This is a genomic window from Paraburkholderia sacchari (assembly GCF_000785435.2).
Classification (GTDB): domain Bacteria; phylum Pseudomonadota; class Gammaproteobacteria; order Burkholderiales; family Burkholderiaceae; genus Paraburkholderia; species Paraburkholderia sacchari.
In genome coordinates, this window is sequence record NZ_JTDB02000016.1 from 57,672 (window position 1) to 103,925 (window position 46,254).

Here is a 46,254-nt window from a genome sequence, read left to right on the forward strand (position 1 = left end):
CTCGGCGGGCTCGTCCCAGTCGAAGTGGACGTTGTCGGCGCGTTTGTCGGCGCGCATGATCGCGGCCACGCGCTCGGCAATGCTGCGCACGGTCGCGATGTCGTTGCCGCTCACGCGAAACTGCACGGGATAGCCCACAGGCGGCCCGTTTTCGAGGCGCGAAAGACGCGTGCGCACAGCCGGGAAGTCGTTGCGCACCTTCGTTTCGAGCCAGCTCGCGAGCTTCTCGCGATCCTCCACGGACTTGGTCGTGATGACGAACTGCGCGAAGTTCGGACTCTGCAACTGCTGATCGAGCGGCAGATAGAAGCGCGGCGCACCGGTGCCGACGAAGTCGATCGAGTGGTCGATCTCGGGCCGGCCCTTCAGCGCTTCTTCGAGGCGTTTCGTTTCGCGCAGCGTGGCGTCGAACGCGCCGCCCTCGGGCAGGCGCACGTCCACGAGCAGCTCGGGGCGGTCCGAGCTCGGGAAAAACTGCTGCGGAATCACCGCGAAGCCCGCGAGCGCAAGCACGAACAACCCTCCGGTCAGTGCGAGCACAACGAAATGACGCTCGATGCACCAGCCGACCCAGCGGCGCAGGCGGTGGTAGAAAGGCGTGTCATAGATGTCGTCTTCGCGATGTTCGCCGTGCGCCGCGCCTTGGGTGGCGCCCTGTGCGCCGGCGCTGTGTTTGCGCTCGGGCAGCAGCCGATAACCGAGCAGCGGAATCAGCACGACCGCCGCGAACCACGATGCGATCAGCGCGATTGCCGAAACCTGAAAGATCGAGCGCGTGTATTCGCCCGTGCTCGATTTCGCGAGCACGATGGGCAGGAAGCCCGAAACCGTGACGAGCGTGCCGGTGAGCATCGGGAATGCCGTGCTCGTGTACGCGAACGCGGCGGCGCGCGTGCGGTTCCAGCCCTGCGCGAGCTTCACGGCCATCATTTCGACGGAAATGATGGCGTCGTCCACGAGCAGGCCCAGCGCGAGCACGAGCGTGCCGAGCGAGACCTTGTGCAGGCCGATGTCGAACAGATACATCACGAGCGCGGTAATGGCGAGGACGATCGGAATCGTGATCACGACCACCATGCCGGTGCGCACGCCGAGCGACACGAGGCTAACCACGAGCACGATGCCCACGGCCTCTGCCACCGCCTCGATGAAGTCGTCGACCGAACGCGAGACCGCGTCGGGCATGCTCGACACTTCCACGAGCTTCAGGCCCGCGGGCAGTTCGCGGCGCAGCTCCTCGATGCGCTTGTCCAGCGCATGGCCGAGCTCGATCACGTCGCCGCCGGGCTGCATCGTGACGCCGATGCCGAGCACCGCCTTGCCCTGGAAGCGCATCTGCGTGGCGGGCGGCTCGTCATAGCCGCGCCTGATCGTGGCGATGTCGCCGAGGCGGAAGCTGCGGCCATTCACGCCGATGAGCGTGTCCGCGAGCGCCTTGAGGTCGGTCAACTGCCCGCTCGGGCGCACGAACACGCGGTCGTCGGCGGTATTGATCGTGCCGGCCGCCGCGACACTGTTCTGCGCGCCGATCGCCTGGCCGATCTGCGTGGGCGAAATGCCCAGGCGCGTGAGCTGCGCGTTCGGAATCTCCACGAAGATGCGCTGATTCGGATCGCCGAAATAGTCGACCTTGCCGACGTCCTTCACGCGCAAGAGTTCTTCGCGCAGATTGTCGGCATAGTCGTGCAATTGCGCGGGCGAGAAGCCATCGCCTTCGAGCGCATAGATGTTGGTGTAGACGTCGCCGAACTCGTCGTTGAAGAACGGGCCTTGCACGCCGGGCGGCAGCATTGGCGCGATATCGCCTACTTTCTTGCGCACCTGATACCAGGTCTCGCGCACCTCGCTCACGGGCGCGGAGTCCTTCATCACGAAGAACACGAGCGATTCGCCGGGGCGCGAATAGCTGCGCAGGTAGTCGATATAGGGCGTTTCCTGGAGCTTGCGGCCGATGCGGCCGGTGACTTCGTCCTCGACCTGGCGCGCGGTGGCGCCGGGCCAGAAGGTCTGGATCACCATCACGCGGAACGTGAAGGGCGGGTCCTCCGACTGCGAGAGCCGCGAGTAGGAGAGTGCGCCGAAGATCGTGGCGAGGGCGATCACGAAGATGACCAGTGCCTGATGGCGCAGCGCCCATGCCGAAAGATTGAAGCGCCCTTCGTCATGATCGGAGCCCGGCTCGTGGTCACTCGGCTGGTCACCGCGGCGGTCACTGAGCTGGCTCATGACGCGAAATCCTCAGGGTGCAGCGGCGCGACCGGGCGCACCTTTTCGCCCGAAGTAACCGTATGCACGCCTTGCAGCACGATGCGCTCGCCGTCGTTCAGGCCCTGCGTGACCGTAATCGTGCGTGCGTCGTAGCGCGAGACGCTTACGCGGCGCAATTGCAGCACGTTGTCCGCGCCTTGCACGATCCACAGCGCGGGCGCGTTGCCTTCGTGAAAGAGCGCGGTGGACGGTATCGTGAAGGCGCCGCCGTCGGGCTGCGCAACGGTGGCGGCATGGCCGGAGTCGGCCGCGAGCGCGACATTCGCGGTCATGCCGAGACGCACCTCGGCGTCCGGCTGATCGAGCGTGAGCTTCACGCGCCACGTGCGGCTTTGCGGGTCGGCGGCGGCGGCCAGCTCGCGCACTTTGGCCGTGTATTGCCGGCCCGGCAGCGCGGGCAATGTGACTTGCGCGGTGTCGCCAGTGTGCAGGGCGGCGATGGCGTTTTCGGGCAGATCGCTCACCACGTCCACGTCGCCGGCCCACGCAAGCTGGTAGACCGGCTGGCCCGCCTGCACGTTCTGGCCGGTATCGGCATTTTCTGCAGTGATGACGCCTGCGTGATCGGCCGCGAGCACGGTGTAGCGGCGCTGGTCCCGAGCGAGCGCGAGCTGTTGCTTTGCCTGATCGCGTTGGGCCGCGGCCGAAGCATAGGCATCCTGCGTTTGTTCGAACTGTGCGCGCGCGATGAGGTTGGCCTGAGCCTGGGCCGTGTCGCGATCGAGTTGCTGCTTCGCGAATTCAAAGCGGTGCTGTGCGGCGTCGTACTGTGCCTGAGCGCTTGCAGCATTCTTCTCGTAGTCGGCGGGGTCGAGGCGCGCGAGCACCTGGCCGGGCTTCACGGTGTCGCCAAGACGGGCGCTGCGTTCGACGATCTTGCCGTTCACGCGGAACGAAAGCGGGGTGGCGTAGCGCGCCTGCACGGTGCCGGGCCAGGTGGCCGAAGGGCCGGCGCCGTCGCGGTGGACGATCATCGAGACAACCGGGCGTGGCGAGGGCGCTGCTTCCGGCTTTTTCTCGCAGCCCGCGAGGCTCGCGAGCGCGCAGAGTGCTGCCAAGGAGGATAACGAGGCAACCCGGGCAAGCGGGCTCACGAGGCGCGCCAGGCCGTGCCGCAGCGCCTGCGGCGTTTGCCGGAGGAACTGGGCCGATGCGACGAACCCACCGGATTGATTGCGCATTCCGCTCGATGCGCCGCGACCGCAATGATTCACATGGACCTCGATACCAGGGCTTGCAATGAGCGCAAACAGTCCCTGACGCAGGCCCAGTGCGCCGTGCTGGCTGAGAGGGCCGGGTTGACCGGGCCGGATGACCTCGGGATTGGCTTGTTGTGCTCCGTTGCTGAGTCCGGCCGCGCGTAGTGCGCTTCGATGTCTCCTGCCTTGCGGGGCGGCCGGTCCCAGATGATTCCATGAATTCTAATACAATGGTGTATCTGAATACTCATTTGAATCAGAGGAATCGTTCAGTGCTAGACTCGCGCTACGATCGCGCCGCCTCAATTTCTGTCCGACTTGTCTACGCCATGACGCGCCAACCCGCCAAGCGCACTCGACTCACCCGCGAGCAAAGCCGCGACCAGACGCGCGCGCGCCTGCTCGATGCCGCCCAGGCCATGTTCATGCGCAAGGGATTCGTGGGCGCGAGCGTGGAAGATATCGCCCAGACAGCAGGCTATACGCGCGGGGCGTTCTATTCGAACTTCCGCAGCAAGTCGGAGCTGCTGGTGGAACTGCTGCGGCGCGATCACGAGGCGATGCAGGCCGACCTGCGCGCGATTTTTGCCGCGAACATATCGCGCGACGACATGGAAGCGCGCGTGATCCAGTACTACAGCCGCCTGCCGCAGGACAACAAGGCATTCTTGCTGTGGGTCGAGGCCAAGCTGCTCGCTGCGCGCGATGCACGCTTTCGTACGCGCTTTAACGCCTTCATGAAGGACAAGCGCGATCAGTTGGCCGCCTATATCGAGGAGTTTTCGACGCGCGCGGGCACGCCGGTCACGCTTGCGCCCGAGCTGCTCGTGATCGGGTTGATCGGCTTGTGTGACGGCGTGCAGTTTCTTGCCGCCGCCGATCCGCAGCACGTCACGCCGCCGGTTGTCACGGAGGTGCTTGGCCGCTTCTTTGCGCGCGTGGTGTTCGGGCGCGACGCCTGAACCGTGCGCGCAACAGGCCTCAGATGCCGAGGCCTGGACCGTAGTTGCTGCCGATCAGGCGCGTGACCGAGGCCACGTCGCGATAGTCCTGTTCGGGCAGACCGTCGAGGATCGCCAGCACCTCGTTGCTCGCGCCGGCGGCGCGAGCGGCTTCCACGAGCTCGTCCTTGTTGGTCGGCCAGCGCACGTCACGCAGCACGTCGGCGAACTGGAGATCGATTGGCTCTTCGGGAATGGGCGTGGCGGACATCTGGCAGATCCTTTGCGGGCCGTCGCGTTCAGGTTTGCTGATGCAGGACCGGGATCACGGTCTGATCCAGGCGGTGAGGTTTCGGCAGGGACAGGTATTTCCAGTGCTGGGCGCCGATAGCGGCCGGGATATCGGGCGCGGGCGGCGCCACAGGGACGTCGTTCATCGGCGAGTGCACGAAGGGCGCCTGAACCGGGGCGCTTGCGCGATCGACCTGGGCGTCCTGGGTGTGCACGGGTGCAGCAAAACACGAGGCAGACAACAGCACGGTGGTCATCAGTGTCGAGGTTTTCATCGCTCGACCTCCTTTCCTCATGCGGCCCGAGGGTCGCAGCAAGTGCCGTGCCACGACGATCCGGCTGACCGGGGCGGCAGGGCGGCCACGGTTCGAGGGCATGGCCTCACGGCGGACCCGGGAAGAGCGTGACGCGCCGCGGCGCGCGCAATGAGGCAGGAGACGGCGGGCGGGAAACGATGCCCGGGTGCGCACGCGCGAACGACGGTCCCATAATGGCAGCAAATGTGCCAGTACGTCTCGAACGCGCGTGCTTTTTTGGCCGCGTCAGCGTTCCGGCGTCATGCGCTGGTACGCGTCGAGCAGCGAGGTCTTGTAGACCACCCCGGCCAGCGTTGGATGCTGCGCGCTTTCGATTACGGGCAGACGCTCGCCCTGGAACGACATGAAGTGCTGCAAGGCCACCGCGAGCGGCATGTCGGGCGTGAGCACGTCGAACGAAGGCTTGATGTAGTCGCTCGCGTGCTTGTTCGAGGTATCGCGCTTTTGCATCAGGTCGTTTGTGATGTCGGCGAGTGCGACCGCGCCGAGAAAGCGGCCGTCATCGTTGGTGACATAGAGATACTTCACCGGGTATTCGAGGAACACGCGCGTCATCTCCTGCACGGAGGCGTCGGCGCGCACCACGGTGTCGGCGGGGCGGATCAGCTCGCGCATCTGGGTGGCGCGCAGGCGCAGGCGCTCGGCTTCCTCGCGGTTGCGATGCAGCGTGATTTCGTACATCGACTTCTTGCCCGTCGCGCGCGCGACGAAGTACGCCACGACGCACGAGAGCATCAGCGGCAGCACTACCTGATAGCTGAGCGTCATTTCGAAGATCATCAGGATTGCCATGAGCGGCGCCTGGGTTGCGCCCGCGAGGAACGCGCCCATGCCGACCATCGCGTACGCGTACGGCGCCGAGATGCCGTGCGGCCAGATCGCCTGCATTCCCTGGCCGAACAGGCAGCCGATCACGGCGCCCATGAAGAGCGTCGGCGTGAACACGCCGCCCACCGCGCCCGAGCCCACGGTCGCGGCGGTCGCGACGAGTTTGAACACGAGCACCGTGGCAAGCGCGGTCCATGTCCACGGCGAATGCAGCAGCGAGTTCACGACGCTATAGCCGTTGCCCCAGACCTCGGGTGTCCAGATCGACAGCACGCCGCAGACAAAGCCGCCCAGCGCGAGCTTGGCGGGCAGCGGCAGCTTCAGCCGGCCGAAGCCGGCCTTCGTCAGGTCGAGCAGCGACAGGAAGCGCGGCGCGAGCGCCCCGCACAGCAGGCCGAGCGCCACGAACAACAGCACTTCGACGCCCGTGACGGGCGGAAACACCGGCATCTCGTACGGCGGCTTGTAGCCGGCGAATTCGCGCATCGTGATGTTCGCCACCACCGAGGCGACGACAATCGGCCCGAAGCTTTCCATCACAATCGCGCCAAGCACGATCTCGGTGACGAAAAAGGCCCCCGCGATCGGCGCGTTATAGGCCGAGGTGATACCGGCCGCCGCGCCGCAGGCCACCAGCAAGCGCAGGCGCTGCGGATCGAAGTGGACCCAGCGGCCGATCAGCGAGGCGGCGAGCGCGGCGAGCTGCACCATCGAGCCTTCGCGGCCGATCGAGCCACCGCTTGCAATGGTGAACAGCGACGACATGCTGCGCCAGATGCTCTTGCCGACTGGCATCACGCCGTCGCCGATCGCCACGGCTTCGATGTAGTCGGTGTGCATCGGCTTGCCGCCGCCGCCGGGCGCGCTGCTGCGCCTCGCGATCAGCAGGCAGCAGCCCGCCACGAAACCGCCCGCGGCCGGCAGCCAGATGCGCGTGTGCCAGGGCAGGCGGCGCGCCATCGCCACGAAGCTGCCTTCGCTGCCCGTGAAGAGGATCTGCAGATGGGCGATGCCTTCGCGAAAGAGCACGGTCGCGAACGCACCGGCTATACCGACGATGACCGACCAGATCAACATCGTGTGGGCGTCGGAGAGGCGAAAGAGATCGCGGGCGCGGGTGCGCAGTTTCAGCAGGAATGACAGCACGGCGGTTTGGTATTTTTCTGGTCAGTGGATGCCGCGCGTTCAGCGCGCGGCGCGGTCGAGTTCAGGATAGTGACGGAAGATGCCGGTCTCGTTGAATGGCAGCCGCCTTGGGGAGGCGAGATAGGCGGCGATGTTGGGGCGCGCGGCCACGGCGTCGTGCAGCGCGCTCACATGCGGATAGTGGTCGGCCAGATGCTTTGTGGCTTTCGGAAACGCGTAGCGCAGACCCGCGACGATCTGGAACATCGACAGGTCCACATAGCTGAGCGCCTTGCCCACCATGTGCTGCGGCCCGTCCGGGTTCTGCGCGAGCACGCGCTCGAAGTAGCCCATGAACTTCGGCAGGCGATGCGCGAGGAAGTCTTTCGCGCGCGCCTTCGCCTCGTCCTTCTGGTCTTCGTAATACAGGCCGCTCGCGATCGGATGATGCGTGTCGTGCACCTCGGTCAAGAAATCGGCGATCGTGAGCTGCAAGCCGTTCGCGATCACGCGCAGCGCCTCGTCGCGCGGCGCGAGCTTCAGCTTGGGGCCGAGATAGAACAGGATGTTCGCAACGTGCGGCACGATCAGATCGCCGTCCTTGAGAAACGGTGGCGCAAAGGGCGGATACGGACCGTCGCTGTCGAGCCGGGCCATCATCGCGCCCATACCCTGGCCGTCCTCTTTCGCGCCGCGCGCCACATCCACGTAGGGCGCGCACGCTTCCTCCAGCGCGAGCCGCACGAATTCGCCCCGGCCTTGCAAGCCGTCCCAGTAATACAGTTCGTATGCCATCGGTCGCCTCCATCCGGACAAGGACTGCCACGACGGCCGCCCCAACGGCGAGCGGCATGGGACGACAGTATCGCGCGCAATGGCACGTTGCGGCGCGCGGGCTGCGACTTCCCGTTGCGCGCCGCCTCGTGTGCTTCGGCGTGCGCTTTGTCGTGCGCCTGGTCGTGTTTTGACGAAGCGCAATTTTCCGGCGCGACAAACGCAAAAAGCCCCGCCAAGGGCGGGGCAAGCGTCCGGGCAAGCCGGTGCGCAGTCTCTCAAACGGTGGGAAGGCTCGTCGCCGCTGATCATCCGAACAACCGCTCCACGGCCCAGGTAATCGCGAGGCCGCCGCCGACGAGCCAGACATAGACGATCAAGCCCGTGGTCAGGGCGCGCGGGCCGGCCTGACGAATCTGCGCGAAGCGCGTTTCGATACCGAGCGCCGTCATGGCCATGGTGAGCGCGAAGGTGTCGAGCATATTGAGCGTCTGGGTCGCCGACTCCGGCAGCACGTGAAGTGAGTTCACCACCACGAGCGCGAGAAAACCGAGCGCGAACCAGGGCACCGCGAGCTTGCGCGCACCTTGCTTGCCATCGGCTGCGCCGCGCGCCGAACGGTTCAACCAGACGCCGAGCGCAAGCAGCACCGGCACGAGCAGCATCACGCGGGTCATCTTCACGATGGTGGCGATGTGCGTGGCCTCGGGGCTCACGTTGCTCGCCGCGCCCACGACCTGCGCGACTTCGTGGATCGTGCCGCCGAAGAAGAGCCCGGCGCCCATGGTGTCGAGATGCAGCCAGCCGGCGCGATAGAGCAGCGGATAGAGGAACATCGAGAGCGTGCCGAACAGCACGACGCTGCCCACAGCCATGGCGCTCTTATGCGGCTTCGATTGCAGCGTGGATTCGAAAGCGAGCACGGCGGCGGCGCCGCAGATTGCGCTGCCGGCCGCGGTGAGGATGGCGGTGTCGCGGTCGAGCTTCATGAGCTTCATGCCGGCCCAGGTGCCGATCGCGAGCGTGCTCACCACGATCACCGCCGATTCCACGAGGCCCGGCAAGCCCACCTGGGCGATTTCCTGGAGGCTCACGCGCAGCCCGAAGAACGCCACCGCGATGCGCAGCAGCTTGCGCGCCGAGAAGTTGACGCCGGCGGCCCAGCTTTCGGGCATGCCGTGGCGCAGCGCATTGCCATAGATCGCCCCGCCGACGATGCCGACGATCAGCGGGCTCAGGCCGAGACCCGCAATGGCGGGCAGCGCCGCGATGCGCGTGACGGCGGCGGCGAACAGCGCGACGAACAGCACGCCGTTGAGTTGGCCATAGAGTTGGCCGCGTGCGACGGACGACGCAGAGGCAAGGGAAGTCGACGGTGTGGACATGGTGGTTGGCAGCAATTGTGTCTGACTGACGAATGCGCCAATCCTAAATTAGATATAACGATATGAAAAATCGTCATTTGCGACGTAAAATATAAGTCAACCCGATAGTTGACTGCAATGACCCCGGAACAACTGATAACTTTCGCCGCTGTTGCCGAGCACCTGAACATCAGCCGTGCGGCGCTCGCGCTGCATTTGTCGCAGCCCGCAGTGTCGGGGCAGTTGCGGCTGCTGCAGGAGGAATTCGGCGAGCCGCTCTATTTGCGCGATGGGCGCGGCGTGCGCCTTACGCCCACCGGCGAGCAACTCGCGGCCTATGCGGCGCGCCTGCGCGACACCTGGCGCGAAGCGCTGGCGTTTCGCGATGCACTGCGCGGGCTCGAGCGCGGCACGCTGCGCATCGGCGCGAGCACGACGCCCGCGAGCTATCGGCTGCCGTATCTGGTGGCGGCGTTTCATCGGAACTATCCGGAAGTGAAGCTCGATACCGCGAGCGGCAACACGACCGATGTGGTCGCGATGCTCGGCGAGCTCGATATCGCGCTGATCGAAGGGCCGGTGGGCGAACAGTTGCCCGCCGATTGCGCCGTGCATCCATGGATCGAGGATGAAATCGTCGCGATCGCGCCGCGCGGGCACGCGCTGGTTGCCCAGACCGCCGGTGATGCGAAGCAGAAGGAAGCAGCGCCGGAATCTGGCGGCACAGGGCCGCTGCGCCGCGAACTGAGCGCCTTTGCGGGGCTGCCGCTCGTGCTGCGCGAGGACGGCTCGGGCGTGCGCCAGGTGGTGGAGCGCGCGTTCGCACGCGCCGCCGTGCCGATGCGCGTCGCGCTCGAAATCGCCGGTGTGGAAGGCGTCAAGGAGGCGGTGCGGGCCGGTATGGGCATCGGATTCGTCTCGGCCATGTCGATGCGGCATGAGGACGGTGCGCTCCAGCAGATCCGCATCGAGCCCGAGCCGCTGGCGCGGCGCTTCTCGATCATCGTGCCGCACGCGGGCGCGGCCTCTCGCGTTACCCAGCGCTTTCTCGAGCTATGCCTGCTCGACACGCCGCACGCGTAGGCGGGCGACGCCGGGTTTGCGCCGTGATTTAGGGGATTTCCATAATGGCGCGGTGCGCTATGGCAGCGCACTATCCGCCCATTGATCAGTAGCAATCAGGCGCCCGGGCGCTTTTTTTCGATACTGTTTTGGAACCGGTTCCAAAAGCTGCGCGGCGCGAAATCCGGCGGCGCGGCAACCGGACAGCAATGGGATGAAAACGATGGTGGAAGTAGCGATAGTGGCGAGCGCATTCGGCGCCGGATCGATCCGGCGCGACGGACACGCGGCGTGGTGTGGCGCAACCCGGGAGGCAGGCGCGCGCGCGTTGGAGGTGCGGCGGGAACTGATGGACGACGCCGACGCCCAGCCGCAGGCGCTGCGCGCGCTCGGCATGGCGTTGGAGCGCGAGGGCCTGTGGCCCGTGTGGTCGACGCCCGACACGCTGTATCGTGAAGACGGCGCGCTCGACGAGGCCGCGCTGCGCGCCGCCGTCGCCTGCGCTCGCGCTCTGGGCGCGCGCATCGTCAAGCTGCAACTCGGCGGTTTCGCGGGCGATGCGCAGGTCGCGCGACTTGCGGCGGTGCTCGAGGCGCTTGGCCTCGTGAACTCGCAGGCAGGCGCATCAATCGAGGCGCCGCGCGTGGTCGTCGAAAACGGCCAGCTAGAGCAGGGCGGCAGCCTTGCGCAGTTCGTCAGCCTTTTTGATGCGTTGCGCGCCGCCGGGCACGACAAGTTGATCGGCATGACCTTCGACATCGGCAACTGGCAATGGGCTGGCGAAGCGCCGCTGACAGCCGCCGCCGCGCTCGCGCCCCACGTCGAGTACATCCATTGCAAGGGCGTGGAAGGCGAGGGCGCGCGCCGATTCGCTTGCGCCCCCGCGGCCGACGACGCGCTGTGCCGCGCGGCGCTCGCGTGTCTGCCGGCGGACGTGCCGCGCGGCATCGAGTTTCCGTTCGACGCCACGCGCATGAATGAGGACGCTGCGCGCTACGTGGCGTGGCTCGGCAACGCCTGACGTGTCAAGCGCCGGGCGGTCCCGACAGCCCGGCCATCCGAATCTGTTTTTTTGAGGAATGCACTCCATGACGCACGCACTCGATGTCATCACCTACGGCGAGGCCATGGCGATGTTCGTAGCCGCCGACACCGGCCCGCTCAGCGACGTCGCGCACTTCACGAAGCGCGCGGCAGGCGCTGAGCTCAACGTGGCGACGGGCCTTGCGCGCCTGGGATTCAAGGTAGGCTGGATGAGCCGCGTGGGTGACGATTCGTTCGGCCGGTTCGTGCGCGGCGTGCTCGCGCAAGAAGGCATCGACGCGCACGGCGTGCAAACCGATGCGCGCTATCCCACGGGCTTTCAGCTCAAGTCGAAAAACGACGACGGCAGCGATCCCACAGTCGAATACTTCCGCCGCGGCTCGGCGGCGAGCCATCTGTCGATCGACGATTTCAGGCGCGACTATGTGCTCGGCGCGCGCCATCTGCACCTGAGCGGTGTGGCGCCCGCGATCTCGGCAAGCTCGCGCGAACTCGCGTTCATGCTCGCCCGCGCGATGCGCGAGGCGGGACGCACGATCAGCTTCGATCCGAATCTGCGCCCGACGCTGTGGGGCTCCGAAGCAGAGATGGTTGCGGCGCTCAACGAACTCGCAAGCTATGCCGACTGGGTGCTGCCCGGCGTGAACGAGGGGCGCATTCTCACGGGTTCCGACGATCCCGCGACGATCGCGCGCTTCTACATCGAGCGCGGCGCGCGCGGCGTGATCGTCAAGCTCGGCGCCGCGGGCGCGTACTACGAGACGCGCGAAGGCGAGCGCGGGCCGGTGCAGGCGCAGCCGGTGGCGAAGGTGGTCGACACAGTCGGTGCCGGCGATGGCTTTGCGGTGGGTGTGGTGAGCGCGCTGCTCGAAGGCCGCACGCTGCGCGAGGCCGTGACGCGCGGCAACCGCATCGGCGCGCTCGCCGTGCAGGTGAGCGGCGACTCGGAAGGGCTGCCCACGCGCGCCCAACTCGATGCGCTCGAAGCCCGGGACGCCGCTCCGGCATGCGCCGTCGCCTAAACGAGCAATCGAGCAATCAAGCAATCGAACAACGGGGGCGCCGGTCCGCGCCGGCGCCCAACACAGAGACCCGATACCAACAGCCTTGCTTGCAACCCTGCACCAAAAGGCACCCCGAGACTGGAGACTCCGATGACCTCAACTTCGCTAGCCCCGCGCCGCTGGTGGGCAATCATGCCCATCGTGTTCATCACGTACAGCCTGGCCTACCTCGACCGCGCGAATTACGGCTTCGCTTCGGCGGCCGGCATCAATCACGATCTGGGCATCAGCCCCGGGCTTTCGTCGCTGATCGGCGCACTGTTCTTCCTCGGCTACTTCTTCTTTCAGTTGCCGGGCGCGGTCTATGCCGAACGCCGCAGCGTGCGCAAGCTCGTGTTCGTGAGCCTCGTCCTGTGGGGCGGCTGCGCGGCGCTCACTGGCGTTGTCACGAACATTCCCTCGCTGATGGCGATCCGCTTCGTGCTCGGCATCGTCGAAGCCGCCGTGATGCCCGCGATGCTGATTTACATCAGCAACTGGTTCACGAAGCGCGAGCGCTCGCGCGCCAACACCTTCCTGATTCTCGGCAATCCGGTCACGGTGCTGTGGATGTCGATCGTTTCGGGCTATCTCGTGCATGCGTATGGCTGGCGCCACATGTTCGTGGCCGAGGGCGTGCCCGCCGTGTTGTGGGCCGTGTGCTGGTGGCTGCTCGTGCGCGACAAGCCGGAGCAGGTGAGCTGGCTCTCGAAAGAGGATAAGCGCGCGATCGACGCGGCCCTGCGCGCCGAGCAGGCCGGCATCAAGCCGGTCAAGAACTACGCCGAAGCGTTCCGCTCGCCTGCCGTGATGCTGCTTTCGGCGCAGTACTTCTGCTGGAGTATCGGCGTGTACGGCTTCGTGCTGTGGCTGCCCTCGATCGTGAAAAACGGTTCGGCGCTCGGCATGGTCGAAACGGGCTGGCTCTCGGCGCTGCCGTATCTCGCTGCTACCATTGCGATGCTGGCCGCTTCGTGGGCCTCGGACAAGCTCGACAACCGGCGCGCGTTCGTCTGGCCGTTCCTGCTGGTCGGCGCGCTCGCGTTCGCGGCATCATATGCGCTCGGCACGACGCACTTCTGGGCCTCGTACGCGCTGCTGGTGGTGGCGGGCGCCGCGATGTACGCGCCGTACGGCCCGTTCTTCGCGATCGTGCCCGAGCTGCTGCCGAAGAACGTCGCGGGTGGCGCAATGGCGCTCATCAACAGCATGGGCGCGCTCGGTTCGTTCGTGGGGTCGTACGTGGTCGGCTATCTGAACGGCGCGACCGGTTCACCCACGGCATCGTACGCGTTCATGAGCGCGGCGCTCGTGGTCTCGGTGATCCTCACGCTGCGCGCGGTGAAGCCGCGTCGCGACGAAACCCATGGCTACGCCGCGCCGGCGCATGGCAAGTAATGCGCGCAATATCACGTGCGAAAAAAATTCATGGAACCTTGCAGTCAGAAATAGCCCACTCATGAAGCAAAAAATCGTTGCCTACAAGGCTTTGCCAGAGGACGTGAGCGAGTACCTGCGCGAGCATTTCGAGGTGGTGTTCGTCGACGCGAAAGACCCGCAGGCGTTCGCCGCCGCGCTCAAGGACGCCGACGGCGCGATCGGCGCAAGCGTCAAGGTCACGCCCGCGCTGCTCGAAGGCTCGCGCATCAGGGCGCTTTCGACCATCTCGGTCGGCTACGACCAGTTCGACGTGCCCGATCTCACGAAGCGCGGCATCGTGCTCGCGCACACCCCCGACGTGCTGACCGAATCGACGGCCGACACGGTGTTTTCGCTGATCCTCGCGAGCGCGCGCCGCGTGGTCGAACTGGCCGACTGGGTCAAGGCGGGCCACTGGAAGGCAAGCATCGGCCCCGCGCAATTCGGCGTGGACGTGCAGGGCAAGACCATCGGCATCGTCGGGCTCGGGCGCATTGGCGGCGCGCTTGCGCGGCGCGCGGCGCTCGGCTTCAACATGAAGGTGATCTATACGAACCGCAGCGCGAATGAAGTCGCCGAGCGCGACTATTGCGCGCGCCGCGTCGAGCTCGACGAACTGCTCGCCAGCGCTGATTTCGTCTGCCTGCAGGTGCCGCTTACCGACGCCACGCGTCACATGATCGGCACGGAGCAGCTGCGAAAGATGAAGAAGAGCGCGATCCTGATCAACGCCTCGCGCGGCGCGACCGTCGACGAGAAGGCGCTGATCGCCGCGCTCGAAGCGGGCACGATCCACGGCGCGGGGCTCGACGTGTTCGAGCAGGAGCCGATCGATCCCGCCTCGCCGCTGCTGCGCATGCCCAATGTGGTGGCGCTGCCGCACATCGGCTCCGCCACGCACGAGACGCGTCATGCGATGGCGCGCTGCGCTGCCGAGAACCTCGTCGCGGCGCTCGCCGGCACGCTCGATCGCAACATCGTCAATCGCGAGGTGCTCGCGCGATGAGCAGGGGCAGCAGCGCGGACGACAACGCGGGCCGCAGCGCGGGCGAGGGCGCGCTGCCGCGCCGCGCGACCATCAGCGATGTCGCCCGCGAGGCCGGCACCGGCAAGACCAGCATCTCGCGCTATCTGAACGGCGAGCTCTCGGCGCTTTCGCCGGACTTGCGCGCACGCATCGAAGCCGCCATCGAACGGCTCGACTATCGGCCCAACCAGATGGCGCGCGGGCTCAAGCGCGGGCGCAACCGGTTGCTCGGACTGTTGCTCGCGGACCTGACGAACCCGTACTCCGTCGAAGTGCTGCAAGGCGTGGAAGCCGCGTGCCATGCGCTCGGCTATATGCCGCTGATTTGCCACGCGGCGAACGAAATCGACATGGAACGGCGCTATCTGCAACTGCTCACGACGTATCGCGTGGAAGGCGTGATCGTCAATGCGCTCGGCGTGCCCGAGCCGATGCTCAAGCCGCTGGCGAGCGGCGGCATTCCCGCCGTGCTGGTCGACCGCACCGTGGACGGCCTGGACGCCGACATGGTGGGGCTCGACAATGCGGCCGCCGCGCGCCTGGGCGTCGAGCATCTGCTCGCGCACGGCTACGACGACCTCGTGTTCGTCGTTCAGCCCTTCGAGCACGTGAGTTCGCGGCGCGAGCGCGAAGCCGCATTCCGGGCATGCGCGCACGGCAAGCAGGGCGCACGCGATGTGCGCGCCGCCACGCACGTGCTCGACCTGCGCGAGGACGCGAGCGTCGACGCCTCGCTCGCCGCGCTCGATGTGTATATCGCCGACGCCGCGCGACGCGGTGCGCGCTGCGCGCTGTTCGCGGCCAACGCGCCGGTTGCCTTGCGGCTCGCGCTGCATCTGAAGGCGCGCTTCGGCGCCCAATGGCAACAGCACGCGGCGCTGATCGCCATCGACGATCCCGAGTGGGCCGAGCTGGCCGGCATCACCACGATCCGCCAGCCCACGCGCGAGATCGGCTACCGGGCCGTCGAATTCCTGCACGAGCGCATCGAGGGCGCGGTGCTGGCCACGCGCGCGGCTGCGTTCCCGGGCGAGCTGATCGTGCGGGCCTCGACGCCGGGCTAGGGCCCGGCAAGGCGCCCCCGGGGTTCCGCGAGCGCGCCGATATCTGCGATGATTCGGGCTGCGGCGCGCGCCTCGCGTGCCGGATGTCATAAGGAACCCCATGCACGTCGATCCGGTCACGCTGGTTTGCCTGTCGCTCGCGACGCTGTTCGTCGCCGTTCTGCCCATCTCGCTGTACCGCCGGCTGCGCGGCCCGTTCGCATTCGACTGGCGCGCCACCATCGCGGGCATCGCGGTCTTCGCCCTGTTCGCGACGGTGATCGAGCGCGCGCTCAACGGCTACGTGCTGCATGAAAATCCCGTTACGTCGCAGTTGCTCACCAATCCGCTCGCGTTCGTACTCTATGGCGCGCTCGCGGCGGGGGTGTGTGAAGAAGCGGGGCGCTACATCGCGATGCGCCTGATCGCGCGGCGCGCGGCGGGGCAGCCGGGTGCGCCGGGCCAGCCCGACAGCACGGGGCTCGCTTATGGCATCGGCCATGGCGGCGCTGAAGCGTGGTTCATCGGCGTGCTCGTGCAGTTGCAGTGGATTTTCTTCGCGGTGCTCGCGAACCGGGGCGAACTCGCGGAGCATCTGAGCAATCTCTCGATGGATGCCGTACTGCGCGTGCATCTGATACTCGGCACGCTTTCGCCGGTGGTGGCCGGCGTGTTTGCGCTCGAGCGCGTGGCCGCGTTCGTGTTCCAGATCGGACTCTCGGTACTGATGTGGCGCGGCGTGCGTGCGGGGCGCAAGTCGATCCTGCCGATCGCGATCGCGCTGCACGCGTTGATCGACGTGCCCGCCGCGATGTTCCAGGCGCGCCTCGTGCCGCTCGTTGCGGTGGACACGCTCTATGCAGTCGTGGCGATCGCGGTGGCCGTCGTCCTCTTCAGAACGTGCGCGCGCAACCGGCATGCGCCGCGACCGGCCTGACCCTCCACGCTCACGCCATTCCGTTGCGACCGCAACGTTTATTAATTCCTCTTTGCCAGCGATGGAAGACTATCTGTTTGAATGCGCAAGCCCCGATTTCGAGGAGCTTGCGCGCGTGATCGCCGATTTGTTCCCCGAGCAAACGCGCTTTAGCGAGCGGCCCGCCGAAACCGGCGCGCCGCTGCTCCTCGTACATTGGGTGGCGATGCGCATGGGCTCCGCCGCGCGCCGCATGACGCTCACGGTGGCCATCGCGCCGGCCGCGCTGGCGCGCTATCGGGCGTTGCCGCCACGCTTGCGCGGACGCAGCTTCGCCGTTTTGCGCGCGTATGTGGAAGCCACGATCGGCTCGCTGGAGGAACAGCACGCGAAGGGCGAGGAGACGCCGCGCGACGTCACGCTCGACCTCGACGAGGAATTCGCCTGAAGCACCCGGCACCGCATGGGCGGTGCGCGAAACGCGGGAGCGACACTCAATCGGCGAGCCGGTATACCTTCGCGTAGCGCTCGGCTTTCACCACGCCGTAGTCGCCGGGCGCATATTGCATGACCCAGTCGCCGGCCGCGCCAGTGAGGCGGTCGCCGCCTGCGGAGCGCACGATCGTGAACGGCTCGTTCATGCGTTTGGCCAGCACGACAGTCGGCAGATTGCGATAGGCGCCGGGCGCGCCGTGTGCGAGCGCGGCGTCGGCCGGCCGGTACTTCGGGTCGAAGCGTTCGCGCGAAACGACCCAGCGCTCGCCCGTCGCGCCGGTGATAATCGCGTCGCCCGGTGCGTAGCGGTTCGGGCCTTCCAGGCTCATCAGCTCGCCGGGGGCTGCGGCGAATTCTACGGTGACGGTTTCGTCCTTGACCACGCGTTGCGCGGCGGGATCGGCGGCGAGGTCGAGTTGAGTCAGTTCGATCATGGTGGCGGCTGCGGGTTTGTTACCTGTTGCGAAAACGGCGCAGCGCGCGAACCAGCCAATTGCTCGACCGGTTCGCGCGCTGCGCCGTGATGTTACCTGAATGCGGACTACCCGATGCGCCTGCTTACTTACTGCGCCGGCGCGGCTTCGGCGCCGCTTGCCGCTTCCGCGGCCGGCGCCTTCGCATGAGGCTTGCCCTTGTTGTGCTGCGCATGGCCCGTTTCCTGACCGTGGCGGAAGGTGACGTCGGCCAGCTTCTTCTGCTCCGGCGAGAGGCTGTTGTAAAGCGGCTCGAAGGCCGTGACAAGCTTTTGCATGTCGTCGGCGTGTGCCTGGGTGATTTGCGCGTACTGCTTCATGTCGTCGAGCGCGTTACGCTGCGCCTGGCCTTCCGCGCGCTGCTTGTAGAGACCCGCCATGGTCTGGCCGTTGCTGCGCATGACGTCGGCGAACGTCTTCCATTGCGGCTCCTGGGCGGCCGTGATCTTCAGCGAGGAGTGCAGGTAGGCAATGCGCTCCTCCACACGCTGCTGATGCTGCGCGGCGCGTGCTTCGGCGCCCGACGCCGCTGCGGCAGCCGCGGGCGCGGCGGACGACGCGGCGGTCTGTGCGAACGCGCCGCTCATGGAGAGCGTGGCAGCAAGGATCACGAAAACTTTCTTCATTGTTGCTCCCTGGAACTTCAATTCGTGGACGTTACGTAGAGCGGCGACGAGAAATCCGTCACCGGCAGGCGGTATTAGTACCACGTTATCGTTTGAGCGCGGCCGCTATGCGACAACTGCTTACAAACGAAACGCAGGAGAAACGCGCCGAAATACGCTGCAATATGGGGGATGCAGGGCACTTATGCGGGTTTGTGGTCGGCTGGCCGCGCGCGATAATGACCCGGTATCGAAGCAGTGCATTTGACCATTCGCCACCTAATCGGCCACCCCAGGAGCCCGCATCACGATGAGACCGCCGCGCCTCGACCAACTCGACGACCTCGACCGCAGCCTCGTTGCGCTGCTGCAGGAGAACGCACGCGAGAGCGTGGCGAATCTCGCGCGCCAGCTAGGCGTGGCGCGCACCACGGTGCTCGCGCGCATCGCGCGGCTCGAACGCTCCCAGGTCATCGCCGGCTACGGCGTGCGGCTTGGGCAGGACGTGCTCGACGCGAGCCTGCAGGCGTGGGTCGGGCTCATTATCGCGCCGCGCAATGGCCCCGACGTGCAACGACGGCTTTCCAAAATGCCCGAAGTGCAACTACTTTGCGCGGTGAGTGGAGAGTACGACTATGTGGCGTGGCTGCGCGCGGATTCCCCCGATCGCCTGAACGATCTGCTCGACCAGATTGGCGGCATGCAAGGCGTCGAGCGCACGACCACGTCGATCGTGCTCGCGCGCAAGATCGACCGCGGCACGGTGATGGGCTGAGGGGCATCGCCACACGCTCGCGCTTCCCTCGTTAACGGCATTTTTAAGGCATTTCGTCGTTATGACGAAAAACATCGTCGAAATGACGAAACTGGCCGTCGAAGCGCATCATTTTGTGTCTAGGAACTGATTTCGCACCTCCTTAGACTGTGTGCACCGGGTACAGCATGACCCGAACCACAGAAAACCCAAGGAGATACCGAATGAAAGTCGCGATTGCAGGCGCCGGCCTGATTGGCCACACCATTGCACACATGCTGCGCGCAACCGGAGACTACGAAGTCACGGCGCTCGACCGCGATGCCAAGGCGCTCGAAAAGCTGGCCGCGCAGGGCATTCCCACTGTGCGCGTCGACTCCGGCGACGCCGCCGCGCTGCGCGGCGCCCTCGAAGGCTTCGACGTGCTCATCAACGCGCTGCCGTATTACCTTGCGGTGAATGTCGCGTCGGCGGCCAAGAGCGCGGGCGTTCACTACTTCGACCTCACCGAGGACGTGCGCGCAACGCACGCGATCCGCGCGCTTGCAGAAGACGCCGATCACGCGTTCATGCCGCAATGCGGCCTCGCGCCTGGCTTCATCGGTCTCGCGGCGCATGCGCTCGCGAGCCGCTTCACCGAGATCCGCGAAGTGAAAATGCGCGTGGGCGCGCTGCCGCAGTTCCCCACCAACGCGCTCAAGTACAACCTCACCTGGAGTGTGGACGGCCTCATCAATGAGTATTGCCAGCCGTGCGAGGCGATCCACGAGGGCCGCACGCAGATGGTGCAGCCGCTCGAAGGCCACGAGCACTTCTCGCTCGACGGCGTGGAGTACGAGGCGTTCAACACTTCGGGCGGCCTCGGCACGCTGTGCGAGACGCTGGGCGGGCGCGTCGAATCGCTCGACTACAAGTCGGTGCGCTATCCGGGCCATCGCGCGCTCATGCAGTTCCTGCTCGAAGACCTGCGCCTCTCGGGCGACCGCGACACGCTCAAGTCGATCATGCGCCGCGCGATTCCGTCCACCGAGCAGGACGTCGTGCTGATCTTCATTACCGTGACCGGCATGCGTAACGGCCAGCTCGTGCAGGAAGTCTTCACGCGCAAGATTTTCGCGAAGACGGTATGCGGCGTGCCGATGAGCGCCATCGAAATCACCACGGCCGGCGCGATGTGCGCGGTGCTCGATCTGTTCCGCGAAAAGAAGCTGCCGCAAAAGGGCTTCGTGCGTCAGGAGCAGGTGTCGCTCGAGCAGTTCCTCTCGAACCGCTTCGGCAAGGTGTACGAAGGCGCGACGCTCGAAGCGCTGGCGTCGGCGCACGTCGACTGAAGCACGCGAAGCGCAAAACGGAAGCGGAAGTACGAGCAGGGCGCCGCGTCTGCGATCGAAGCTCGATCAGGCCGCGGACGCCGCCACGATGCGCTGCAGCAATGCGTCGTAGCCGGCGGGTTCGGGCGCGGTCGTGTCGAACACGATGAGGTCGTCGAGCTGTGCGCCCGCCGGCTCGAAGCGCCGTTTGCGATAGCTGTTCCAGTGCGCGAGCTTGTAGGCATCGTCGGGATGATTCCGCGCCACGATGCGCTGGCGCGCCGTGGCTTCGTCGGTGCGCACCCAGACGGCGGCGAGTCCAACGTCCGCCGCCACCCCCAGCCAAGCGCGGTCGAGCAGGCGCCGCTCGCGCACCTCCCCCGAAAGCGGCCCGACCGCAATCACGCTCACGCCCAGCGCTAGATTTTCACGCGCGGTGTCGAGCATGCCCTGATATTCGGGGTCTCGCAGATGCTGGAGAAAGACCGGGCTGTCGCGGTCGTGCGGGTCCTGCCCGAGCGCGGCGAGCATCGCGGCGCCGGTGCGCCCGTAGAGCGTGTCCTTGTCGAGCAGGCAGAACGGCTCGCCCGTCGCGCGGGCCAGCGGGCCGATCAGGCGCTTGGCGAGCGAGGTCTTGCCGGTGCCCGCGTGGCCGCAGAAGAAAATCAGCCGCGGCACGAACCGCGGCCCTCGGCCCTGGCGGGCTGTACGTACCCCATCACCTGTATCCCCCTCGTGTGACGTGTTGATTTAACTGCGCGGACTTAACTGCGCGGATTTGACCGCGCGGGACAGCGCCCGATTCCGAAGCATATACCAGCGGTCCCTCGGCGATGCACTGCCCGCGTTGGCTCGCGGGCGCGCAATGTGCGGCGCCGCGCGTGGGCCGGGCGGCGCGTGCGTATATGATGGGCGCACCCGGACGCCGCCTGCGTGGAGGATCGTTGCGCCCCACGCGCCGCGCCAGCACCGGAAAACCGACGAGGGGATAGCGCCCATGCCATCGCGCGTGTTCGGAGTGAGCTTTGGTTCGCAGCGCGCTGCGCTAGCGGCCGCAGTTCTCGCGTTGCCACTCGCGCTGGGCGGCTGCGCCGAGGAGCCGGCCGCGCCGGTGCCCTTCAAGCCGGTGCCGGCGGAGCGCATCGTCAAGCCGGGCTATACGCAGCGGGGCGAAGGGCTCGTGGCCGTGGACGTGCGGCGCGAGCGCACCCGCAACGTCATCGTCAAGTTCCGCGACGCCCCCGTCTATATCGACGGCGAGCAGGTCACCGACCTCATGGACGGCGAGCACGTCACGTTCTACCTGACTCCGGGCGTGCACCGCATCGGCGTGACAACGCAGTTCGATCCCGTCGTGGAGCTGCGCTTCGCCGTCGATCCGCGCTACACGAACCGGGCCAGCGTAACCTTCGATAAGGATCATCGCATCGGCATACGCCGGGTTGCGCAGTGATGCTGCCGGCGGATGGCACGCGTTGCGCCGTCCATGCCGGCGCAACGCTTAAACTTGGCGAATCGATCAACTTCAGGACAGGCGGTGCGCCGATTTTCGCCACCCGCGCCGCCGGGACGCTTACGACACATGCTTATCAATTGCGCCGCGTACCAGGGCGGCAAGAAACTGGCCGATGTCGGCATTGAGGCAATCAGCGACTATCTCCAGAAACCCGGGTGCTTCGTCTGGGTCGCGCTCAAAGACCCCGAAGCGGGCGAGATGGCCGCGATGAAGGAGGAGTTCGGCCTTCACGCGCTCGCCATCGAAGACGTGATGAACGGCAAACAGCGGCCGAAGATCGAGGAATACGGCGATACGCTTTTCGCGGTGTTCCATACGATCGAGTTCGACGAGGCGGATGAAATCGTCACCGGCCAGGTGAATGTGTTCGCCGGCCCGAATTTCGTGCTTTCGGTGCGCCATCGCGCGCAGCAGGGTTTCCAGGACGTGCGCGCGCGCTGCGAGCGCGAGCCGGAACTGCTCAAGGAGGGCGCGGGCTTCGTTCTCTACGCGCTCATGGACAGCGTGGTCGACCGCTACGCGCCCGTGCTGGAGAAGCTCGCCGGCGAAATCGAGGATCTGGAGGACCGCATCTTCGAGAAGCACTCGCTCGCGCAGTCGCGCGCCATTATCGAGGATCTCTATTCGCTCAAGCGGCGCCTCGTGATCGTGCAGCACCACGTCACGCCGCTCGTGGACGCGGTGGGCAAGCTCGCGGGCGGGCGCACTCCGCAGATCTGCATGGGCATGCAGGCGTACTATCGCGATGTTTACGACCATCTCGTGCGCGTGTCCAACTTCGTCGACGCGCGCCGCGAAATGATCGTCACGGCGATCCAGGTGAATCTCGGCATGATCTCGCTGGCCGAGAACGAAGTGACCAAGCGACTGGGCTCGTTCGCCGCGCTCTTTGCGGTGCCGACCATGATCGCGGGGATCTACGGGATGAACTTCGCCGATATCCCCGAATTGCATTTCAAGTATGGTTATCAGGTTTGTCTCGCCGTGATGGCGATTATCGATATCGTGCTGTACATCCTGTTCCGCCGTGGCGGCTGGCTCTGAGGCCGGATTTGAATCCGAATTTGAAGCCGAATTTGACGCCGATGCCCTGCCAGTTGCTGCGCCGCAGCGTCACGCTGCGCGCGGGGAATGGGACGTTTGAACACGTTTGCGGATAACCAGAAATACGGCCCGGCCGGGCCAGACAACCGGAGACACAAACGATGAACTCCCGCATTCGCCGGCGCGTTCTTGGCGCCGCAGCCGCACTTGCCACCGTCACGTTCGCGGCCGCCATGCCGCTTGCCGCCCACGCCCAGACGGCCGGGCAGAAGCCGAAAGTCGCGCTGGTCATGAAGTCGCTCGCCAACGAGTTCTTCCTGACCATGGAAACCGGCGCGAAGGACTACCAGAAGCACAACGCGTCCGCCTTCGACCTCGTGACCAACGGCATCAAGAACGAAACCGACACGGCCGCGCAGATCCAGATCGTCGAGCAGATGATTGTTTCCAAGGTGGACGCCATCGTGCTCGCGCCCGCCGACTCCAAGGCGCTCGTGCCGGTCGTGAAGAAGGCCGTGGACGCGGGCATCATCGTCGTGAACATCGACAACCGGCTCGACCCCGACGTGCTGAAGTCCAAGGACCTGAACGTGCCGTTCGTAGGCCCCGACAACCGCAAGGGCGCGCGCCTGGTTGGCGAATACCTCGCGAAGAAGCTCAAGGCCGGCGATCAGGTGGGCATCGTGGAAGGCGTCTCGACCACCACCAACGCGCAGCAGCGAACCGCGGGCTTCAAGGACGCGATGCAGGCCGTGGGCGCGAAGATCGTCTCGGTGCAGTCGGGCGAATGGGAAATCGACAAGGGCAATGCGGTCGCCTCGGCCATGCTCAACGAATATCCCGGCATGAAGGCGCTGCTGTGCGGCAACGACAACATGGCGATCGGCGCCGTGTCGGCCGTGCGCGCGGCCGGCAAGCAGGGCAAGGTCTACGTGGTGGGCTACGACAACATCGACGCCATCAAGCCGATGCTCAAGGACGGCCGCGTGCTCGCCACCGCTGACCAGTACGCCGCGAAGCAGGCCGTGTTCGGCATCGACACCGCGCTCAAGGCGATTAAGGAGCACAAGAAGCAGTCCGAACTCTCGGGCGTCGTCGAAACCCCGGTCGTGCTCGTGACCAAGGACTCCGCGAAGTAACTCGCGGAACCAGTGAAATGCAAATGTAAGCGGGCGGGCCGCGCTAATGGCGTGCGGCGCGCGCCTCCCTCGTTTGCGTGGCACGTTCCGCTCATGCATCCGCTCGTGTAATAAGCGCTCAAGAAAGCCGCCGCGCCGCCGTTATTTGTACCGTGATGGCCGCACAAGCAGCAAGCAAAAACAGGCCGCCATGGCGGCATCGCTCGAACGCGCCGCCTGAACGGCGGCCGTCCGCTCCGCAATCCCGCGCTACCCTTGCCGGATTCGGGCTGTGCGGCTCGCGATAACAGGATCGTGATGGAAGCAATTGCCTCCGACGCCCAAGCATCGGCATCCGCGCGCAGCGCGGTGCTCACGGTGACGGGCGCCGGCAAGACCTACGAGCAGCCGGTGCTCGCCGACGTCAGCCTCGCGCTGTACGCGGGGGAAGTGCTTGCGCTCACGGGGGAGAACGGCGCGGGCAAGAGCACGCTCTCGAAGATCGTGGGAGGACTCACCGCGCCCACTACGGGCGCCATGACGCTGATGGGCCAGCCCTATGCACCGGCGAGCCGCGCGCAGGCAGAAGCGCTCGGCGTGCGCATGGTGATGCAGGAGCTCAACCTGCTGCCCACGCTTTCAGTTGCCGAAAACCTGTACCTGAACCGCTTGCCGCGCAGCTTCGGGCCGCTCGGCTGGGCGGGCTGGATCGATCGCGCGCGCTTGCACGAGGACGCCCGCGCGGCGATGGCGCAAGTCGGGCTCGAGGCGATCGATCCCGAGACGCCCGTGGGCGAGCTCGGCATCGGCCACCAGCAGTTGGTGGAGATCGCGCGCAATCTGATCGGCGACGAGGCCCAGGGCGCCGCGCCGCTGCGCGTGCTGATTCTGGACGAGCCCACCGCGATGCTCACGGGCCGCGAGGTCGAACTGCTGTTCGAGCAGATCGCCCGACTCAAGGCGCGCGGCGTGGCGCTCGTCTACATCTCGCACCGGCTAGAGGAACTCGAGCGCATCGCGCAGCGCGTGGCGGTGCTGCGCGACGGCCGGCTCGTGCGCGTGGACGAGATGGCCAACCTCACGCCCGAGCGCATCGTCGCGCTGATGGTGGGGCGCGAACTCGGCGAGCGCATCGAGCTGGGCGCGCGGCGCATCGGCGCGCCGCTGCTCAGGGTGGACGGGATCGGCCGCGCCAGCGTCGTGCGCAACGTTTCGTTCGAGGTGCGCGCGGGGGAAATTTTCGGCGTGTCGGGGTTGATCGGCGCGGGGCGCACCGAGCTCATGCGGCTCATCTACGGCGCGGACGCGAAGGATCGCGGCACGGTCGCGCTCGCGGGCGTTGCGGGTGAGCCGCCAGTGGCCGTGCGCATCGACTCGCCGGCGGACGCGGTGCGCCACGGCATTGCGCTGATCACCGAGGACCGCAAGGGCGAAGGATTGTTGCTGACGCAACCGGTGGCCGCGAACGTGTCGCTTGGCAACGTGAGCGCGGTCGCGCGCTATGGCGTGGTGGACGCCGGGCGCGAGAACGCACTTGCCGATACGCAAATCGATGCCTTGCGCATCCGCACGAGCGGGCCGGAGCAGCGCGTGGGCGAGCTGTCGGGCGGCAACCAGCAGAAGGTGGTGATCGGCCGCTGGCTCGCGCGGCGCATCACGGGCGAGCAGGGTGCGCAAGGCGTGCGCGTGCTGCTGTTCGACGAGCCCACGCGCGGCATCGACGTGGGCGCGAAGTTCGACATCTACGCGCTGATGGGCGCGCTCGCGCGCGAAGGCTGCGCACTCGTCGTGGTGTCGAGCGACCTGCGCGAGCTGATGCTGATCTGCGACCGCATCGGCGTGATGTCGGCGGGGAAAATGACGGCGATCTTCGCGCGCGGGGAATGGAGCCAGGACGCGCTGCTCGCCGCGGCTTTCGCGGGCTATCGCGCTGAAGATGCGCTGCTCGCCGATGCCGCCGACCTGCCCGAGCCGACAACACCCGTGGCCGCGGAGCAATCCGGGAGCCACAATCGAGAGGGTCGCAATCAATCGCCGCCGCCCGACGAGCGAGGAGGAAGCGCTTCATGACGAATCGACCGTTGCGCGAACAAGCAGGAGCACAACCAGGAGCACAAGCAGAGCCGCCGGCGCAATCATCGCCGCCCGCGACCACGGCCGCGAGCGCGCGGCCCGTCGGCACGCGCTTTGGCTTTTCGAACTATCTGGGCCTCGCGCTCGCGCTGGTCGCGATGATCGTGCTGTTTTCGCTGCTGAGTTCGCACTTCCTGACCTACGACACGTTCAGCACGATTGCGAACCAGATTCCCGATCTCGTCGTGATGTCGGTGGGCATGACGTTCGTGCTGATCATCGCAGGCATCGACCTCTCGGTGGGATCGGTGCTGGCGCTCGGTGCGTCGGTGGTGAGCGTGGCGTCGCTCAAGTGGGGCCTCTCCGCGTTGCCCGCCGCGCTGCTCGGCGTGCTGGCCGCGGCGGCGACGGGCACGCTCACGGGCGCGGTCACGGTGGGGTGGCGCATTCCGTCCTTCATCGTCTCGCTTGGCGTGCTGGAGGCCGCGCGCGGCCTCGCATACCAGATGACGCATTCGCGCACGGCCTATATCGGCGATGCGTTCGATTTCCTCTCGAACCCGATTGCGTTCGGCATTTCCCCGGCGTTCCTGATCGCCGTCGCGGTGATGGTGATCGCGCAACTGGTGCTCACGCGCACGGTGTTCGGCCGCTATTTGATCGGCATCGGCACCAACGAGGAGGCGGTGCGCCTCGCGGGTGTCGATCCGCGTCCGTACAAGATCATCGTGTTCGCGTTGATGGGCGCGCTTGCGGGGCTCGCGGCGCTGTTCCAGATTTCGCGCCTCGAAGCCGCCGATCCCAACGCGGGCGTCGGCCTGGAGCTACAGGTGATCGCCGCCGTGGTGATCGGTGGCACGAGCCTGATGGGCGGGCGCGGTTCGGTCATCAGCACGTTCTTTGGCGTGCTGATCATTTCCGTGCTTGCGGCGGGGCTCGCTCAGATCGGCGCGAACGAGCCCACCAAGCGCATCATCACCGGCTTGGTGATCGTGGTCGCGGTGGTGCTCGACACGTATCGAAGCCGCCGCAAGGGCAAGTGATGCGGCAAGCAATGTGGCAAATGAGGGGCGAAGCAACAACAAGAACATGACGAGCGCGCAGCCGCGCGCCGCCAGCAGTAGAAAACGGGCAGGACGAAGCAGGAGCAACAGGGAAAATGGCGACGATCAAAGATGTGGCCGCCGTGGCGGGGGTGTCTTTCACGACGGTGTCGCATGTGGTGAACAACTCGCGGCCGGTGTCGGCGAATGTGCGGGCCAAGGTCGAGCAGGCGATTCGCGAGCTCAACTATGTGCCGTCGGCGGTCGCGCGCTCGCTCAAGGCGCGCTCGACGGCGACGATTGGGCTCGTGGTGCCCAACGGCACGAATCCGTATTTCGCGGAACTCGCGCGCGGCGTCGAGGACGGCTGCGCGCAAAAGGGTTACTGCGTGTTCTTCTGCAATTCCGATGACGACCCGGTCAAGCAGCGCAACTACCTGCGCGTGCTGCAGGAAAAGCGCATCGACGGGCTGATCGTGGCGTCGGCGGGCGACGATGCCGTGCTCGCGGCGACGCTGGGCGAGACGCGCGAACCGATCGTCGTGGTGGACCGCAACATCGAAGGCCTCGACACCGATCTCGTGCAGATCGACCACGAGCGCGGCGCATGGCTCGCCACGCGCCATCTGATCGAGCTCGGGCATTCGCGGATCGGCTGCATCACGGGGCCGGTCAGCGCCGCGGTGAGCGCAATGCGCATGCACGGCTTTCTGCGCGCGATGGCCGAGTGCGGCATCGAGATCGCGCCGGGCGCGATCGTCGAGGCCGACTTCTCGGGAGCGGGCGGCTATCGCGCGGCGGGGCAACTGTTCGATACCGTGCGGCCCAGCGCGATCTTCGCGAGCAACGACATGATGGGCATCGGCGCGCTGCGGGCCGCGGCCGAGCGCGGCCTGCGCGTGCCGGCCGAATGCTCGATCATCGGCTTCGACGACATCGAGCTCGGCCAATTCACCTGGCCCGCGCTGTCCACGGTCGGCCAGCCGGTGCGGGAGCTGGGCGAGATGGCGGCGCTCACGCTGATCGAACGCATAGGCGCTGCCGGTCAGGCACGCAGTGACGCGCCGGTGCTCCGGCGAGTGATGGCGCCTCAACTCATGGAGCGCGAATCGACCGCGCCGTGGTGCGGCGCACAGGCATCGCTCGCGGCCTGATACACGTGCGACGCGTGCATAATCGGCCGACTGGACAGATCACCGGAGGCACACGAAGTGGCGATTGACGAAGCTGCGCGCTCAGATGCGCAATCGAGTACGCAAGACGGCGGCCAGCAGCGCGGCCGCGTGGCGGTGGTCGGCAGCCTGAACATGGACCTGGTCGCGCGCGCCCCGCGCCTGCCGCGCCCTGGCGAGACGCTCGCGGGCAGCGCTTTCACGCAGGTCGCGGGAGGCAAGGGCGGTAATCAGGCGGTTGCGGCGGCGCGGCTCGGCGCGCAGGTGGCGATGGTCGGCTGCGTGGGCGCCGACGCCAATGGCGAACTGCTGCGCGCCGGGCTCCTTGCCGAAGGCATCGATTGCGGCGCGCTCGACACCGAGCCGGAAGCGCCGACCGGCGTGGCGCTCATCGTCGTCGACGACGCGAGCCAGAACGCCATCGTGATCGTCGCGGGCAGCAACGCCGCGGTGACGCCGGCAAGCCTGGCGCGCCACGAGGCAGCACTCGCGGCCGCCGACGTCGTCGTGTGCCAGCTCGAAACGCCGCCCGACGCGGTGCACGCTGCGCTCGCCGCCGCACGCCGGCTCGGCAAGATCACCATCCTCAATCCCGCGCCGGCCACCGGTCCGCTGCCCGCGGCCTGGCTGCCGCTGATCGACTATCTCGTCCCCAACGAACTCGAAGCCGCGACGCTCACGGGCCTGCCGCTCGCCACGCCCGAGGACGCCGCGCGCGCAGCGCTTGCGCTGCGCCGCGCGGGGGCGCGCAACGTGCTGGTGACGCTCGGCGAGCAGGGCGTCTGCGCGTTGCTCGTCGCTGAAGCCCCGGATGCCGTGGACCTGGCGCGCCCGCCGGCGCCCGTGCATTGGGCCGCGCCCAAAGTGGCCGCGGTCGACACGACGGCGGCCGGCGATACCTTCATCGGCGCGCTGGCCGCGCGGCTCGCCGCTGGCGAGACGCCCGAGCAGGCGATCGAGTTCGCGCTGCGCGCGGCGTCGATCTCTGTGACGCGCGCAGGGGCGCAACCGTCCATTCCTTCGCTCGACGAGATGGCGCGCTGAAACACGGTGGAGAAATGCGTGCCGCAACATTTGTTTTTGTAATTTATCTGTTAGCTATTTCTGCCTTCTCCTCATATCTGATAACTATTTCAAGCCTCCCGGACGCGGTGCCGTAAATACATGCTGGGGCAACAGCCCGCAAATTCGGGGCCGGAAATCGGCCCCACGGCAAGCACGGGAGAGTCATGAACAAAGGCATCAGCATCAAGGCGCGCATCGGCCTCACGATGGGGTTTCTGGCGGCGCTCATCGTTATTGTCGGCGCAGTGGGGTTGCTTGGCCTGACGCACTCGAACGAGGCCTACCGCACCACCTACAGCGACCAGATGCCGAGCAGCCACTCGGTCAACCTCGCCGAAATTTATGCGGCGCGCGAGCGGCTCGCGCTCGATCGCGCGGCGTTCGAGATCGGCACGCCCGACAGCACCGCTACGCTCGCGCGCGCCCGCATGCTGCGCGGCGTCTCCAACGATTACTGGAAGCAGTACATGAGCTTGGCGCACGATGCCCAGGAGGAGCGTCTCGCGCAGGACGTTGCCGCGCGGCGCGCCGCGTTCCAGCAAGCCGCTGACGACTTTGCCGCCAACATTGCGGCAGCGGATCAAAGCAAGATCGTCAGCGGCGCCAATGCGCTGCAAGCCGCGTACACCCAGCTTTCGCAAGCCGATCTCGAACTCGACAAACTGCAGGGCACGCTCGCGCGAGCAGGCTTTGAAGAGGCGGAAGCGGCGTTCGGCCAGTTGCGCATGGCCGTGATCGCCGTGCTGCTGATCGGCATTGGCGCGGCCGCGTATTCATTCATCATGCTGCGCCGCGCCATCGCCGGACCGCTGAGCGAGGCGCTTGGCGCGTTCTCCGCCATCTCGGCGGGCGATTTGAGCCGTCCCATCGTGGTGCGCTCGCGCGACGAGATGGGCGAGTTGCTGGGCGGCGTGGCGCGCATGCAGCACAGCCTGAGCGACACCGTGCGCTCGGTGCGCGGCGGCACCGAAGCGATCGCCACGGCCACGCGCCAGATCGCGGCCGGGAACATCGACCTTTCGTCGCGCACCGAAGAGCAGGCTTCGGCGTTGCAGGAAACCGCCGCGAGCATGGAGGAACTCACCGGCACGGTGAAGCAGAACGCCGAAAATGCCCGCCAGGCGAGCGCGCTGGCCGCCAGCGCATCGGATATCGCCAACAAGGGCAGCCGCGTCGTGAGCGAGGTGGTGGGCACGATGGGCGAGATCAACCAGAGTTCGGCGAAGATTGCCGATATCATCGCGATCATCGAAGGGATCGCCTTTCAAACCAATATCCTCGCGCTCAATGCCGCCGTGGAAGCCGCGCGCGCGGGCGAGGAGGGGCGCGGCTTCGCGGTCGTGGCAGGCGAGGTGCGCAGCCTCGCGCAGCGCTCGTCGGCGGCGGCCAAGGAGATCAAGGGGCTGATCGACACCTCGGTCGAGCGCGTGCATGCGGGTTCCGCGCTCGTCGACGAGGCGGGGCGCACGATGGCGGAGATCATCGGCGCCGTGCAGCGCGTGACCGACATCATGGGCGAGATTTCGGCGGCTTCGCAGGAGCAGTCCGGCGGCATCGATCAAATGGCGCGCGCCGTCACGCAAATGGACGAGGTGACGCAGCAGAACGCGGCGCTAGTGGAAGAGGCCGCCGCAGCCGCGCAGTCGCTCGAAGACCAGGCGAGCCGGCTGCGTGCCGCTGTCGCCGTGTTCAAGCTCGACGACTCGCACACCTGCGGAATCATCGAGCGCGATTTGCGGGGCGGTATGGCGTCTGCCTCGCCGCCCGGGGGCGCGAAGCCCGCGGCGCGTCCGGCGGTGAAGCCCGCCGTGCGCACTGGGGCGGTCGCTGTGCGCACGCCGGCGCCCGTGCGCGCAGCGCAGATGGCAAGTCCGGCGGCAAAATCGACCGCAAATCCAGTTGCACCGGCCGCAGCGGATTCGAGCGACGACTGGGAGACCTTCTGACGCGCGGCTGTCGCGAGCGGCATGTGTCGCGAGCCACCGTGTTTGACGAATCGCCGCTGCTTTGCAGCGGCTTTTTTATGCCTGCGATGCAGGCGCACGCGCTGCACGAAGCCGGTTACGGTACATTGTGAATCTTGTCACGCGCGCGGACGGGGACGCACGGTACACTGCGCAGCCGCTTTCGCGGCGAGGGGCCAGGCGCCGCAAGCGCACTGCAACACGGCGCGACATCACGCCGTCATGCCGGCTCGACGCACGGTCGCGCTGCCGGCGCACGTACAAGCACGCATACGCACGCACAAGAAAGGATCCAGACATGACTCGTGACGATCTCGCGCAGCGCCTCGTGGCGGCGCGCAGCCGCCATCAGATGATCGAGACGCTGGCGCCCGAATGGCTGCCGCCCGACGCCGCCACAGCCTACGCGATCCAGCAAGCCGTACTCGCGGGGATGGGCACCGCCACGGGTGGCTGGAAGATCGGCGCGCGCGCGCCCGGCGGCGCGGGGTCGGGCGCACCGTTGCCCTCGACGCACGTGTACGCCTCGCCCGCGTGCGTCGAACGCCAGTCGTTCTTCCGCGTGCTGGTCGAGCTCGAGATCGCCTTCCGCTTTGCCGAACCGGTCTCCCCGCGCGCCGACGTCTATGCGCGCGACGAGGTGCTCGCGCTCGTGGGGCAAATCCTGCCCGCCATCGAAATCGTCGACAGCCGCTTTGCCGAATGGCCGAACGTCGCGCCGCTCGCGCAGCTTGCCGATGCGCAGAACAACGGCGCGCTCGTGACCGGCCATGCGCAGCCTTACGCGGCGCTCGCGCGTGCGCTCGACTTCGTCGCGCCCGAACTCGAACTCACCTTCGATGGTGTGTCGCTCGTGCCGGAAATGGCGGGTAATCCCGCAGGCGATCCGCGCGAACTGCTGGTCTGGTTCGTCAATCATTGCGCCGCGATGGGCATCACCATCGAACCCGAATGGACCATCACCACGGGTTCATACGTAGGGGCGCACCGCATCGAGGGCGCGGGCCTGCTGCACGGTCATATCGACGGCCTGGGCGAGGTCGAGATCGAGTTCGTCTGAAGCAAAGCGCGCGCGGGATTCGCCCGCGACACCATGCCCAGTCAACTCAGCTGAAAGCCACTACAGCCAGCAGGGGCAGCGCGCGTTCATCGTCCCATGCATGAATGCGCGCCAACTCACCGACACCTGCTCATGTGCCGCATATAACGAATAAATAATCACTCGCGCATGATTGCAACGGCGCATGACGCGGCAGCGGACAGACAGCCCGCGCTGTTACAAACATGGCGTTACAAGTAAGGCGTTGTGATCTGTACACGGCTTGCACGGCCGCGCGTTTTATGAAGAAGCGCTCGCGCGCGGGGCAGAGGGTGAAGTAGCGGCGGGCTTGCTGCTCGAGCGTCGATTCGCGGTGCGATGCCGCGTGCTCGCGGAGTGGAATTTGCGGGTAGGCCAATGATTGTACGGCGTCGCAGGCCAAGCTCCAAGCACTCGAGTTTGAACTTTCAATCAGGCTCGATTTTTGTGTGAAAAAAAATTCGAAAAGGTTTAGGATGAATTCGAGCGATGTCGTTTCCGAATAGCGCGCCGCGCACGACATCGGTCCAGATCTCGGCGAGGAGGTAGCATGGATATCTACAGCAGCTTCGCGACCCGCTTCGAAAAAACGCGAGAGGAAGAGTTCTCGCTTGAGGAGTATCTCGCGCTCTGCAAAGAAGATCCCAGTGCGTACGCCACGGCTGGCGAACGCATGCTGACGGCAATCGGGGAACCAGAACAGATCGATACTCGCAACGATCCGCGCCTGTCGCGCATCTTTGCCAATAAGGTCATCAAGGTCTATCCGGCGTTCCGCGAGTTTTATGGCATGGAAGAGGTGATCGAGCAGGTGGTCGCGTACTTCCGTCACGCGGCGCAGGGGCTCGAAGAGAAGAAGCAGATCCTCTACTTGCTGGGCCCGGTGGGCGGCGGCAAGTCTTCCATTGCGGAGCGGCTCAAGCAGCTCATGGAGCGCGTGCCGTTTTACTCGATCAAGGGCTCGCCCGTGAACGAGTCGCCGCTCGGTCTCTTCGACTACGACGAGGATGGCCCCATCCTCGAAGAGCAATACGGCATTCCGCGCCGCTATCTGAAGAGCATCCTGAGCCCATGGGCCGTCAAGCGCCTGCACGAATATAACGGCGACATCCGCAAGTTCCGCGTGGTGCGCCGCTATCCGTCGATCCTGCGGCAGATCGGCATCGCGAAAACCGAGCCGGGCGACGAGAATAATCAGGACATTTCCTCGCTCGTCGGCAAGGTCGACATCCGCAAGCTCGAACAATACGCGCAGGACGATGCGGACGCCTACAGCTATTCCGGCGGCCTGTGCCTCGCGAATCAGGGCTTGCTTGAATTCGTCGAAATGTTCAAGGCGCCGATCAAGGTGCTGCACCCGCTGCTCACGGCCACCCAGGAAGGCAACTTCAAGGGCACCGAAGGATTCGGCGCGATTCCGTTCAACGGCATCATCCTTGCGCACTCGAACGAATCTGAGTGGAAGGCATTCCGCAATAACCGCAATAATGAAGCGCTGCTCGACCGGATTTTTGTGGTGAAGGTGCCATATTGCCTGCGCTATTCGGAAGAGATGAAGATCTACGAGAAGCTGCTGCGGAACTCGTCGCTCGCCGACTCGGTGTGCGCGCCGGGCACGCTCAAGATGATGTCGCAGTTCTCGGTGCTCACGCGCTTGCAGGAGCCCGAGAATTCGAGCCTCTTCTCGAAGATGCAGGTGTACGACGGCGAGAACCTCAAGGACACCGATCCGAAGGCCAAGTCGTATCAGGAATACCGCGACTTCGCCGGCGTCGACGAGGGCATGGCCGGGGTTTCCACGCGCTTCGCGTTCAAGATCCTCTCGCGCGTGTTCAACTTCGATTCGACCGAAGTGGCGGCGAACCCCGTGCACCTCATGTACGTGCTCGAGCAGCAGATCGAACGCGAGCAATTCCCGCCGGAGACAGAGCAAAAGTATCTGTCGTTCGTGAAGGACGTGTTGGCCTCGCGTTATGCCGAGTTCATCGGCAAGGAGATCCAGACCGCTTACCTCGAATCGTATTCTGAATACGGGCAGAACATCTTCGATCGCTATGTCACGTACGCCGACTTCTGGATTCAGGACCAGGAGTTCCGCGACCATGACACGGGCGAAAGTTTCGACCGCGCGGCGCTGAACGCGGAACTGGAGAAGATCGAGAAGCCCGCGGGCATCAGCAACCCGAAGGACTTCCGCAACGAGATCGTGAACTTCGTGCTGCGCGCGCGCGCAGGCAACGCCGGCAAGAACCCGGCGTGGATCAGCTACGAGAAACTGCGCGTGGTGATCGAGAAGAAAATGTTCTCGAATACGGAAGAACTTTTGCCGGTCGTCTCGTTCAATGCAAAGGGATCGGCGGAAGAACAGCGCAAGCATGAAGACTTCGTCAATCGCATGGTGGCGAAGGGCTATACGCCCAAGCAGGTCCGGTTGTTGTGCGACTGGTATCTGCGCGTGCGCAAGTCGTCATGAGCGCAGAGGCAATACCTTCCTGCTGCGCCGCTGCACGTTTCATGCGGCGGCGCAAAAAGGAAATCCGGCGGGGCGCAGGCTACGTAGCCGTGAGCAACTGAACGTGGCATTCCAGACTGCGCACCTCGCCCATTCGAAACGTGAGCGGGAGACTGGATGTGCTTCATCAAATCATCGACCGCAGGCTGGCCGGCAAGAACAAGAGCATTGCAAACCGCGAGCGCTTTTTGCGCCGCGTGAAGAACTATATTCGTCACGCCGTCTCGGAAGCGGTGCGTGACCGGAGTATCAAGGACATTCAAAGCAACCAGAGCATCACCATTCCGCGCAAGGACATTGCCGAACCGTCGTTCCGGCACGGCCCCGGCGGGCGGCGCGAAATGGTGCATCCGGGCAACGAGGACTACGTGCGCGGCGACCGCATTCCGCGTCCGCAAGGCGGCGGAGGCGGGGGCGGCAGCCAGGCGAGCAACGAGGGCGAAGGTCAGGACGACTTCGTGTTCGAGCTCTCGCGCGAAGAGTTCATGCAGTACTTCTTCGACGACCTCGAACTGCCGCGCCTCGTCAAAACCCATCTGATGGCCGTGCCCACGTGGAAGAGCATCCGCGCTGGGTGGGCTGCCGAGGGTACGCCGAATAACATCGACGTGGTGCGCTCGTTAAGAAGCGCGCTCGGGCGGCGCATCGCTTTGGGCGCGCCGCTTGTGAACGAATTGCGCGACCTCGAAGAGCAGCTCGAAGCGCTGATGGCCGATCCGTCCGACCGGCGCGACGAGATCAAACAGCTCGAAGAGCAGATTCACCATCTGCGCGGGCGCATCTGGCGCATCCCGTTCATCGACCCGTTCGACCTGCGTTACGTGAACCGCGTGAAGCAGCCGCAGCCGTCGAGCCAGGCGGTGATGTTTTGCCTGATGGATGTGTCGGGCTCGATGGACGAGCAGCGCAAGGATCTTTCGAAGCGCTTCTTCATCCTGCTGTACCTGTTCCTCAAGCGCAATTACGAAAAGATCGAGGTGGTCTTCATTCGTCACCACACACGCGCGGAGGAAGTGGATGAAGACACTTTCTTCCATTCGACGGAAAGCGGCGGCACGGTGGTGTCGAGCGCGCTGGAGCTGATGAAAAAGGTGATCGAAGACCGTTATTCGCCGAGCGACTGGAACATCTACGGGGCGCAGGCTTCGGACGGCGACAATTGGACCGACGATTCGCCGAAGTGCCGCAAGCTGCTCGCGGATGACATCCTGCCTCAGGTGCGCTATTTTGCTTATATTCAGGTGACGCCCGAGGAGCAGAACCTCTGGCTCGAATATGCGCAACTGGCGCTCACCGACCCGAATCTGGCGATGAAGAAAGTCGACAACCCGGCGGATATTTATCCGGTCTTCCGGGAGCTGTTTGAGAAGCAGGTGGAGCATTCATGACGACACGCCACCTGCACAACGAGGCGCGCGGCTATCAGCCGGAGCGCCGCAAGACCGGCGGCCACGGGAAAGGACAGCACGGCGATCACGAGGCTGCCGCAAAACGGGGGGGACACCCGGCCGAGCCGGCGCGCCAGGAGGCGCACGGGCTCCCCGATCATGACCTCCCTGAACCCCGGCTTCCGGAAACCAGGGAATTGCATATGAACGTAGCCGACAGACGGCCGTTGCCGTGCCCATCCGACTGGACCTTCGAGCTGATCGAAGAATACGACACGCATATTTCGCATGTTGCGGAGCAATACGAACTGGACGTCTATCCTATCCAGCTCGAATTAATCAGCGCCGAGCAGATGATGGACGCCTATGCGTCGGTCGGCATGCCGGTCAACTATCGTCACTGGTCGTTCGGCAAGCATTTTCTCTCCACAGAGAAGAGCTATCGCCGGGGCCAGATGGGGCTTGCGTACGAGATCGTCATCAATTCGAATCCGTGCATTGCGTATCTGATGGAAGAGAACACGATGACGATGCAGGCGCTCGTCATCGCGCACGCAGCCTACGGGCACAACTCGTTTTTCAAGGGCAACTACCTGTTCCGCCTCTGGACCGACGCGCACGCGATCGTCGACTACCTCGTCTACGCGAAGAATTACATCGCCGAATGCGAGGAGCGCTTTGGTCTGGACCGTGTGGAGGAGTTGCTCGACTCGTGCCACGCGCTCATGAACTACGGCGTGGACCGCTACAAGCGGCCGCAAAAGCTCTCGCTCGAACGCGAGGCCGCGCTGCGCCGCGAGCGCGAGGCGTATCTGCAATCTCAGGTCAACGAACTGTGGCGCACGCTGCCGAAGACGCAGCAGCCCATCGCCGAGGAAATCGACGAGCGCTTCCCGCCCGAGCCGCAGGAGAACCTGCTGTATTTCGCCGAAAAGAATGCGCCGCTGCTCGAACCGTGGGAGCGCGAAGTCATCCGCATCGTGCGCAAGGTTGGCCAGTACTTCTATCCGCAACGCCAGACTCAGGTAATGAACGAGGGCTGGGCCACGTTCTGGCATTACACGCTGCTCAATACGCTGTATGCGCAGGGCAAGCTCGAAGACGGCTTCATGATGGAGTTCCTGCACTCGCACAGCAACGTGGTCTACCAGCCGCCCGTCACCAAGCACTACTACAGCGGGATCAATCCGTATGCGCTGGGATTTTCGATGATGAGCGACATTCGCCGCATCTGCGAAAATCCCACCGAGGAAGACCGCAAGTGGTTCCCGGAGCTCGCCGGCAGCCCGTGGCTCAAGGCGTTGCACTACGCGATGCGCAATTTCAAGGACGAGAGTTTCGTGGCGCAGTATCTGTCGCCACATCTGATCCGCGAAATGCGGCTCTTCTCGGTGCTCGACGACGACATGCGCGATGCGCTGGAAGTCTCTGCCATCCACGACGAAAGCGGCTATCAGTACGTGCGTCAGGCGCTCTCGCGGCAGTACGACATGCATCACCGCGAGCCGAACATTCAGGTCTGGTCGGTCAACACGCGCGGCGACCGCAGCCTCACACTGCGTCACTTCATGAGCGATAACCGTCACCTGTCCGGCGACACCGACGAAGTCCTTCGGCACATGGCGCGGCTCTGGCAATTCGACGTGTATCTGGAAAGCGTCGACGAGAACGGCACGGTCAGGAAGCGCTACGAATGCCGCTACGTGCCGCCGGCGCTGAGGGTGTAGGCCATAACACTGGCTTCGGCGCTCACATCATCGCAACCGAAGGCCAGCCTGCGCGCTGGCCTTTTTTGTTGTCGCGCAGAATGCGGCTCGCTTCGATTGCAGCATGGCAAGCCGCCGTGAACGAACCGGCTGTGCCGCGCTAAGATACGGCCCTATTGCGCTTATTACCGTTGCGCGCCGTTCACTCTGGAGCCCATGCCGATTCAGGCATCGAAGGGAAGCCGTCGTGGCATTTGAATTTTTCAGTGGCATACGTCCACTCACCCGCGCAGGCGCGTTGCGTGACGCGAGAGCGGGCGTGCTGCTCGCGTCGATGAACATTCCGCAACTGCTCGGCTACGCGCGCATTGCGGGCATGCCGGCCGTCACCGGGATCTATACTGGCTTCCTGCCGATGATCGCGTTCGCGTTCTTCGGCGCTTCGCGCCACCTCGTGGTGGCTGCGGATTCGGCTACGGCCACGATCTTCGCGAGCAAGCTCACCGCCATGGCCCCGCCTGCGAGCGCCGAATATGTCGCGCTGGCTGGCATGACTGCGTTGCTGACGGCGTTCTTTCTGCTGCTCGCTCGCATTTTCCGGCTGGGCTTTCTCGCCGACTTTCTCTCGCGCACGGTGCTGGTCGGTTTTCTTACCGGCGTTGGCGTGCAGGTGGGCGTGGCGATGCTCGGCGACATGCTCGGCATCCCGTTCACTTCGCGCCGCACGGCCCTGCAGGTCAGGCAGATCATCTTGCAGTTTTCCTCGATTCACTGGCAGACACCTGCGATTGCTGCGCTCGTGGTCGCGACGATTCTCGTCTTCAAGCGCTTGCGGCCGAGCTGGCCCGTGCCGCTCGTCGCGGTGGTGGGCGGCATTGCCGCAAGCGCCACATTCGATTTCGCGGGCCGCGGCATTTCAGTGACCGGACCGCTGCAAGGAGGGCTGCCGCACATTGCGTTTCCGGCCGTGGGCTGGTTTCAGATGCTCGATTTGATGCAGGTGGCGGCGGCGTGCTTCGTGATCATCATCGCGCAGAGCGCCGCGACGAGCCGCGCATTCGCCGAGCGCTACGGCGAGCGCGTGGACGAAGACCGGAATTTGCTGGGCCTCGCGGCGGCCAATGCAGCGGCTTCGCTGAGCGGCGCGTTCGTGGTGAACGGCAGCCCCACGCAGACCGCCATGGCCGAACAGGCCGGCGCGCGCAGCCAGTTCGCGCAATTGACGTTTGCGGCCGTTGTCGTGGTCGTGCTGCTATTTCTGAGCAACTGGCTGCAATATCTGCCGCGCTGCGTGCTTGCGGCCATCGTCTTCACGATTGCCGCCGGCATGGTGCATATCGGCCAACTGATCGATATCCGCAGTGAAAGTCGTGGCGAATTCTGGCTCGCGGTGGTTACCGCGCTCTCCGTGGTCGTCATCGGTGTGGAGAACGGCATTCTCATTGCAATCGGGCTCTCGCTGCTGCGCCACGTGCGCCATAGCTATCGTCCGCATACGATGATGCTGGCGCCCAACGAGACGGGGCGCTGGATGCCAGTGCCCGCGCAGGTAGGGCTCGTGACCGGGCCCGGCCTCATCGTCTATCGCTTCGGCTCCGATCTTTTCTACGCCAACGATCATCTTTTCGTCGACGAAGTGAACAGATTAATCGACGGGGCGCCGTCGCCCGTTCATTATCTCGTGATCGACGCATCGGCAATCACGGCCATTGATTATTCGGCAGGTCGTTCGGTGAACGAATTATGCGAGTCGCTGCGAAGTTGCGGCATCAAGGTGATATTCGGGCGGGTCAACCGCTATCTGCGCGCGGACATGGATCGCCACGGCATCACCCCCGTGGTGGGCACGGCTAACATCTATACGACGCTGCACGAGGCGCTGGCCGCCGTGCATCCGGAACTCGGCCAGCACGCCGAGGCGTGACCGGCCCTTGCGCCATACACGATCTTCCTTTATCCGTATGCGATGTCGTTTGTCGCAACCGGGCTCGTGTGGCAGTGGATCCTCAATCCGGAACTCGGCGTTCAGGCAGTGCTGCGGCACATGGGTTTTGCGCATGCGCACTTCGACTGGATCGTTTCGCAACGCTTCGCGATCCATACGCTCGTGATCGCGACCGTGTGGCAGGCATCGGGGTTCGTGATGGCGTTGACGCTCGCGGGGCTGCGCGGCATCGACGAAGAAATCTGGATGGCCGCGCGCCTCGACGGCATTCCGCGCTGGCGTGTCTACGCGAGCATTGTCGTGCGGATGCTGAAGACGTCGATCTCCACCGCGTTCGTGCTGCTCTTCGTGATGGTGGTGAAGCTCTACGACGCCGTGGTGGCCATGACGCAAGGCGGGCCGGGCACCGCAAGCGAAGTGCCGGGCAAGTTCATCATGGATTACCTGTTCAATCGCGCGAATATGGGGCTGGCCTCCGCTGCCTCGATCGTGCTGTTAGCGACCGTGCTCGCGGTGCTCGCGCCGGTGCTTTACGGGCGAAGCCGTGTTTCGGCGATGGCGGCGCGCAGGGGAGAGCGAACATGAGCGTGCCGCTTGCCAAGCCGTCCGGCGCTAGCGCGACTGAGGCGAAGCCTGAGCGTCGCAGGCCGGCCCCGAAGCGCCGGCGTCATTTCACGCCGGCCCGCATCGGCATATATGGATTCCTGATTATTGCCGCGCTGCTTTTCCTGCTGCCGCTCTATGTGATGCTCGTCACCTCGGTCAAACCGATGAACGAAATCCGCATGGGCCATCTGCTTGCGCTGCCGCTTCATGTCACGCTTGCGCCGTGGCAGGAAGCCTGGTCGGCTATTTCGCAACTACTATGCCGCGTTGCCGCAGGAGCTCTTCAAGGCAGCGCGCATCGACGGCGGCAGCTTCTGGCGCATCTTCGTGCAACTCATGCTGCCCATGTCTACGCCCATCATCGTGGTTGCCTTGATCATGCAGGTCACGGGCATCTGGAACGACTACATTCTCGGGCTGGTGTTCGCTGGCACGAAAAACCTGCCGATGACCGTGCAACTCAACAACATCATCAATACCACCACTGGCGAGCGGCTCTATAACGTGAACATGGCCGCGACGATCCTCACCTTGCTCGTGCCGCTCGCGATTTATTTCGTGTCGGGCCGCTGGTTCGTGCGGGGCATCGAGTCGGGCGCGATGAAAGGGTGAGCGGCCATTGACGAGATCAGGGCAAGGAGACGAACGATGGCGAATCCGGCAAACGTAGCGGTGCACAACCTGCGCATCGACCTTGGCGCGAACACGGTGATCGCGGATCTCGACCTCGACGTGCGCGCGGGCGAGTTCGTCGTCTTGCTCGGCCCATCGGGCTGCGGCAAATCCACGTTGCTGCACAGCATCGCCGGCCTGGTCGACGTGACCGACGGCAGCATCGAAATCGCCGGCGAATACATGACGTGGGCCGATCCCAAGGATCGCGGCGTGGCGCTCGTGTTCCAGTCGTACGCGCTCTATCCGACGATGAATGTCGAGCGCAATCTTTCATTTGCATTGCGAATCAATGGCACGCCGCGAACAGAGATCGCGCGGCGCGTGCAGCGCGCCGCCGAGATGCTCCAGCTCGGGCCGCTGCTCTCGCGCAAGCCGTCGCAGCTTTCGGGCGGCCTGGCGCGCGCGACCTCGCAGGACGAGGCGCTGCAAGGCCAAATTATGCTGATCGAACCGATGGGCAACCACCGCGTCCTCTGGCTCGATTATCATGGAATGCAATTCGCTTCGATCGATCAGGACTAGACACCGCTCGCGAGTGGAGCCAGTGTGCCGTTCGAGATCGACGCAGGGCAGGTGTCGCTCTTCGACGAGGCGAGCAGCCTGCGGCTTTGAGCGCCCATTCATCAGATCATTGGATGAAAGGGGCGGGCGCTCGGAAAACATAACCAGAAGAAGGCAAAGAAGAGGCAAACAAGCGTGGCAACCCTCAAAGACGTGGCAACGCTGGCCGGTGTGGGTCTTTCCACGGCCTCGCGGGCGATTTCGGGCAAGGGGCCGGTGTCGGCCGAAGCCGCCGCGCGCGTGCAAGCCGCCATCGAGCAACTGAACTTCCGGCCTTCGTCAATAGGGCGGGCGATGGCGACCAAGTCGCTCGGCATCGTCGGCATTTTCGTGCCGACTTTTTTTGGCTCCTATTACGGCACCATCCTCAAGGAGACCGATACCGAATTGCGTGCGGTGAAGCGGCACGTGGTGGTGGCCACCGGTTGCGGCGAGGGCTCTCCACGCGAGCAGGCTGTCGAGGCTGTGCGCTTTCTGATCGGACGCGACTGCGACGGCATGGTGGTCATCAGCCACGACCTGCACGACGAAGACCTCAACATGCTGCACGCGATGCATCCGCGCATGGCATTCCTGAACCGTGTGTTCGATCAGTTGCCCGAGGCGTCGTTTTGCGCTGATCACTTTCATGGCGGCGAACTGGCCGCGCGTACGCTGGTCGAGCACGGACATCGCGAGATTGCAGTGATCGGCGGGCCAGCCAGTTCTTCGGACAACCTCGCGCGCCTCGATGGTTTTTTCACCGAGCTCGCGCGCCACGACATTGCGCGCGAAGCAGTGCCGCTCATCATGTCGGACTTCTCGCCCGAGGGCGGCTATGCGGCGGCCGGCGAGTTGCTCGACTCGAAGCGGCGCTTCACGGCACTTTTCTGCGCTAACGACACGATGGCCATGTCGGCTCTCGCCCGGTTGCAGCAGGCGGGCATTGCCGTGCCGGGCGACGTTTCGGTGATGGGCTACGACGACGATTATTCGGCGGCCTACATGGCGCCCGCACTCACCTCGGTCCATATTCCAACCGCCGAACTCACCCGCAATGCCGTGCGATGGCTGATCAATCAGTGCTATGGTGCGCACTGGGACATCGAGCGAAATTTCGATGTGAGCGTGACGATGCGTGCCTCGGTCGCGCGTGTGAATTCCGCGCGTTATGCCTGACTATTTTCTGTTTATCGCCTGACGCAAGAGTACGCGGGAGTTGGCAACACCCGCGCCGGATTACGGCTGTGTAGCGAGCGCAGGCGAGATGGTACGGCTACTCGCGCTTCAATCCGCTTTACCGCGACCGCCACGCCATGCACGGCGACCAGGGCGATCACGACGCGAGCAAGCCCACGGTTTTCGCCACCCAGTCGACGCACAAGTTGCTTGCCGCGCTCTCCCTGGCCTCGTTCATTCACGTGCGCGATGGGTGCAACCCCATCGAGCATGCACGCTTTAACGAAGCGTTCGTGATGCACGCCTCGACGTCACCGCAATACGCGATCATCGCTTCGAACGACGTGAGCGCCGCCATGATGGACGGCGCGGGCGGGGCCTCGCCCACCACCGAGGCCATCCGCGAGGCAGTGGCGTTCCGGCAGATGCTGAGCCGCATGCATGCCGGATTCAGCGAGAAGGCCGACTGGTTTTTAATGCCTGGCAGCCCGAATCGGTCGTCGATACCAGGACGGGCCGCCGTCACGCCTTTCACGAGGCGAGCGAGGATCTGCTCGTTCGCGAACCGGCCAATTTGCAGGCGCTGGGGCGCTTCGATCGTCGCTTCCCGGGCTCACGCACGACACGCATGGCGTGGAGGTGGTGGATCACGCCTACCGCGTTGCCTGCATCAAGGCAGCCTCCTGAGCGTGAAATGCCGCTTCCCGGACCGCGTGGCGCGATGCTTTCAAGGTGTTTTCATCGGGCCACGAGAGCAGGGCAGCGGCGCATTCGTGCCTCGACACGCTTGCCGCTGGTAAGCTGGACCCCGCGAAGCCATGCAAGGCCATACCCAGGCTTCGCTGACCAGTGCCGGTTCGCGCGCGCAGGGAACAAGCGAGTGCCGCAAGCTGGGACGGTCATAGACGACCTTTCAGTCAGGAGACGGCGTGAACAAAATTGTCTTCCCTGGAGTCACTGCGCGAATCTTGCCGGCGCCGCTCGCACGCCCGGTGTGCGCGGCGCTAATGAGCGCTTTCATGCTGGGCGGCTGCGCCCACCAGCAAACGGCGGCCCAGCGCGAGCCTGCGCAATCGAACGTGCCGTCGCCGCTCAACGACCTCGGTAGCGGGTCGGGCGAGGGCAGTACGGCAACAATCGATGTGCACGCAACGAATGCGCTAGATGCCATGGGCCAGTATCTGCGCTCGTTGCGCACCTTCGAAGTCGATGCCGACACCGCCACCGACGTCGTGCTCGACAGTGGCCAAAACGTGGCGTTCCTGCATCACACCGTGCTCAAGGTCAAGCGGCCCGATCGACTGCGCGCGGACATCACGGGGAACGGCAACGTGCGCGGCATGGTCTATGACGGCCATCGCTTCACGATCTTCAACCAGAAGAAGGGCTACTACGCGCGACACGACGCGCCGCCCACGCTCGACGGGCTGGTGCGCGACCTCGCCGCCAACTGGCATATCGAAACGCCGCTCGTCGACCTGTTCTATTGGGGCAACGGCAAGCCCGACAACAGCGCGATTCAATCGGCGCAAACGCTTGGTGACGAGAAGATCGACACGCGCACCTGCACGCACTACGCGTACCGGGAAGCGGACGTTGACTGGGAGCTGTGGATCGAAACGGGGCGCAGGCCGCTGCCGTGCAAGATGATCATTACCGACACGACCCAGCCGACGCGGCCCCGCCATGACGTGACGTACCACTGGAGGCTCAATCCGGCCTTCGCGGCGTCAACGTTCGTGTTCCGTCCGCGCCTCGGCGCGCGGCAGATCGAACTCAAACCCGCGGAGCATTCGCCTTACGCTGAGGCGGAATGACAAAGCCGAATCACGCACGGCGAGCCATCGCCGAGAGCCTCGTGACGTCGATGGTGCCGGCCTCACCCGCAGCGCTTGCGTTCCGTGGCATGGCGCGCACCAGCATTCATCCGATGAGCGGCAATTTCGCAGGCGGACAGCTCTCGCGGCCCGGCTTCAATGGCGGGGGAACAGTTCCATGGCGGCCAGCCGGGACCGCATCCGGAGCCTGGCCCCGGGCCAGGGCCGCATCCGCCGGGGCCGCCGCCGGGACCTGAGCCGCATCCGCCCGTACCACCACCGAGACCCGTGCCGCATCCTCCCGGCCCGCCGCCGCCTCCGTTGCCTCCACCGAATTGGGGAGGCGGATGGTATGTCGACCCGGTCGCGGCGGCCGTTACCGTTGGCATGACCGCCGCTGTGGTTGGCACGATGGTGGCAAGCCTGCCGCCATCGTGCAGCCCAGTGATGATCGGCGGCACGACTTACGAGCAATGCGGTGCGACCTGGTATCAACCTCAGTACATCGGTACACAGGTGCAATACGTCGTCGTGCCAGCGCCGTAGTTGACGGCTCAGTGCGACGAGTGAAGGCGTGCAGGGCGGGGCGGCGAGGGCCCCGCATCAACTCCTTCGGTACCGGTGCGTGCGTCTTGCGGCATGTGCACGGGTGAATGGCACGCGGAAAATGGCCTAATTGCTTGAGGAGCGAGGGGGCTTAAGCAATTCTTAAGCTACCGACGACGAGACTATCGGCCAAGTGCCAAAAAGTGTGCCGATGGAATGAAAGCGATTTACGCCGATCTAAAGCGAGTCCGTATGCGTCCGACCTCGAGTCGCGTCGCGGTCCTGCATTTGTTCCACGAATTCCCGCACGAGCACATGACTGCCGACCAGGTTTTTCGGCGCGTGCCGCCTGAAACCGAGCAATGCAGTCTCGCGAGTGTGTACCGGGCGCTGGCGCAATTGCTGGACGCGGGCCTGATCACGAGCGCGTGGATTGGCGAGCAGCGCGTCGTGTATGAGCTCAATCGCGGTACGCGTCATTCACATCTGGTCTGCAGCGATTGCGGCACGATTTGTGATATCGACGATAACGCGCTCGAATCGCAGCACGAGGCCATTGCCGCCGCGCACGAGTTTCGGTATGCAAGCGCAAGCCTTGTGATCTTCGGGCGCTGTGCGCAATGCGCGGCCTCGCTGAGTTCCGCTGTGCAGCGTGCGGGCGCGTTGCATGGGATGGACCGACGCGTGCAATAGTGCGGGATACCTGTGCGGTTGGATCTGGGCGGTAGTGGGTATCGCGAGGCCGATAAATTTGTAATTTGACATAAGATAAATTATCGAAGTTTTTTGTGTTATGGCTTTTTTGAAATGTCCGATTCTGGCTCATTAGAAATGTCCGATTCCTGCCCTGGTTGAGGTGCACGCTCACACGAGGCGTCGACCAGGGGCGAACCATGAACGGACGTGAGCTGATCACGGCAAGCATGCGCGAACTCGAGCGGGTCAAGGTCATCGAGGCGGTCGTTGAAG

General features: G+C 65.2%; 39 protein-coding genes and 3 pseudogenes (1 of these 42 cut by a window edge). 32 read left to right on the forward strand and 10 right to left on the reverse strand.

Translation table 11 applies throughout. The features are described from left to right. Together NH14_RS31765 and NH14_RS31770 are read right to left on the reverse strand one after the other, a co-directional pair. Positions 1 to 2,226 carry the 5' portion of an efflux RND transporter permease subunit gene (locus NH14_RS31765; RefSeq protein WP_035532598.1) on the reverse strand. It extends 966 nt beyond the left edge of the window, so 2,226 of the gene's 3,192 nt are visible here — the first part of the coding sequence; the start codon lies at positions 2,224 to 2,226; its stop codon lies off the left edge, out of view. Next, positions 2,223 to 3,449: an efflux RND transporter periplasmic adaptor subunit gene (locus NH14_RS31770; protein WP_084225875.1), complete on the reverse strand. Its 1,227-nt coding sequence runs from the start codon at positions 3,447 to 3,449 to the stop codon at positions 2,223 to 2,225. The genes NH14_RS31765 and NH14_RS31770 overlap by 4 nt, the downstream gene beginning before the upstream one ends. Positions 3,450 to 3,796: 347 nt before the next feature. Between NH14_RS31770 and NH14_RS31775 the strand changes: the two genes are divergently transcribed. Further along, a complete protein-coding gene (locus tag NH14_RS31775; protein ID WP_035532599.1) occupies positions 3,797 to 4,429 on the forward strand; it encodes a TetR/AcrR family transcriptional regulator in 633 nt (210 codons plus the stop codon). Between the two features lie 19 nt (positions 4,430 to 4,448). Here NH14_RS31775 and NH14_RS31780 read toward each other — a convergent pair whose 3' ends face one another. From NH14_RS31780 to NH14_RS31800, 5 genes are all read right to left on the reverse strand, one after another. Further along, complete coding sequence (locus tag NH14_RS31780) at positions 4,449 to 4,679, reverse strand: DUF2795 domain-containing protein (protein ID WP_035532601.1); 231 nt, start codon at positions 4,677 to 4,679, stop codon at positions 4,449 to 4,451. A 28-nt stretch (positions 4,680 to 4,707) separates the two neighbouring features. After that, complete coding sequence (locus tag NH14_RS31785) at positions 4,708 to 4,974, reverse strand: hypothetical protein (RefSeq protein WP_035532603.1); 267 nt, start codon at positions 4,972 to 4,974, stop codon at positions 4,708 to 4,710. Between the two features lie 267 nt (positions 4,975 to 5,241). Continuing rightward, positions 5,242 to 6,990 carry a ClcB-like voltage-gated chloride channel protein gene (locus tag NH14_RS31790; RefSeq protein ID WP_035532605.1) on the reverse strand — a complete coding sequence of 583 codons (1,749 nt, stop codon included), beginning with the start codon at positions 6,988 to 6,990 and terminating at the stop codon, positions 5,242 to 5,244. A 39-nt stretch (positions 6,991 to 7,029) separates the two neighbouring features. After that, entirely contained in the window at positions 7,030 to 7,764 is a 735-nt protein-coding gene (locus NH14_RS31795; protein WP_035532607.1) for a glutathione S-transferase, read from the reverse strand. Positions 7,765 to 8,051: 287 nt separating this feature from the next. Further along, a complete protein-coding gene (locus tag NH14_RS31800) occupies positions 8,052 to 9,128 on the reverse strand; it encodes a YeiH family protein (RefSeq protein ID WP_035532610.1) in 1,077 nt (358 codons plus the stop codon). Positions 9,129 to 9,245: 117 nt separating this feature from the next. Between NH14_RS31800 and NH14_RS31805 the strand changes: the two genes are divergently transcribed. The 8 genes from NH14_RS31805 to NH14_RS31840 all read left to right on the forward strand — a co-directional run bounded on the left by NH14_RS31805 (position 9,246) and on the right by NH14_RS31840 (position 17,109). After that, a complete protein-coding gene (locus NH14_RS31805; RefSeq protein WP_035532613.1) occupies positions 9,246 to 10,190 on the forward strand; it encodes a LysR family transcriptional regulator in 945 nt (314 codons plus the stop codon). 202 nt (positions 10,191 to 10,392) lie between these two features. Further along, positions 10,393 to 11,190: a TIM barrel protein gene (locus tag NH14_RS31810; protein WP_035532690.1), complete on the forward strand. Its 798-nt coding sequence runs from the start codon at positions 10,393 to 10,395 to the stop codon at positions 11,188 to 11,190. 67 nt (positions 11,191 to 11,257) lie between these two features. Next, the gene (locus NH14_RS31815) at positions 11,258 to 12,235 is read left to right on the forward strand and encodes a sugar kinase (RefSeq protein WP_035532615.1); all 978 of its coding nucleotides are present in this window, start codon (positions 11,258 to 11,260) and stop codon (positions 12,233 to 12,235) included. Positions 12,236 to 12,367: 132 nt separating this feature from the next. Beyond that, positions 12,368 to 13,654 (forward strand): MFS transporter, encoded by a 1,287-nt coding sequence (locus NH14_RS31820; protein ID WP_035532617.1) that lies wholly within the window; start codon positions 12,368 to 12,370, stop codon positions 13,652 to 13,654. Positions 13,655 to 13,715: 61 nt separating this feature from the next. Further along, complete coding sequence (locus NH14_RS31825; RefSeq protein ID WP_035532620.1) at positions 13,716 to 14,681, forward strand: NAD(P)-dependent oxidoreductase; 966 nt, start codon at positions 13,716 to 13,718, stop codon at positions 14,679 to 14,681. After that, a complete protein-coding gene (locus tag NH14_RS31830; RefSeq protein WP_052148437.1) occupies positions 14,678 to 15,766 on the forward strand; it encodes a LacI family DNA-binding transcriptional regulator in 1,089 nt (362 codons plus the stop codon). Before NH14_RS31825 ends, NH14_RS31830 begins: the two co-directional genes overlap by 4 nt. A 100-nt stretch (positions 15,767 to 15,866) precedes the next feature. Further along, positions 15,867 to 16,682 (forward strand): YhfC family intramembrane metalloprotease, encoded by an 816-nt coding sequence (locus tag NH14_RS31835; RefSeq protein ID WP_035532622.1) that lies wholly within the window; start codon positions 15,867 to 15,869, stop codon positions 16,680 to 16,682. Positions 16,683 to 16,743: 61 nt separating this feature from the next. Further along, the gene (locus NH14_RS31840) at positions 16,744 to 17,109 is read left to right on the forward strand and encodes a DUF3022 domain-containing protein (RefSeq protein WP_035532623.1); all 366 of its coding nucleotides are present in this window, start codon (positions 16,744 to 16,746) and stop codon (positions 17,107 to 17,109) included. Positions 17,110 to 17,155: 46 nt separating this feature from the next. On the opposite strand, the gene NH14_RS31845 is transcribed toward NH14_RS31840, so the two are convergent. Both NH14_RS31845 and NH14_RS31850 read right to left on the reverse strand, forming a co-directional pair. Beyond that, a complete protein-coding gene (locus NH14_RS31845; protein WP_035532625.1) occupies positions 17,156 to 17,590 on the reverse strand; it encodes a PGDYG domain-containing protein in 435 nt (144 codons plus the stop codon). Between the two features lie 128 nt (positions 17,591 to 17,718). After that, positions 17,719 to 18,255 (reverse strand): Spy/CpxP family protein refolding chaperone, encoded by a 537-nt coding sequence (locus NH14_RS31850; RefSeq protein WP_035532627.1) that lies wholly within the window; start codon positions 18,253 to 18,255, stop codon positions 17,719 to 17,721. 289 nt (positions 18,256 to 18,544) lie between these two features. On the opposite strand from NH14_RS31850, the gene NH14_RS31855 reads away from it, so the two are divergent. Next, positions 18,545 to 19,009, forward strand: coding sequence for an Lrp/AsnC family transcriptional regulator (locus NH14_RS31855; protein WP_035532630.1), 465 nt, complete (start codon positions 18,545 to 18,547; stop codon positions 19,007 to 19,009). A gap of 203 nt (positions 19,010 to 19,212) precedes the next feature. Beyond that, positions 19,213 to 20,319 (forward strand): saccharopine dehydrogenase family protein, encoded by a 1,107-nt coding sequence (locus NH14_RS31860; protein ID WP_035532633.1) that lies wholly within the window; start codon positions 19,213 to 19,215, stop codon positions 20,317 to 20,319. A gap of 66 nt (positions 20,320 to 20,385) precedes the next feature. Here the strand turns inward: NH14_RS31860 and NH14_RS31865 are convergent, their stop codons facing one another. Then, a complete protein-coding gene (locus tag NH14_RS31865) occupies positions 20,386 to 20,976 on the reverse strand; it encodes a P-loop nucleotide/nucleoside kinase family protein (RefSeq protein ID WP_035532636.1) in 591 nt (196 codons plus the stop codon). A gap of 319 nt (positions 20,977 to 21,295) precedes the next feature. Here NH14_RS31865 and NH14_RS31870 point away from each other — a divergent pair, with 319 nt between their 5' ends. From NH14_RS31870 to NH14_RS31970, 21 genes and pseudogenes are all read left to right on the forward strand, one after another. After that, on the forward strand, positions 21,296 to 21,751 hold the full coding sequence (locus NH14_RS31870; RefSeq protein WP_035532638.1) for a hypothetical protein: 456 nt from the start codon (positions 21,296 to 21,298) through the stop codon (positions 21,749 to 21,751). Between the two features lie 129 nt (positions 21,752 to 21,880). Next, positions 21,881 to 22,858: a magnesium/cobalt transporter CorA gene (gene corA / locus NH14_RS31875; RefSeq protein ID WP_035532641.1), complete on the forward strand. Its 978-nt coding sequence runs from the start codon at positions 21,881 to 21,883 to the stop codon at positions 22,856 to 22,858. Between the two features lie 161 nt (positions 22,859 to 23,019). Further along, positions 23,020 to 23,997 carry a sugar ABC transporter substrate-binding protein gene (locus NH14_RS31880; RefSeq protein WP_035532644.1) on the forward strand — a complete coding sequence of 326 codons (978 nt, stop codon included), beginning with the start codon at positions 23,020 to 23,022 and terminating at the stop codon, positions 23,995 to 23,997. A 297-nt stretch (positions 23,998 to 24,294) separates the two neighbouring features. After that, a complete protein-coding gene (locus NH14_RS31885; protein ID WP_084225876.1) occupies positions 24,295 to 26,046 on the forward strand; it encodes a sugar ABC transporter ATP-binding protein in 1,752 nt (583 codons plus the stop codon). Then, a complete protein-coding gene (locus NH14_RS31890) occupies positions 26,043 to 27,092 on the forward strand; it encodes an ABC transporter permease (protein WP_035532646.1) in 1,050 nt (349 codons plus the stop codon). The genes NH14_RS31885 and NH14_RS31890 overlap by 4 nt, the downstream gene beginning before the upstream one ends. A 116-nt stretch (positions 27,093 to 27,208) precedes the next feature. After that, a complete protein-coding gene (locus NH14_RS31895; protein WP_035532649.1) occupies positions 27,209 to 28,246 on the forward strand; it encodes a LacI family DNA-binding transcriptional regulator in 1,038 nt (345 codons plus the stop codon). 153 nt (positions 28,247 to 28,399) lie between these two features. Beyond that, a complete protein-coding gene (gene rbsK / locus NH14_RS31900) occupies positions 28,400 to 29,308 on the forward strand; it encodes a ribokinase (RefSeq protein ID WP_052148442.1) in 909 nt (302 codons plus the stop codon). A gap of 185 nt (positions 29,309 to 29,493) precedes the next feature. Beyond that, entirely contained in the window at positions 29,494 to 31,275 is a 1,782-nt protein-coding gene (locus NH14_RS31905) for a methyl-accepting chemotaxis protein (RefSeq protein WP_035532652.1), read from the forward strand. Positions 31,276 to 31,591: 316 nt separating this feature from the next. Beyond that, positions 31,592 to 32,353 (forward strand): 2-keto-4-pentenoate hydratase, encoded by a 762-nt coding sequence (locus NH14_RS31910; protein WP_035532654.1) that lies wholly within the window; start codon positions 31,592 to 31,594, stop codon positions 32,351 to 32,353. A gap of 568 nt (positions 32,354 to 32,921) precedes the next feature. Then, on the forward strand, positions 32,922 to 34,844 hold the full coding sequence (locus NH14_RS31915) for a PrkA family serine protein kinase (protein WP_035532656.1): 1,923 nt from the start codon (positions 32,922 to 32,924) through the stop codon (positions 34,842 to 34,844). 158 nt (positions 34,845 to 35,002) lie between these two features. After that, a complete protein-coding gene (locus NH14_RS31920; protein ID WP_035532659.1) occupies positions 35,003 to 36,271 on the forward strand; it encodes a YeaH/YhbH family protein in 1,269 nt (422 codons plus the stop codon). After that, positions 36,268 to 37,998, forward strand: coding sequence for a SpoVR family protein (locus tag NH14_RS31925; protein WP_035532662.1), 1,731 nt, complete (start codon positions 36,268 to 36,270; stop codon positions 37,996 to 37,998). Before NH14_RS31920 ends, NH14_RS31925 begins: the two co-directional genes overlap by 4 nt. A 226-nt stretch (positions 37,999 to 38,224) precedes the next feature. Beyond that, positions 38,225 to 39,901 (forward strand): SulP family inorganic anion transporter, encoded by a 1,677-nt coding sequence (locus NH14_RS31930; RefSeq protein WP_035532665.1) that lies wholly within the window; start codon positions 38,225 to 38,227, stop codon positions 39,899 to 39,901. Positions 39,902 to 39,919: 18 nt separating this feature from the next. Beyond that, positions 39,920 to 40,507 (forward strand): annotated as a pseudogene (locus NH14_RS31935) (carbohydrate ABC transporter permease); the annotation flags it as partial. Continuing rightward, positions 40,504 to 41,140 (forward strand): annotated as a pseudogene (locus tag NH14_RS31940) (carbohydrate ABC transporter permease). The pseudogenes NH14_RS31935 and NH14_RS31940, both read left to right, overlap by 4 nt. Positions 41,141 to 41,176: 36 nt before the next feature. Beyond that, complete coding sequence (locus NH14_RS31945; RefSeq protein ID WP_052148438.1) at positions 41,177 to 41,725, forward strand: ABC transporter ATP-binding protein; 549 nt, start codon at positions 41,177 to 41,179, stop codon at positions 41,723 to 41,725. Between the two features lie 174 nt (positions 41,726 to 41,899). Continuing rightward, complete coding sequence (locus tag NH14_RS31950) at positions 41,900 to 42,922, forward strand: LacI family DNA-binding transcriptional regulator (protein ID WP_035532667.1); 1,023 nt, start codon at positions 41,900 to 41,902, stop codon at positions 42,920 to 42,922. 89 nt (positions 42,923 to 43,011) lie between these two features. After that, a pseudogene (locus tag NH14_RS31955) lies at positions 43,012 to 43,493 on the forward strand (arginine decarboxylase); the annotation flags it as partial. A gap of 358 nt (positions 43,494 to 43,851) precedes the next feature. Continuing rightward, complete coding sequence (locus NH14_RS31960) at positions 43,852 to 44,739, forward strand: DUF2092 domain-containing protein (protein WP_152617285.1); 888 nt, start codon at positions 43,852 to 43,854, stop codon at positions 44,737 to 44,739. 159 nt (positions 44,740 to 44,898) lie between these two features. Further along, on the forward strand, positions 44,899 to 45,285 hold the full coding sequence (locus NH14_RS34070; protein ID WP_331253482.1) for a DUF6515 family protein: 387 nt from the start codon (positions 44,899 to 44,901) through the stop codon (positions 45,283 to 45,285). 252 nt (positions 45,286 to 45,537) lie between these two features. Beyond that, positions 45,538 to 45,978 (forward strand): Fur family transcriptional regulator, encoded by a 441-nt coding sequence (locus NH14_RS31970; RefSeq protein WP_237179837.1) that lies wholly within the window; start codon positions 45,538 to 45,540, stop codon positions 45,976 to 45,978. Positions 45,979 to 46,254 lie beyond the last annotated feature (276 nt).

What these genes read in the sequence shown, in the direction of transcription:
- NH14_RS31795 (WP_035532607.1), bottom strand. Translation starts at nt 7,764, where the DNA reads ATGGCATACGAACTGTATTACTGGGACGGCTTGCAAGGCCGGGGCGAA.
- NH14_RS31855 (WP_035532630.1), top strand. Translation starts at nt 18,545, where the DNA reads ATGAGACCGCCGCGCCTCGACCAACTCGACGACCTCGACCGCAGCCTC.
- NH14_RS31870 (WP_035532638.1), top strand. Translation starts at nt 21,296, where the DNA reads ATGCCATCGCGCGTGTTCGGAGTGAGCTTTGGTTCGCAGCGCGCTGCG.
- NH14_RS31820 (WP_035532617.1), top strand. Translation starts at nt 12,368, where the DNA reads ATGACCTCAACTTCGCTAGCCCCGCGCCGCTGGTGGGCAATCATGCCC.
- NH14_RS31770 (WP_084225875.1), bottom strand. Translation starts at nt 3,449, where the DNA reads ATGCGCAATCAATCCGGTGGGTTCGTCGCATCGGCCCAGTTCCTCCGG.
- NH14_RS31880 (WP_035532644.1), top strand. Translation starts at nt 23,020, where the DNA reads ATGAACTCCCGCATTCGCCGGCGCGTTCTTGGCGCCGCAGCCGCACTT.
- NH14_RS31840 (WP_035532623.1), top strand. Translation starts at nt 16,744, where the DNA reads ATGGAAGACTATCTGTTTGAATGCGCAAGCCCCGATTTCGAGGAGCTT.
- corA (WP_035532641.1), top strand. Translation starts at nt 21,881, where the DNA reads ATGCTTATCAATTGCGCCGCGTACCAGGGCGGCAAGAAACTGGCCGAT.
- NH14_RS31890 (WP_035532646.1), top strand. Translation starts at nt 26,043, where the DNA reads ATGACGAATCGACCGTTGCGCGAACAAGCAGGAGCACAACCAGGAGCA.
- NH14_RS31785 (WP_035532603.1), bottom strand. Translation starts at nt 4,974, where the DNA reads ATGAAAACCTCGACACTGATGACCACCGTGCTGTTGTCTGCCTCGTGT.
- NH14_RS31805 (WP_035532613.1), top strand. Translation starts at nt 9,246, where the DNA reads ATGACCCCGGAACAACTGATAACTTTCGCCGCTGTTGCCGAGCACCTG.
- NH14_RS31780 (WP_035532601.1), bottom strand. Translation starts at nt 4,679, where the DNA reads ATGTCCGCCACGCCCATTCCCGAAGAGCCAATCGATCTCCAGTTCGCC.
- NH14_RS31830 (WP_052148437.1), top strand. Translation starts at nt 14,678, where the DNA reads ATGAGCAGGGGCAGCAGCGCGGACGACAACGCGGGCCGCAGCGCGGGC.
- NH14_RS31835 (WP_035532622.1), top strand. Translation starts at nt 15,867, where the DNA reads ATGCACGTCGATCCGGTCACGCTGGTTTGCCTGTCGCTCGCGACGCTG.
- NH14_RS31945 (WP_052148438.1), top strand. Translation starts at nt 41,177, where the DNA reads ATGGCGAATCCGGCAAACGTAGCGGTGCACAACCTGCGCATCGACCTT.
- NH14_RS31800 (WP_035532610.1), bottom strand. Translation starts at nt 9,128, where the DNA reads ATGTCCACACCGTCGACTTCCCTTGCCTCTGCGTCGTCCGTCGCACGC.
- NH14_RS31905 (WP_035532652.1), top strand. Translation starts at nt 29,494, where the DNA reads ATGAACAAAGGCATCAGCATCAAGGCGCGCATCGGCCTCACGATGGGG.
- NH14_RS31860 (WP_035532633.1), top strand. Translation starts at nt 19,213, where the DNA reads ATGAAAGTCGCGATTGCAGGCGCCGGCCTGATTGGCCACACCATTGCA.
- NH14_RS31885 (WP_084225876.1), top strand. Translation starts at nt 24,295, where the DNA reads ATGGAAGCAATTGCCTCCGACGCCCAAGCATCGGCATCCGCGCGCAGC.
- NH14_RS31895 (WP_035532649.1), top strand. Translation starts at nt 27,209, where the DNA reads ATGGCGACGATCAAAGATGTGGCCGCCGTGGCGGGGGTGTCTTTCACG.
- NH14_RS31825 (WP_035532620.1), top strand. Translation starts at nt 13,716, where the DNA reads ATGAAGCAAAAAATCGTTGCCTACAAGGCTTTGCCAGAGGACGTGAGC.
- NH14_RS31910 (WP_035532654.1), top strand. Translation starts at nt 31,592, where the DNA reads ATGACTCGTGACGATCTCGCGCAGCGCCTCGTGGCGGCGCGCAGCCGC.
- NH14_RS31850 (WP_035532627.1), bottom strand. Translation starts at nt 18,255, where the DNA reads ATGAAGAAAGTTTTCGTGATCCTTGCTGCCACGCTCTCCATGAGCGGC.
- NH14_RS34070 (WP_331253482.1), top strand. Translation starts at nt 44,899, where the DNA reads ATGGCGGGGGAACAGTTCCATGGCGGCCAGCCGGGACCGCATCCGGAG.
- NH14_RS31915 (WP_035532656.1), top strand. Translation starts at nt 32,922, where the DNA reads ATGGATATCTACAGCAGCTTCGCGACCCGCTTCGAAAAAACGCGAGAG.
- NH14_RS31925 (WP_035532662.1), top strand. Translation starts at nt 36,268, where the DNA reads ATGACGACACGCCACCTGCACAACGAGGCGCGCGGCTATCAGCCGGAG.
- NH14_RS31845 (WP_035532625.1), bottom strand. Translation starts at nt 17,590, where the DNA reads ATGATCGAACTGACTCAACTCGACCTCGCCGCCGATCCCGCCGCGCAA.
- NH14_RS31815 (WP_035532615.1), top strand. Translation starts at nt 11,258, where the DNA reads ATGACGCACGCACTCGATGTCATCACCTACGGCGAGGCCATGGCGATG.
- rbsK (WP_052148442.1), top strand. Translation starts at nt 28,400, where the DNA reads ATGGACCTGGTCGCGCGCGCCCCGCGCCTGCCGCGCCCTGGCGAGACG.
- NH14_RS31810 (WP_035532690.1), top strand. Translation starts at nt 10,393, where the DNA reads ATGGTGGAAGTAGCGATAGTGGCGAGCGCATTCGGCGCCGGATCGATC.
- NH14_RS31970 (WP_237179837.1), top strand. Translation starts at nt 45,538, where the DNA reads ATGCGTCCGACCTCGAGTCGCGTCGCGGTCCTGCATTTGTTCCACGAA.
- NH14_RS31775 (WP_035532599.1), top strand. Translation starts at nt 3,797, where the DNA reads ATGACGCGCCAACCCGCCAAGCGCACTCGACTCACCCGCGAGCAAAGC.